The following is a 43,388-nucleotide window of genomic DNA, read 5'->3' as shown; positions in this document are numbered from 1 at the left end:
CTTTTGCATAAAGAGTACCAATCAGGTTTATTTACAACGAAAAATAAGATTTTTAGAGAATAGCTTAGAAAAAAATTATAGAGGTTCAAACAAATGTGGTCACAATTGTTTAAACTTTTAAAGTAAAAAAGTTTTATGAATTTTTCGTGAGATCTCAACCTTTAAATGTTGTAATTTATTTACTTATTTCCCTAATTGGATATATTTCTCTAATTGGATGGAAGTTTAGAATACAGAATCAAAACATAATAGGCTGTTATCGATGAGTTTATCGTAAATTTGTTATTTAATGTGTCATCAAATAACATTTATATACAATAATACATAAAGAAAAGGAGATATTTATGAAAAAATATAGAGTAATAGACACAAATTAAATAGTATGAATAGCTTAGATTGTAAAAACATGGAGAAGAAAACAAAAAAACTTAAGAGTACTAAGGAAAAATGAGAGAGATAATATGGGGAATAATTCAAAACATAAAACTAGAAAAATACTTGCGGCCACTGCTACAGTAACTATGCTTGCGACTGGAATGATTTCTTCATCAGATGTCTTTGCGGAGCAAAAGGAGCAGCAAAAAAATTTATCGACATCACTGCAAAATGAAAAGTCAGTTAAATCAGAAAATAGAACATTTACGGTCCCAGGAAAAGGGGATGTTGAGGTACTGAAACAACAGGAAAGAAAAAATATGGCATTTAGTCCATATGAACCAACTGGTTTATATGCAAAGCCAAATGAACAAATAACGATTAATGTAGAAGGTAATCAAGATATTCAGGTATATATTGGAACTTATTCGTATGATGCTTCTTGGAGAGAAGATTCTAAGATAAAATCATTCACATTAAAACCTGGTATAAACACAATCCAATCTCCAAATGGGGGGATGATTTATTTTTATAATAAACAACAAGGTGGTACCATTCGAACAACAATCACAGCAGGTGGAACGACTACGCCTTTCTTTGAACTAGGAAAGCATACGAAACAAGATTTAATAAACATGCTGGACCAGTATCCTAATGCACATGCAGTGGAGTTAAAAGGCGAACGTGTATTAATTACGGCCAGCCCTGCACGTGTTAAGAAATATTTGTTGGGTTCTAATACAGATCCTGTACAACTATTGAAAAAGATGGATGAAGCTACTCGAATTCAAGACAAAGTAGCTGGATTATCCGAAGAACAAGTAGATAAACATTATATTCATTACGTAGAAGAAAATCATTCTCCCGATTATTATATGTATGCAACTTCTTATCGAACTGCATATGTAGGAGATGCAATCCAATACGTGTTAGATATTAATAAATTTGTAAAAGATGGATGGGGTCCTTGGCATGAGGCAGGACATTTGAGACAACAATCACCTTGGAAGTTTTATAATATGACAGAAGTACAAAATAATATATACAGCCTTTCTGTAGAAAAAGCATTTAATCAACCATCCAACTTAGAGAAAAGTGGAATTTATCCAAAGGCATTTCAATATCTAGAACAAGCGAATAAAAATTATGACGAAATTAGTGATGTTTTTGTAAAACTTGTTATGCTTTGGCAACTACAGTTAGCGTATGGAGAGGATTTCTATCCTAAATTGCATCAATTGTATAGGGACATGCCTTCAAGTGAACTTCCACAAACTGATGAAAATAAAAAACAATTATTTATGATTTCAGCATCAAAAGTAGCCAAACAAAATTTGATTTCTTTCTTTGAGAAGTGGGGATTACGTCCAAATAACGATACCATTCAAAAAGTAGCTGCATTAGGATATCCAATTTTAACAGCAGAGATTTGGAAGGGGACGGATTCTAATCCAATTAAACCAGATATGCCTAATGTAAATAATATTTTAGAAGGAAACCAGTTTGCATGGTCACTAAAAGGAATTAGTGATTTCGAGTTTGCTAAAATTAATTTCAATAAATCGACAGAAGAAATGCAAGTAGACTTAAAAGCAGGCGTACCGCATCATTATTTTAATGAAACATATGCGAGTATTAAAGTACAAAATGCATCAGGGAAAGTAGTATACAATAAAGACATTTATGGAAATAAACAACAAAATGCTGAATCGCGAAAAGTTTCAGTCAAAGTAGGAGATTATATTGAGTTAACACATCTAGAAGGTGTGCATAGAGCTACTCTCACAAATGTAGATAATAGTAAACAAGAGAGCTTTGGAAAAAAAGCCATGTACGAAGTTACAAAGGAAGGTCTGAAGAAAGTAAATCAAATTGTTAATCCGAAACCGGACACAGAAGCTCCAACACAGCCACAAGGATTATATGCAAGCAACCTTACTTCTAACAGTGTAGAGCTAAAATGGAATCCTTCTACAGATAATGTAGGTGTAAAAGAATATCAGGTATTACGCGATGGACAATTGATTCAAACGGTACAAGGAACGATGTTTACTGATCAAAACTTAACAGTTAATAAGGAATATAAATATGCAGTGAAGGCTGTAGATGCAGCTGGAAATACATCAATCCAAAGTGGAATTCTTCTTGTAAAAACCAAAGATCAAAATGTATCTTATGAAAAATGGGATCCAAAGAAGGCATATACAAAGGGCGATAAAGTAGAACATCAAGGGACAGTGTATGAAGCTGTTCAAAATCATCAAGGAAATGGTGACCCGAATTGGATATTTGCACTATCGTTATGGAAAGCAATTACAATCAATTAATATGTAAGAATCAGATGTAAAGATAGAACAACATCCAGTATTTTAAAGAATTACTGGATGTTGTTTGAATTTTGATAGATTTCTCTACTACGTTAGTATTCAATAATAAAAATTAGAAAAGGATGTATATTAGTGATTAGTCAGAAAACAAAGCAAAGATTTAATAAAGTTATTATAATTACCGCAGCATGTAGCATGTTTTCTATGTTTGGAACGTCTATTTTGCACACTAAAGCTGCAACACATTCAGCTGCTCCAGCAGTTTATGTGAGTCCCCAAAATATACCTGCCTCAGATATTATTAGTATAGACTGGTCACCAGTTCAGACACCACCTTATACGTACTGGGCTGTACACAACTGGAATGCAGGTGGTGAAGCTGGAGGATATGCTGGTTTTCAACAACAAAGTGGGTTTGATGAAAATGGAAAACGTACTTTACATTTTGCCTTATGGGATCCAATTTCCTCTAAAGAAGCAATAAAGGCCGAATACTTATCTTCGAATTCGCAAGCTGGACCCTTTGGAGGAGAAGGAACAGGAATGAAGGTTCAAACAACTTATGGTTGGAAAGACTACAATTGGTACACGATGACAATGCGTTCATGGCAAGAAAATGGTCATACTAAATTTGGACAATGGATGAAAGATGTAACAAAGAATAAATGGCATCAAATTGCAATTATGGACTTTCCGGTTGCTAATGTTGCATTTAATCATGGTTTAGGAATGTTTCAAGAAGACTGGGCTGATAGTGGACAGAATGTTCGAGAAGCGCGCTTGAAAAATGGTTATAGCCGAAAATTAGTTGATAAACAATGGAGTTCTTGGAATAATCAAAGTATTTCTGGAACGCATGATAATACTTATCAATATGATGGAGGATCTACTTCAGAATATGTATGGGTCAAAGCAGGAGGTAATACGCAGTCTACTATTGGGGCAGGAAAAATATTCACGCTAAATCAACCTACTCAACCTGAAATAGGAAAACTAGATTTTGATATCCAATCTATATATTATGAAAATGAAAAATTAAATGTATCTTGGAAACTAAAAGAAAATAGTACACCGCAATTTAAGGGGAAAATTGAAATTTATAACAATGAAAATATGACGGGCCAACCTATTAACGTAATTAATGATATTAAATCTTATCAAAATGGAATCAGTCAATCTATATCATTACCAACAAATGCTTATGCAAAAATTGTATTAACGGATATATTTGATCAAACTGTTGAGAAAAAGGTACAAATCAAAAATGAATCTCCAAACATTTTTGAAGGTAATGAATTTGCATGGTCGCTGAAAGGGATTGGAGATTTTGAATTTGCGAAAGTAAATTTAAATAAACCAACAGAAGAAATGCAAATCGATCTAAAAGCAGGTGTACCACATGACTACTTTGATAGTACATATGCAAGTATTAAAGTGCAAAACACATCAGGTAAAGTGGTCTATAACAAAGAGATTTATGGAAACAAACAGCAAAATGCAGAATCGCAGAAAGTTCCAGTCAAAGTAGGCGATTATATAGAGTTAACACATCTAGAAGGTGTACATAGAGCTACTCTTACAAATGTAGATAATAGTAAACAAGAGAGCTTTGGAAAAAAAGCCCTATACGAAGTTACAAAGGAAGGCCTGAAGAAAGTAGAAAAAATGCCAGAAACAACGGTTTTAGATGGAAATCATTTTGGGTGGTCTTTAAAAGGATATAGCGATAGAGAAATCGCAAAAGTTAATTATAATAGGACAACAGAGAAAATGCAGGTGAATTTAGAAGCAGGCGTACCACATTCTTACTTTAATAATACGTATGCAAGTATTACAGTAAAGAATTCAACCGGTAGTGTTGTGTATAATAAGGAAATAGTGGGAAACAGACAACAAACTGCTGAATTCCAAATGGTGCCCGTAAAAACGGGAGATTACATTGAGTTTACCCATATAGAAGGGGAAGCAGTAAAGGAAAAGACACGTGCTACACTTATTAACCTTGAGAATAATAAACAAGAATATATAGGCAAAAAAAGAACCTATCAAGTTACTTCAACGGGATTAAACAAAATAGATTAACATGAAGAACCTTCTAATTATTCGTTAGATGCAAATAGTCGTTCATTATGAACGGCTATTTGGCTTTTATTTAAAGAAAAGTGAAATGAAAATACTCTCTCTTTTGTCTATACTCTCGTTGCTATCAACTGCTACATTTTTTTATTACGAGAAAATAATTTAAAAAATGTGCTTGAGAATTGATACATGTTTAAGTGCTATAGATTTGAGAAAAAAGAAACAGAATAGTAAGGTATTTATTGATAAACTCTCTCTAGTATTACAATATTTTACATATTTGGTATGATGTATATGAGTTCTATGTATATTGAGGGAGGAATGGGAATGAAGAGGTTCATAACACGTGCAAGTGGTAATACAATCTCAAAAAAGTTAGTTTTAATGATGTTGCCGATGGTTTTAATGATATTGATGATTACACCATCGAATGATGTATCGGCAGCAAATCTATCAAAAGCAGGTTCACTAAAAGGCGTGAATTTATTTAATGGAAGTTGGACAGTTGCTATACAGGCAGCAAATTTACAATATGTTTCTGCTGAGCCTTTGGGAAATGTAACAGCAAATCGTAATGTAGTTAATGAATGGGAGAAATTTGAATTAATTCCGACTGGAGAATTATATATGTACGCTTTAAAAGCCAAAAGTAATGGGAAGTATGTTTCGTTTGAGCCAAATGGTAGAGTAGTAGCAGATCGTACATCAATTGGGACATGGGAAAAGTTTATCTTATATAATGGTGGAGACAATAGGATATATGTATTACAAGCACTCAGTAATGGTAGGTATATATCAGCAAATGGTGGTAGAGAATTAACGGCTACTAGTTATGTAGCTGGAAGCTGGGAAAGATTTGTTATTGTATACTTCTAAACTTTGAAGTGTAAAGGGCTGCAGGTAATTAGCAGTCCTTTTTACATGCTAAATAAGGACTTACTGAGGTTATAATGAAAAGAATACGTGACATTGTATGCGTTTTTTTCTCTTTGTGTAGTTTATCAACAAAAAAGAGCGCTTTTAAAGGCGTCCAATGATCAAGATTTATGTAAAAAAGGTGCACAAGATATGGTATGTATGCTTCTTAATCTTGGTGCAGATTTAATACAAAATCCTTATTTGAAAACAAGAAGCCTTAGAGTTAGGGCTCTAGGGCTTCTTGTTTTGGTATTCTCACATGGTTTTTCAAAAAGAATAGAACATATTGAAGATAACATGTGAATGTTTCATAAATGTATCAAAAAAGTGAACAAAATTGCTATTGCAGAAGAAGCAGAAATGAAGTTTCTAATACGTAAGTACGTGAAAGGTATTATTTCCAGTGGATAAAATGCGCATGGGACACCTAATCATTATTTTATCGGGGGAAAAGAATATGTTATGAACTTGGTGGAATGAAAAAATGAAAATTTTACTTTTAGAGTGAAACTAAACAAAAATGCTATTTTGTAGAGCTTTAATTCCATGAGAAAAGAGCACTTCGTAAAAGTGCTCTTTTGACCAAAATCCATTTTGTAAAAGAGAGGAATACGTAATATCATATGAATTTATTTTTAAATGTGTTTAAAATCGTATAAAAACTTCTTTTTGCAAAACAAAGCAGCCAGCCAGCTTAATTAACTAACTGCTTGTTGTACAAAAGAAAATTAGGCCCTACAAGTAAAAGATATGTAACTTTAAGTTACAACTATATTATAAGCAGAATTAAACATGTTATGCGGTAGTAAAAATAAGCTTAATCAAACTTTCATTTTGTATTAAGTTGGAGTATAAAAAGAGCACTTAGTAAAGTGCTCTCGTGACGAGTCTCATTTTATAACGACTATTTTATAAAGAAAGGAACTCAGGATATTATATGTGCGCCAGTCAATTGAGTACCTTGTACAAATAAAGAGCAGCTAACAAAAGTTAACTGCTCAAGTTGTATTATGAGTAGTATTGTTAGAATATCGAATTTTATCCGTTTAATAAAAAAAGCAGCTAGCAAAAGCTAGCTACTTAGCCCCAAGGAAGGGAGAGGAGCAATCAATTAGGTCTAAGTTTGGAATAAGGTTTTTAGATTTTAAGATCTAACCTAAGTATAGTATCGATTTTATTTGAGTTATTAGGCATATAAATGGTTCCTCTTAAATTATTGCCTTTTTAAGAGAACGGAAAGAGTTTTTCGAGTTAGCATCTTTTGCATAATAATTATTAAAGAGGGAATTTCCACTTAGAAATACTTTTAAGCAGAAGAATAGACTAGTTTAATTTCTAATGGTCCCAGTATCTTTTATTTTGACGTGTGTCTTTACATTTATTTTAGCCTCTGCTAACGCTTGCGACCAATCTCCTTTTACTTTTTTCCACTCTTTATATTGAAATGCTCTAGCATATAGGGATAATCCGATTGGATCAATTTTATTCTGCTGTATTTCATACAACATATTTTGTAAATTATTATTAATTTCTTTTTGAATAGCACTTTTTAAATTATTTATATTTTTTTTATTATCATAGTACCCCTTAATTAAATTCGGATTAGTTTTTTCTATTAAAGCTACATTAGCATATATATCGAGATTAAATACAAACTTTCCATTTTGAAAAGTTACATCTACCTTCCTTGTCGCGTTCTGTACGAAGATAGAAGTATTTGTTTTTTTGTTGGAATTTTTAGGAGGAAGTGCAAGGTGTAGTATCATTCGCCCGTTACTTTTTGGCTTATTTATAAGATTGAAAAATTTAACATCTTTTTTAGGGATATGAGTCAAATATTTCCCTTTTCGATTTAAAAATGCAATTCCTACTGTGTCGATTTCATCCTTTGTTTTTTTGACAATTGGAACAGTTTGCGTCATTCCTTCTTCATTTTGTTCTCTCATTAATTGTTGAATTGTAGAAGAGACTGATTGGTTATTTTGAATTGACGATTCAATTACACCATTTATATAAGATGAAAGTGATGGTTTACTAGGCTTATGAATTTTAAAAATTTCTTCTGCAGGTCCATCTACAAGTACTACTTTAGCATTAATGGTAGCGTAAGGATCACGGTAAGAAGAATCAAGCTCCTGCAACCAGTTTGCTTCTTGCGCTAATTTTTTCCCAATTAAAATGATTTGAGCTTTGGAAGCTGTCAGATATCCCGTTAACTTCGTATCTATCTTACTGAATCCATTATATACAGTTGATGCTTGTGTCCAATGCTCTATAGTACTTTTTTGCTGCTTATGATGAAAGAGTGGTATGCTTGTTCCAACTTTTATGTCTCCATTAGAGGTTCTATCCAAGCCAATTAAAAGGATTAATGAAACCTTCTCAAGAGGAACTCTCTGACTACAACCAATTATATACACACAACAAATTACAATCCATATCCATTTTCGAATCAAAGTTGTTTCCTCCTAGTAACCCAAGTAAAAAGAATACTGTAAGCGAAAAATAAGATTGGTAAAAGAATAAAGAAAATGACATTTAAGATATCCATAAGAGAATATATAAACAAATATTGATCCACATCGGGATTTAGGAAAATAAATAGCCCAACTATAAATAACATAAAAGCAAGCAGCGCCCAATTTCGGGCGTTTTTTTGAAGTGATATGGTCATAGATTCAAAACTGAAAAATAAATACGGATATAAAGTAGTGGAGAATACAATTAAATAGTAAGCGATATAAATAATTTCTAATCGTTCCATGAAAGAAAAACGAACCCCTTGTAACAAATGAAATACGGGCCAAATTACGTCTTTTATCCCCTCGGGGCTAAAGTATATATAAGAAAGAATAGTCACATATAGATAGAAAACCATGGTTCCAGTATTAGCTATTAGTAGTCCTTTTATGGCCTTTTGTTTTTTTTGTAAGAACGGATATATATAATATGCAATTTCTAAGCCAGCATAAGGAGTAATAGTTTCTTTTGTTCCCTTTAAAATAGGGTATAATCCCTCTTTAAAAATAGGTAGTAGGTGTAAAGGGGTGTAGTTACTCTTTAGTGAAAAAAGAAGAAATAGTGGCATCCAAGTAGTGAAGAAGAAAACAAGCATAGAATAACTAGTAAGAGCCCTTAACCCACTCAGAGCTAAAATAATAAAAGGTAATAGTAATAATATGGTGATTTGATAAGCAGGAGTGGAAGGGAATATCCAAACTTTTACGATATCAGTTGCCTTTAGTAAAGTATTAAAGCCAGCAAAAAATAGATAACAGGCATATAAAAGAAAAAGAATCGTCCCTAGCCATTTACCAAAGTATGTTTTTAAGATTTGCGAGAAATTTTTGTTGGGATTTTTTTGTAACATTAATATAATAATTACACCGATTATAGAAGTAACTATCCATCCGAGAATGATCGAAATCCAGCCATCTGTACCAGCAGTAGTAGCAAGTGGGCTTGGCATAATTAACATACCAGATGCAAGTTGCAGCGAATGGATGAAAATAATAAATTCGAATAAAGTTATATTTTTGAATTTAAGATTCCCCATGCGGACCACCTTCTTTTTTCTTTTCTTGTTTCGGCTGTCCAGTACTCGAGCGGGTGGTAATCATCGAAATAGGAAACCTTACAAAAGAATCTTTTAACTCTTGAAGCCGAAATGGCGCGATTGGCAATCCGTATGGTGAACCATAGGAAGTCAGTGAAACAAAATGAGCAAATAAGAGCATTAATCCACTAACAATACCTACAATCCCATAAAAGTATGCCAATAACATCATTGGAAAACGAATAAGGCGTATAGAACTTGATAAATCATAATTAGAAACAATAAATGATGCAATGGCTGTAATAGATACGATAATAACCATAACGTTACTCACAAGTCCAGCTTGAACAGCCGCCTGTCCAATTACAATCCCTCCAACAATACCAATAGTTTGTCCAATAGGTTGTGGTAAGCGAATACCAGCTTCACGTAGCATTTCCAGTGTAATTTCCATTATAAAAGCTTCCAATAAGGGTGAGAAGGGGACCTTAACTCTTGACGTTGCAATAGAAGTGTATAAATCTATAGGAATGATCTCAAAGTGAAAGGATACTATAGCAATATAAAATGCGGGTAAAAAAATAGCTATAATAAATCCTGCAAATCGTAATAAGCGAAAAAAAGATGCAATGAGCCAATGAATATTATAGTCATCTGGGGTTTGAAAAAATCCAATCAAATTCATAGGAACAACCATAGCACCAGGGGATCTATCCATTAACACTGCTACTTTCCCATCAAGTATATGATTTGAAATGGCGTCTGGACGTTCGCTTAAATAAGCCTGTGGAAAAGGAGTCCAATTTTGATCTTTTGTATAATTAGATAGCTCTCCAATACTTAATACCGCATCTGTTTTGATTTTGCAGATTCTAGTTTCTATTTCTTGGACTACATCTGCGTTTGCTACATCACCTAAGTAAATTAAATAGACTAAAGAAGTGGCTCGTTCTCCAATCGTCAGCTTTTTGATTTTTAACTCTGTAGAAGGAATATATCGACGAATTAGGCCTATATTTTTTGTGACATTCTCAATAAAACCATCATGTGAGCCTTTAATAGTAACTTCTGAAATTGGTTCTTGAATGGCTCTCTCTGCCCAGCCTTTTGTATTTATTAGAAGTGACCGATTTTCTCCTTCCATAAACAGTACACATTGACCCTCAAGTAATCCTTCTTTAATTTCATTCCATGTATATACGATTTTTGTATGAGTAGCAATAATATTAGAATTAAAAATTTGACTGTCTTCATTTACTTCTTGTAATAATGGTGTAACAACATTGGCTTTTAATGCAACACCATCTGTAAGGCCTTCAAAATAATAAAGTAAAATATTCGTGTTTGTTTTTAATTGCAAAGGATGTTCAATCAAATCTGCACTGATATCAAAGATATTATCTAGTGTATTTTTAAGTTGTTTTAGGTTATTTGTTTCGATCTTTTCAATGGTTTTATATGTCTTAGTTTCTAAGGTCTCTTCATTTAAGGACAAAATTGACACCTCTTTAATATATACCGATTAGTTGTAGTTATTATTTTTATATAATTGAATTTTATTCATTAATTTAATCGAATTGGATGTAAGAATTGATAAATTTGATGTGCTATATTATTAATTCAATAATTGAGAGGAAAAAAGTAGAGGTAATTTGTGTGAAAATTTAAGTTTCAAGATAGAATTAAAATTTCAATGATTATAACAAAAAAGAACCATTGATAGGCTCTTTTTCATAGTTGGTAAATATGTTATCAACAATAGATGGCGATTAAGGTAGTAATTTAGATGCCTTTAAGTTAATCATCTGAATTTTGTAGGAAGAATTCTTTTTCCATACCTTAATGCTCAATGAAAAAGGATATTTCATTTATTTGGGTGTTCTAGTGTATTTGAATCTTGCGCACTAACAAATTTTGTTTAGGGACAAAATGTATTTTCTTAATAATCAGAAAAATAACGCGGCAAAATTCTTATTAATTATTTTGGTAGGTATCAAATATTCCTTTGGCCTTATTTTCATGATATTACCGTACGCTTATATGTTTCTAAGGGAAAGAAATACTTTCATTTTTATGACCATCTATTGTTTGATTAAGATGGTAACACGAAATAGAAGCGTTTACAACCAGAAAATAAAGAAAAAATATTAAAATAAGACTTTTTTCGACAATTATTTTATGTTTATATTTCATTTTATTATAGGAAAAGGCGGGGGAAGCGGACCTTTTCCTATAAAATGTTTTGTTGGAATTAGAAATAACTAAAAAAGTAATATTAGCTTAAAATTAAAATGAAATTCAATGATAAGATTATAATTGAATTTTTAAACCTCAGGTGTATTGAAAGTATGGTCAAATTTTAATCCACTTTGCGTTTCTTCCCTTTGTAACTAGCTTAATATGGCCAAACACTTGCAAGGAATTTAAAGCCTTACTGATTGTACTTTCTGCAATATCTGGATAAGTGTTACGAATACTCTCCTTAGTAAAAGGTTGTTTTTGTTTAAGTATAAAATCTTGAATTCTCTCAACTTTAGTATGTTTACATATAGAATCTAGAACTGTGTTATGAAGATCTTTGTAAGCCTCTAATATAATTGTTAAAAACGTTTTTAACCAAAAGCTATTATTATGTTCCTCGCAGTACCAATTGACCGAAGATTTATAAATCGAATTGTAATAATCAGATTCATTTTTCTTAATATATTTATCCAAACATACATATTTTACAAATGTATGTCCACTCTTAATTAACAGCAATTGCATTAACATAAATGCCAGCCTGTTATTACCTTGATTGAAAGGGACTATGCAATAAAAATTTAATATAAAACGAGCTATTAATAAAAGTGAATGTAGCCCCTTACTAGTATTTAATGAGTTGTATTGATCACATAATTGCTCCATAAACTGTGGAATGAGTTCATGCGGAAGAATGCGGTAACTATTCAAGTGCATTCCATGCTCAGGAATACCTGGAATAATAAAAGGTTTTTCACGCCATTTGGCACTGTCAGAGGTAAGGTAATGTATTAGTTGAAAATGTAATTCCTGTATAGTTGCTGGATTAATTGATAAAGTACAGGAGTTTTTATGTACAAAAGAAAGTGTTTGATAATAACAAAAAATAGCATCTTCAGAAATATTTTGAGGTACTATATCATCTAAAATAAGTTCTTTTAATCTTTTATTAGGAACTTTTATATCCTCATAAATAGTTGTGAAATTTTTTATGTAATGTAGTGGTATAGTTTTTTCTAAACTATTAAATATGTCAGGGTTTTGTTCCTGATAAGCAGTTAATTTTCCTTTGAATTCGCTAATTTCACTTATTAAATTGATTAACCTCCTTTTTAATTCAATATTTTTGTACTTATCATCAAAAAAGTCTCTCATTTTTGTTCCTCCTGTAACCCCTTAACACGTTGTTGCATATATCTTTCCATTCTAAAGGTATGCTACGACATCATTGTAAAATAAAGATATTTTCGGTCTGATTTTGAATATATATCAGAATCTATATTTTTATTTAACAATTAAAATATGGAAATTATAAAGAAGAATCGTTAGGATTCAATTTTAATAGGCATAATCCTAACATCAAATGCACAAATGTACAATAAAAAAATAAAAAAATAAAACTATCGACTCTTTTGAAATATTATCTAAAAGAATTTTAAGAAATTGTAGGTATAGATGTGCTTTGGTTTAGGAGTAAATAATAAAGCGGTAATAGAGTTTTCATAGGTAATTAAAAAGTAGATAGACTATTAATTTGTGACAATTACGTGCCTAATCTATCATATGCTTTTATGAGAATTTTAAAATTAAATCCTAACGAGCTGAATTTTCTATATTTAGCATAAATATTAGGGAGGCGTGCTGATGAAATGTATCATTTTATATAGAAATATGTAACGTTTAACACTCGTATTGTAAAATATTTTGACATACGTTAATTTAAATATTAGGTACAGGAACATTTAATAAAAACTCAGTACTAAAGTACCCTTTAAACGTTTCACCCTAAGAACGTTTCTCAAGCACACTGAAGTTTACCCGTTGTTTCTGTGCCTTATTAGATAAAAATAATATAATAAATTTTTAGAATATGATAATGAAAAATGGGTTTTCAAATCTTTTCTCCTTAAATATTAACAATCTCTTGATAATCTGCTTAAAGTAAGAAAATGCAGGATAGACAATGGTTATTAATAAAGAAAATACAGTTAAGCTAGATACCTTAAGTCATTTTATAAGTAATTAAGCGTTAGATTGAATTAGTAAGAATATTATATGTGATTGCTAAATGGCTTGTTTTAATTGTTCTGTTACTATTAATTTATGAATTTTAACATTTAGAAGCTAGTCAACATATAGGTTATATTGATTATGTGGGTTTTAACCTCAAGTGTATATGTTTAAGGTTAAGGGATTTGTGAGTGTTATAAAAGAAGTGAAAGTCTGGAAGAAACGGATATAATCGGTTTCTTCCAGACTTTTTTTGCTTTTTTGTAATATAAAAAAATTATTTTTCCTACATGATTTAATTATCTGTTTTAATATTTGAATTTTTTGTGAAATTAAACGAAGTTTTTATTCTTTTTTTAAAACATAATGTTACAAAATAGACTTATTGTATTTATTTTATTTTTATATGAGATTAAAAATAATAATAAACGTACCAATGTATGAGAGGTATTAGTATATTTATTAGTAATTTGTTCGTTTATCTCTATATTGCTATTATATTAGCGATAACAATAATATATTGGGGGGATAAGAATGAATTTGAAATTTACATCTAAATTGGAAAGATTAAGAAAAAGTAAAAAAGGAATTGGTGCTTGTGTTTTAGCTGCAGGGGTAACGGCTATTACTATGATTCCTCAAAGTGCTTATGCACATGGATTTGTTGAAAAGCCAAGTAGCCGTGCTGCTTTATGTAGTCAGAATTATGGAGCATTGAATTTAAATTGTGGAAATATAATGTACGAACCTCAAAGCCTAGAAGCACCTAAAGGATTCCCAGATGGGGGACCGATTGATGGGAAAATCGCTTCGGCAGGAGGACTGTTTGGAGGAATTCTTGACCAACAAACATCAAATCGCTGGTTCAAAAACACGATTAAGGGTGGAGCAAATACCTTTACATGGAAATATACAGCTGCACATCCTACAAGTAAATGGCATTATTACATTACAAAAAAGGGATGGGATCCTAATAAACCATTAACACGTGCTGAATTAGAACCAATTGGAACTGTGAAACATGATGGTTCTGCCGCATCAAATAATTTAACACATACAATTAATGTACCAACTGATCGCAATGGTTATCATGTTATTTTAGCTGTATGGGATGTAGCAGATACGTCAAATGCGTTTTATAATGTAATTGATGTAAATCTAGTAAATAATGAAACTCCCGATACAGTAGCTCCAAGTCAACCAACTGAATTAAATGCCTCTAAAGTTTCTGCCAATAGTGTTGAAATAACATGGAAGGCCTCTACTGATAATATAGGTGTAAAAGAATATCAAGTGTTACGTAATGGCGAAGTAATTGATACGGTACCAGGTACAACTTTTATTGATAAAAAACTAAAAGCAGATACGGAATATACCTATACAATAAAGGCATTAGACTCTGCTGGAAACATATCAAAAGAAAGTGAAAAACTAAAGGTTAAGACAACACATGCAATCCCAGATATAGAGGCTCCAACTCAACCAAAAGGATTACATAGTATGGGTACAACAGCGACAACTGTTGATTTGATGTGGAGTCCGTCTGAAGATAATGTAGGTGTTGACCATTATATTGTATATAGAGAAAGCGCTGGGGTTATGAATAAAATTGGGACAGCGGCTAATACATCCTTTATGGATAAAGATTTGAAGGCTAATACATCGTATAAATATGTAGTGACGGCGGTTGATTTAGCTGGAAATGAATCTAGTAGAAGTGATGTTTTGACTGTAACAACAAAGTCAGAGGATTCCACATATGAAAAATGGGATGCAAGAAAAGCATATACTAAAGGCGATAGAGTAGTACATGAGGGAAAAGTGTATGAAGCAGTTCAAGATCATCAAGGAAATGGCGACTCAAATTGGATTTTTGCCTTATCGCTTTGGAAGCCAGTTTTGAATAAGTGACAGGTGGGAAAAGGTAGTTAACATTTTTGGGTTTTCTTTTAAAAATTAAGGGCTGTTCCAAATATGAATTATCTTATGATATAAATCAATAAGATTTAAACCCCATCCTAATGTTTACGAAATGAAATTAAAAAAGAATCCCAATGGAATTTCATTGGGATTCTTTATTTTCTAATTTGTAATAGCGTATATTTTCACTGTGAATTTGTTAGTGGCACCCATTGGACTTGCAATATAATATTTAGTATTTGTGTAAGCTTCAGTCCTAGATCCATGTGAAATGTTTTTCCAACGAGTAGAATCTATTCCTAGGGAAACATCAATCATTACATTGAAAGAGATAGTAGAAGAATAAGTTTTTTCTGAAGGCTCAATAACCCATTTTAATTCTTTAGTACCTACAGGTAAACTATCAATTTTAAAGTTTTGACTGGATCGATTTTGTTGCCCGGATAAAGGACTAGATTCAGATGATATTTGCGAAATTAATATTTCTTTTTCATTAGAATGTATACCATTTAATTTAATGATACTATCAATTAAACCTGGACCAGGAAAATCAGCTGCGATGATACTAGAATGTTTAATTATGCCTTGTTGTAAGAGTTTGGTCCCAAGTGTATTCATTCCCCCATAGTATACTTGTCCGTTTCTATCGCGAGGGAAATCACTCCATGCATTTGTGGAATTCGTTTGAATCAATTTAGGACTACTATCAGTATTTCTGCTCTCTTTTCCGCTTGCAATAAACCAAGGATATACATTATTTAAAAATGCCGCTACGCCCCCCGTACCACTAAAATGGTTGAGATAAATTTTTCCATTATTAAAATTAGTATTTGCATTTTGTAGATGGGTTTTTATCTCACTCCATTTTGCATATATTTCGTCTGGTCCGCTTCCAATTTCAAACTTATCTTGTATATTCAAACCTTCGTAATCAATACCGTACAATTGAGTGGATGTAAAGTTTTGTAAGATTACAATTTTCCCGCGGGTATCTCCTAAAGCAGGGGTATTTCTATCTGAAGTTGGTACGGAATTAGGATTCCAAAAATATGAAGCATTAACGTTTTTATATTTTAAAAATATCTCCTCAAATGATAGAGAGCCGCTTTCAGGAGTAGTTTCTTCTTTTAGGCGCATTAATATTGTTTCTGTTGGATGATCTTTTAAAAATTGAATTGTCTCTTTTAATACATCTTCAAACATAGCTTTTTGATTTACAATGCCATGATACATTGCAAAAGAATCTTTTACACGTTTAACACGCATATCTACATATCGGATTCCAGAATTTAATTGTTAGGATAGACTCATAGTTTGATTTCTTGTCAAATTTTCATCAAGAAAGCTTACTCCATGTAAAGCCATAATACCATGAGTCCCTGGAATAGATATTTCACTTAATTTTGTAGAATCTTCTATTTTCGACATCCACTCTGGATTTTGATATCCTATATTGGATTCATAGGAATAACCTGAATGACTATCAGCTAAAATAGCAGATGGTATACTTAAACTTGCTAGTGTAATACAAGTAAGGATGCTAATTTTAATGAAATTTCTCATTTTTATTTTCTTCATTTGATCTCTCCTGATTTTTAAATAATCGCTAGATGATTTTTTACTATATTTATTGTTTTTCATTCTTAAGGTAATAAATTTTTGGAGTTGATAATAATTAAAAATAGGGGGAGTAAGTTATTTGAGACTTTAATAATTTGTTTTTATGAATTGTACCTAATAGCCAAACGTATTCTTGAAAAATCGAAATATAGCCTCCAAAAACCAACCGTTGCTCGTATTGTATACAAACAAAACAGAAGCCTTAAAAAAGACTTCTATTTTGTGACATATAATGAATGATAAGGTGGTAAACAAATCAAGATAATGTGACTGAGTGGTAAAAATTTATTAATAGCTGTTTTAGAATCTCTTATAACAATGCTAATAAAAATTGGGAAATCCTACTCATTAAAACTTAGACTAACTACAGTTGCGATTGATTGGGCTGCATGTTCCCAGCTTCCGTCTATAACTTTACCAATCTGCTGACCAAGTGTATTTAAATCATTTGGATTAACTGGAATTCCATTATACGCAGCAAGAATTGATAAAAGTGGAGCAGCAAATGGTGTCCAACCACCTCTATCAATATTAAATACAGGTTTATCTAGTACCTTTCCATCTTGTACGGTAAACTCATAATAAAATTGATCATCTGGACGAAAACTTAAATGATGAGAAATTTGCCCCTTAACATATTTTTTTCCTGCACCTAGATTTACTACTTCTATTTCTTTCACATTAAATTCATGCTCAAATACTTTGATTTTTTTGACTTCTGGACCGTTTAAGGCAGCTTGAACGGCTGTTTCCAAATTGTTTTGTGCAAAAGGTTGAATACTCATTTGTGCCTCTTTTTGTTGAATAGGAACCTCTTTTTCTGCAGCAAACACCGAGGTAGTAGGTATTGCACCTGTAGCTAATGTAGCTGCAAGGGCTGTTGTCATGATGCTTTTTCTTTTCATCTTCATAGTTTTTCTTCCTCTCTTAAAGTTATGATATATAATCTTTTAAAGATTGACACGGTACAATTTTTATTCATAATGTACGTAAAAGTCAGTTTAAGAATAATGTGAAATCGTGTCAGAAAATTAAAGTTAATTATATATGTATTTAAGATGATATCTATCTACACATATTTTTTCAATTTTTAGATAAATGTAATGGTAATGACTTCTTAAGAATTAATTTAGCACCTTGTTTATCTAGAAAAATCCTATAAAATACATTTAGTTCATAGTAAAAGTAATATATTTGATATCAAGTGTCTTACATAATGCGATAAAATTTCACAATTTTTTATTATTATATACAGAAAAGGGATTATGGACTCTATACTATGTAACAGCAAATGAAGCTTATGTGTTTGTGAAGTAAAAAACAAGAGCCGTCCTTAATCAATTGGACAGCTCTTGTTTTTGTAAAATTTTAATAACTATTTCCAATTCTATATTCTGCATTAAACAATAAAAATTATCACGAGCTTGTTTATTATCTATAAGACATTCAATTGTTTGAAGAATATGTCCCTTCACAAATAAAGTACCTTTGTCTATTACAATTTCTTTTGAATGCGAATTTGCTCTCTCTGTTCTCTTTGATAACAATAATTTACTTTCAGTTAAAATTACATCTTGTGAAATGTTTTGAAAACCTATAATCCTATTCTTAAAATCTATCACTTCTTGTAAGCTAATTTCTGTTTTATATCTACCCAATTCAATTGGTAATTCACCTGTTATATAGTTCTCAAATTCTATTTCTTTTTTCTTTACTATGCTATTGTGTATAGGAACCCACGATGATTCTACTTTATTTATTCTTGGAATATCACTCGTATTTTTTTTTATATCCAATTCGAAAAGAATTCTATTTTCAAAAATCTTAGAAGAAACCATTTTACAATAGGGCTCTTCATAATAATAATTTGAGGTAGTTATTAATTGTGTTTCTAATTCACAGAATTCATTATTAGTATTGTTATTTTCAAATAGAAACACTTCTTGCCTTCTTTCACTTAAAATAGGATTCGTCGAAAAATTTGTTACTTCTGACACAACAGAAAAAGGTATTTTTACCACCATAGCATTCACTCTATTACTTTGCCTCATTTCAGAAAATACTTTCTCTTTTACTTTCTCTTTTTCTTTTTTTTGTTTTTTCTTTGAAACTAATTGTTCATTTAAATTTTTAATGTTATAAATTTTATGCCCCATATTATTACCAGACCATGGCTTATTCATCAGTAAAACACATCCCATCCGATGAATTTATAACTAAATCCATTTCAGTTATATACACTCATTGTTAATATTATGTATGTTTTATCAAAACAAAAAAGACATTATCTTCTATAAAGAAGATAATGTCTTTTTCTGTATATTAAACAATACCAGCTCGTACTTGTTGTACTTGCAACACTTTTAGTGTAAGATCTAACACAATTTTTTCACGTAAAGCATCAAATGTTGCTTCTAACGCTGTAGGACATGGAGAAAAATCTAATTCATAAAAATTAGCACTGATTATTTCAACAGTAGGTTGCTCGTTATAAACTACATGATTTTCGAAGAAGTATTTATCCAAACGAGGTAAATCGCCATCCTTTGGATTAATAAAATGAGAGGCTGTATCTGAAGAAGCTGCAATTAAAGGTAAAGTGAAAAAATCACCTTCTGTTAAATCTGCAAATCCAGAAAAAGGAACATTAGCAATACGATCATATAAAGCTGCATTACATTCACCAGATGCATATTCAATATTTTTACGAATATAACCTGATACAAATAATTTTGCTCTTGTAACACGACGATAAGGCGTACCTTCTACTGGAGTAAATGCTACAGGAACTAATTTACCTTGTGTTAAAAATACATTTTTTAGAACACGTTTAATTTCAGAGGCCGGTGGATCTAATGGAACATCTGCTTCTACAACAATTTGAAGTGTTCTCTCCGCTAAAACAACTGGAACTTTAATTATAGGATTTACCGTAACAATAGGTTCTGCTGGTGCATTAGATAAAGGTGTTTGTGTTTGACTGACAACTGGACACGGAGCAATAATTGGACACGGTTCATTTGACATTGGATAATTTTCCCCCTTAAAATAAATCTGAATTTTATACGTTCGCAATTATATTATGTTTTTTTTCTAGTAATGAGTGGGTTTTTATGGTAGTCTTTTTTATCATTCTGTTTCTTGAATATGGATTCAAATGGTAACATGTATGTTTTCTCCTATTAATATGATGTATAAAATGAAGCCTCATGAAACGAAAGAGTATTTTTAGAATAAAAAAACATAGAAAAATAATAATACTTCATTTCTTTATACATACCAAATACAAAGAAAAGAAACTGGAAGAGTTAGCGGGAAAGTATGATATGTTTGTGAAGGGAAATATATATAGAAGAAATATAAAAAATGTGCTAACAAGTTTGCAAACGAACTGGTTAACACACATACGAAATAGATATAAAATATCGCTTGAAAAAACAGAATTAATCAAATAGAAAAGACACGTAAATTATTAAAGGCTTAATGGATAGTGGAACCATGCAGAGTAGATTGGGGGCATACTAGCTATTCAAGTTTCTCCTATTCAATAATGAGATAATAAAATTTCACGTACCTTATGTGAAAATAAAGAACAAATTTAAGCAATAGGGGATTTTAATAAAGAATGACCTTTGAATTATTTAATGTTAATACATAAAAATTATATTGATATAAATATATTTACTAGTTAAAAATGTAGATTAAATTTGATGTGGTTAAAGGTGAAAATTTCGATTTTACTTTATTTGAAACAAAATTGCTGAAAACTTTTAAAGAAGTGGATAATGTAGCAATAGTCGAAAAGGTCGAAGATAAACTATTTGAAAGAGATGATGTGCGAACCCATTTAGCGGAGATTACTATCAATGTTACAGGAAAGAATATTGGATATAAATCAGTTTCAGCTAGTATATTTTTTGTTCTAGACAGTCTATCAATAAAGCTATTCAATATTAATATTAGTGTACATTAAGTATCCAAAATGGATGTTTTTAATTTGTTAAAAGTTAAAAAGAAGTTCCGCATTGAACCAGTGAACATTCTAATTAGACAAGCATATGATGAATTCATGGGACGAATTATCATATGAGATGAAACTTTGGAGCACCATATTAATTTGTTGAAGGGTACCTTTTTTGGGAAAATGAATATTTATATTAAATGATTATATAAATAGATAAAATATAGTTATTTGATTCAGATTTAAACCAAGGGGTACAAATTCGCTGTGTCGTGAAAAGGATTTGTTTAAACAATGGAAGGCAGATTTACAAGCTGTTGTAGAAGAGAAGAGGGTGAAGAAAAAAGCTAAGAAAAAGAATATGAAGTATAGCATTCCTGGTAATACAGCTGACTTCATGAATGGAAAAGATACTTTTCGTAAAGAGAATGGGTATTGAAGCAAAGTAATTAATAATTTGAGGATAAATGATTTTGATTAAGTGTATAGGAACTATAGTAGGCGCTGTCGTGATTTGGGCTGTGTCTTATTTTTTATTAAGAAAATATGACAAAATAAATAAACACAATGAACGAAAAAATACCTGAGACTATTGCCACAGGTAGACTTGTATATTTAATAAAAGCAATTATATTAATGTACTATTTTTGATGTCCACTAATACTTACCATCAGATTTGGTTCGGTTGCCACACAGACCTCATAAGCAAGAAATTGTACACAATATAAAATAGTAAAATAAATATCTAATCCCTTAACGTACATGGAATCGGATATTTTGTTTCTAAATTGTGTCCAAACGTACAAGTTTCCTTTTTGATATGGTGATCCTATGCACATCAAGCTAAGGTTTTTAATTACCCCCAAAGGAAAGATTTATCTCTCTACAGTCATTTATGAAAAATTAATCGAATTTCTTTTTTTAACAGATGATTAATTTTTAAAAAATATACTCAAAGGTTAGGATTTTATAATAACTTTTATGTACTGTTAATATTTCATAAAAGTTATTGTGAATTTTGTGAATGAATGTTTTTGGCTTTCTACTTTAATAAATCCATGATGAGCTTCGATAATTGATTTTGATAGCGCTAAGCCAATTCCAATGGACCCTTCTTTATTAGAATTTTTTGTTTTGTAAAATCTATCAAATATATATGGCAAATCTTCTGATGCAATACCTTCACCAAAATCTTGAATTATAATTTCAGTATGAATAGGGGAGTTTGTGACTTCAATATAAATGGAACTATTATCATTTGAATGTTCAATGGAATTCTTTAAAATATTTAATAAAGCTTCTTGCATCCAAATACTGTCATGGAAAAATAATATTTTTTCATTGGCTTTTAAATGTATGTTCATACTTTTTTTATTTAATTTACTTTTCAAACTAGCAATGACCTCATAAATTGTATCAATAATATCAGAGTTTTCTTTTTCAAATAGTATTGCCCTAGCATCTATTTTTGAAACTTTTAATAAATTATGTATTAAAAAGCTGATTCTTGAAATTTGAACATCATTATTGTGTAAAAAATGATATTGCTGTTCATTTAATTTACCTTGTAATAAGATATCATTGTTCACTGTTAGTGTTGAGAGTGGTGTTTTTAGTTGATGAGAAATATCTTGTAAAGTTTGAATTAAAAATTGTTTCTCTTCCATTAAATTATGCATACTTTTTCTAATAACATTTTTCAGTTTATGAAAAGAATTAGCAAGTTTAGCTAGATCTCCTTCTCTATTTTCCTTGATATCAATGGTGTAATCACCTTCAATAATTTTATTCGCTGCAGCTGTTACATTTCTAATTTTTAAGAAAAAAGATTTATATTGTAAGTAATTTAGAAAAATTAGGATTAAGCTGAACCCTATTGCTCCAAGGAACATGTATATATTGTTTTGGGATATATGTTTATTTAAATAAGGAAAAAGTCTTGAGTCCAATTCAGCAGATAGACCATATTGATTTAATAGCATTTCTCCATCACTGGAATACTCTTTTTTATTCGCTGTATCATTTGTAAGTGCTTGTATTATTTCATATTCATTTTCTGGGTTCTGTGCAATTAGTTTCCCGGTAATTTCACTCCAAATAGTAATATAATCATTCTTTAAATGGTCATATAGAATATGAACTGTGATACCTTGATATATAATAAATAAAAAAGCGATTAATGCTAATGTAAGTATATTAATTTTTATTTCTCTATTTATCATTAAATTACTCCTTACTGACGTCTTTATTCCAAAAATATCCAACACCTCTTTGTGTGATTATATAGTTAGGATTTTGGGGAATATCCTCAATTTTACTTCTTAATCTTTTTACATAAACGGAAAGAGTATTTTCATCGAAAAACACTTCACTTTCATCTACTATTTTTTTCAATATCTCATTTCTTTGTAACACTTTATGAGGATTTAGCATTAACGTTAATAAGAGTTTGTATTCTAAATGTGTTAAATTTATACTTTTCTCATGCTTAAAAGCTCTAGCCGCTTCAACTTCAAGGTGTATATTTTCAGACCTCAATATAGTATTAGAAGCTGTTTTAATTTTTTTTCTTAATTGTACTTTTACTCTAGATAATAGCTCTTTTACCCTGAAGGGTTTTGTTATATAATCATCTCCACCAATATCAAGGCCCATTACTACATTTGCCTCCTCATCCAGTGCTGTGAGAAAAATAATAGGTATATCACCTTTTCTTTTAAGGTAGGTACATAAATCATATCCATTTCCATCTGGTAGTCCAACATCCAATATAGCTAAGTCAAATTTATTATTTTCGTATTGGTCTTTTGCATCTTGTACAGTAGAAACTCTTATAACCTCAAGTCCTTCTCCTTTTAGAGTAAACTCAATAGCCATTCCTAGATCGTTATCGTCTTCAACGAATAATACTTTATCCATAGTATCTCTCCTCATTTGTCTTTGATTATGGCAGTATTTTAGATTATGACAGTTATTTTACACGTTGATTGGCTAATTTAAAATAGTTTAGTATGGAAATGGACTTTTAGAGGCTTTTCTGAGTATAAGCATAATACCCAAATCGGCTTAAAGCTTTTCAGTACATAATGAGATACAACAATTACTTAAAGCAGAATATTCACGTAATTCATACATGTGCTTGCTTATATTTTGAAAAACCTTGTAATATTGTTGAATTTGTACGTTTTTATACAATCAGTAATGTTTTGTTTAAGTTATCTTATACAAAAATGTTAAATGAAATTTGAATTCGCATTAATTATGTAAATGAATTTTAAAAAACAAATCATGGAGAATAAGAGCCGAATGGGAGCTGATTTTTGAGAATTTGAAAAGTATGTGTGTACTTAAATAAGTGTATAAAAACTATTTAATTTTAAAGTATATCTTGATCAGAGTTACGAGTATATAAAAAGTTAGATTTAGTAATCTTACTAAACTGTAAGATTAAAGTATACATAGTAAGACAAGAGTTATTCAATTAACAATTAAAGACGTCTATACTGAGGGTAATCATTCTTTATTAAGACTTGTAGCATTTTAGCCACTGTTGATATAAAGAAAAAACTTACTGTTCGAATCCCAGATTAAACATAGTATATGAGGAGGAAGAAAATGAAAAAGATAATAGGATTTCTAGTAGTAACAGCAATTTTTATAGGTATAGGGTTTGCTGTAAATCGCTATATAAATGGTCCCTCACAACCAGTAAACGGTATCATGGTATCTGGAACGAAAGAAAATATATCAGCTGTCAAAAATCTGTATAAAGATCAAAACGTAAGAACAGCAGATTATAGTTATAAATTGGTTACAGAAATAATAAAACAAGAATTCACTACCGAACAGAAAGAAGAAATTAAGAAAGAATGGAAAGAAAAAGGAGGAAATATGACTGAAGAAGAGATAGACAAGGAACTTAATAAACCATCTGTTACAAAGAAACAATATGCGGTTATTACAAAATCTACAGCTGAAAAATTCTTAAAAAAAGGAATTATAAGAACACCCTTATCTAAAGAAGATAGTTCAATGACTTCAGCCTCGGTAAAAGAAATAAAAGAATTAGCAAGCGAAAAAAACATATTTTATAGAAAAAATGCGGAAGCTGAGGAAGTTAAGGATGGAAATTTAAATTTAAATGGACAAATGATACCTGTTCAACATATTGAACAAAATAATTGGATTGGCTATTTTTCATCACCGATAGTAATTGTTAATGAGGAAGCATATAAACAATTAAAAGAAAAAGAAGTAAGCCTTTCGTTAATTCAGTTTGCAAAAGAAAATTTTGATTATAAAAATAAAAACAAGGTAAAAAAGGTGGTCGAATACGTTTCAAAAGTGTATGCAGTGAAAGACGAGAATGGTGAACACGATAAGGATAAAATCTATTTTGTAGAGATTCAAAATTAATCTGTGAAAAGGATGAGTTGTATGGAGGTTGTTAGATTAGAAAATGTAGTAAAAACATATGGAGAGGGAGAAACGCAAGTACAGGCGTTAAAAGGAATTAATCTTTCCATTCATAGAGGAGAATTCGTAACCATAGTTGGAGCATCAGGTTCTGGTAAAAGTACCTTATTGCATATTTTAGGAGGTCTGGATCGTCCGAGTTCGGGAAATGTGTTTATAGGTGATGAAAATATCTACAATTATAAAGATAATGAACTGTCTATTTTTCGCCGAAGAAAAGTTGGATTTATATTTCAGTTTTTCAATTTAATTCCTGTCTTGAATGTACAAGAAAATATTACTTTGCCAGCTCTATTGGACGAAGAACAGGTAGATGATCATTACCTGAATGAAATTATAAGAACTCTAGGGTTAAATGAAAGACGAGATCATTTGCCTTCTGAATTATCGGGTGGTCAACAACAAAGGGTATCTATTGGTAGATCTCTTATAAATAAACCCGATATTATCTTAGCGGATGAACCAACCGGAAATCTAGATACAAAAAATACAAAAGAAGTTCTAAATTTATTAAAAGTAACGGCTAAAAAATATAATCAGACGGTGATTTTAATTACCCATGACCCTGCTATCGCATCAAATTCTGATCGAATTATAACCATTACAGATGGCATGATTATTTCAGATAAACAATTAGTGCAAAATCAAGAGAAATGTGGAGGGGAGGAGTATTGATTCATAGTTACAAACAGTTAAGTCAAAAATATCTCAGAAGTAATATAAAACGTACTCTGCTAACATTAACAGGTATTATTCTAGCATTTTCGCTAATAACAACGATTGGACTTTTTTTTAATAGTGGATACACTTCGGGAATTGAAAATGCTAAAAAAGGTTCTATGGGTTCTGCAAATATTTCAGTTGAAAATTATAATCAAAAGCTTTTCAATATAATAAAAAGTAATCCAAATATATCTTCTTATGGCATCATAACTCCAGGAGAGGTGCTCCATATTGATGAGATTGCGGTCTCTTATATGTATGCAGATCATCAAGCATTGAAGCTGTTAAAGTCTAGTATTCCTTTAGAAGGTAAACTACCTTCAAATGAAAACGAGGCTGTTTTGGAAAAATGGATGCTGCCTTACTTCGGGCCCAATCTTAAATTAGACGGTATGTTTACTATTCATGAAAAAAAATATAAACTTGTTGGTTTGCTAAATAAGTCTAGTAGTACTCAGGAAAATAAAACCGGTCAATTATTAACATATAAAAATAAGTTTAAAGTTGGAGAAGGTAGCGTATTGATTGAATTGCATAAATACGCAAACTTCGATGAAGTTGAAAATCAATTTAAATTATTGACGAATAAAAAAAATATGAGAGTGAATGATGAATTAAAGAGAGTCTTAAAGCCTAGTGTGGAGATAATGGTAGCAGCCGCTATTAGTATTGGGATTGTTGTGATTTCTACAATTGTTATTATTTATAATGCATTTCAAATTAGTATAGTAGAGCGAATGAAACAGTTTGGGCTATTGAGGAGTATAGGAGCTACAAAAAAACAAATCAGAAAAATTGTGATAAGAGAAGCAACATTTCTTTCTATTATTGCTATCTTTTTTGGGATTTTGTGCAGTATATTAGTAGTCTTTTTACTTAATCAAGTACTTATAAACGTACTTCAAAACTCTATGGGATATACAATTAAATTAGATTGGTTAATTATATGTGTAAGTTCTTTAATTACATTGATAACAGTTTATATTTCAAGCTATTTTCCTGCTTTTTTTGCAGGTAGAATTTCACCGTTATTGGCCGTAAGTAGCCGATTAGCTATAAAAAAAGAAAAAATAAAGAAAAAAAAGAGAACAAAACTAAAGAAACCACTATCTTTTCCGCTAAGTATGGCATTAAAAAATATCCAAAGGAATCCCAATAGATATACAGTTACAATCTTATCTATCATCATAAGTAGTGTACTGTATATCACGTTTACGTTTCTTATAGATACTGTCATTCAGCGTAAACAACCGGAAATTCAAGCTCTAAAATCGGACATATCAGTTACGGTTAATTCAAATTTAGACAAGCCTAGCATAGAACGTTTGAGTCAAAATATTTATAAAGTTAATAACGTAGAGAATCTGTACAAGCAATATCAGGCAAATGATTTTTACACAAAAGTACCAAAAAATAAACAAATTAAAGAATTACAAGGAAATGAATCGCTGTATCATAAAGTAAAATACAATAATCAAACTGTAGAAATTATGGAAACACAAATAAAAGCATACGATGAGAATAGTTTAAAGAAACTAGCTGAAAATGTAACTAGTGGAAGAATTGATATTTCAAAATTAAATCGTGAAAAAGAGGTTATTTTAGTAAAACAAGCTGCATCAAATGATATGAATACAAGTAAAAAATATATAGGTTCTCTAAGTACTTTTCAGGTAGGGGATGAAATCCAAATAACAAGTCGGCAGGAAAGAAAGCCTATAGAGGAAATCTCTTACAATGAAGATAATCTAGAAACTTTAAAAATAGCTGCAATTGTAGAATTGGATATTTTTAATATGAGTAGAGTGATGGATACCATAACTTTTATTACTAGTGAACAAATAGCCGAATATATTACACCATCTCCACAAAAATTAACAGGTTTTGAAATTGATTTAGAGAATCAATCTCAGGCTGATGCTACAATTTTAGATATACAAAAGAAACTGGGTGGAGATGCATCTATAGATGTAAAAAATAATATTGTTCAAAGTAATTTCCATACAGACAATATACTTTATATAAAAATATTAGGGTACGGATTTATAGCTGTTATTACACTAATTGGTTGTGTAAATATTTTAAATACCATTACAGTCAGCGTCATTATGAGAAGAAAAGAATTAGCTGCTTTAAAATCGATTGGTATGTCGCAAAAGGATTTAAAAAAGATGGTTATATATGAAGGACTCCTGTACGGTTTCTTTGGAAGCATACAAGGAATCTTTTTCGGCTGTATGCTGTCGTATATTCTTTATGTAGCACTGTCAAATACGGTATCGTTTGAATGGATTATTCCTTATCAATCTAGTTTTATCACATTTATAACTGCACTGTTGATTAGTTATCTATCGGTACTAATTCCGCTTCGGAAAATTAAAAAGGATAACGTTATAGATGTAATTAGAGAAGAATAGTAGTAGTTAAAACAAGATGTGCTTCTGAGGTTCAACTGAGATATGTATAAAACGGTTTGTAATCTGTATTATATTTCAATTTTACAGTTCAAATCGAGGAATTCTAAAACATAAAATACAAAAGTACCATATATTATATAAGGTATTTTTGTCAGAGTGTTGGGAACCCTAAAGGGTTTCCAAACACTCTGTAAAAATACACCTAGTTAATAGGTGTATTTTTTAGACTTGAAAACCACTTATGTAGTAGAGATTTCTCTCGAGTACAGTGTATCACATTAGAAAACATGCGTATACATCATATTTGTTACGTAAAATAGATTTCTTTTGGTATACGATTCATTTAAAATTTAATTTGATCCCCTTTTGGGAACTTAGATACCTTCGCCAGGTTCTGTATTAGAAGGAGCCCCGCCATGGTCCCCATCTGCTTCTAGTTTTGGAGCTGGATAATGTCCATGCGTATCTTGTATCGGAACAGGTGTTTCTCCACAGTTTAAAGCAGGAGCACCACCAGTATGACCATGAGATTCTAGCGAAGGAGCGATTAAATCTGCATGAGTCTCTTTTTTAGGAGCCATTCCTTCCCCATGTGTATTTGTAAAGGAAGGAGCCCAAGTATCTCCTTTGTTGTATGATGAAATAGGAGGTCTTCCGTGATCATAAGCAGGAGCCCATGAATCCCCATGCGACTCTAATTTCGGAGCAAAAGTTTCTCCATGTGCAGCTTTTACAACTCCGCCATCTCCAATGTTTACACCAAAAAGACCAAAAATAAAGACAGATAATCCTACAATCGTTAATCCAAGTTTTCCTTTCAAACTATACCTCTCCTTTTTGCTTTGTTTTTTCTATTTTGTCTAAACGTGGTAGATAAAATGAAACGAATCGTAAAAAATTACCAATTTTATACGGTGTATGACTAATTCTGTGTAAGATTTTGTAAAACCTTCTTAAAACTAGAGTTTTCTAAAAAATATTTTCGACAAAAATCAACGTTCGTAGGAAGTTGTTTTTTAGAAGTGCCGATTTATTTGAAAAAGGGAGAGTGATCCACTGAAGAATCCAAGTAATTACTTAATTGAACAAAAGTGTTAAGCAAAAAAGAGCATCTAACATAAGTTAAATACTCCTTGTTTTAAGACTATTTTCAGTTATATCTCTAATGGAATAGTTATCACTAAAATTAACAATAACAGAAAATTTTTGATGTTTATTGTTTATGACATGTCCATGCAGATAAATTTCATGTGTTCTATATTCTTCTGATGGTTTAATTGTTTCGATTACAATATCGAGATTTCTTTCTTTTTTGAAGTAACCGATAGTTATTAGTTCAGCAGTCTTTTTTACTTCTGGCCATTCCTCATTGTATTCTTTTGGAATGAAATGAGCTGACGCCAAAAGTATAAATACAATAGGGATGGTAATAAAAGCTATACTTATAATTCCATAGCGTAATAAGTTTCTTCCCATTAAGTGACACCTACCAATGATGTTGTATTAAATATGGTCAATAGTCTGTATAATAAACCAACATTAACCAATTTACTATCAATTAAGGTGACAATAGTATTACAAATTTGTAAGGTTTATCAGGTATAGAAACTAATGAAAAGGATATACAGTCGTTATTTTTCAGCATATCCTCTTCGGAATTTATTAAATACTTAGTTGAATGTCGTTATCTCTATATAGATATTTTATTTGAACAAAAAAATGACCCTTCAATTGAGTAAGAGTCCTAAAAGCAAAGAAAAAGTCCTAGAGGGGACTAGGACTTTTCTACTGAACGATACGATTTATAAAAAGAATATAATTAATATATTATAAGAATGTTTCATAAATGTATCAAAAAAGTGAACATTTTGTTATTCGAATCTAAGTTGAAAACCACATATTTAAGCATGTAGTTTAATAAGAAAAGAGGAACTTAAAATCTGATGAATCTCCACCAATATCGTTTAATTGTCCAATGTAAAGGTGAAAGAATATGAACGAAAAAGCCAATTTAGTAGGAAGTAAATTTAAAAAGTCCTGTATTTTGACAGGACTTTCAAAAAGGGAACAACAGTTAACAACTGAAGATACCTTTATATTACCATTAATGGTAATGTTATTCCATGTATTATGTGTTGAGAAATAATCTCCTATGAGATGAAAAAAGTAACCAATGAAGTTAAGTGAAGAATTGATGTAAAAAGGACATTTGGACCCGTAAGTAATGGATATGAAACATATATTTATAGTCGAGAAAATGAACAGTTCATAAGCTAGAAAGTTTAGCTTGCATATAGCATATGTTGTAAGGACAGGGTGGGGATGAAGTATGGAACGACCGAACTGGGGCATCTAGGGGTTAGTATTCGTGGGCTACGTTTCTTGGCGCGGGAGTGGGATCTATGTTTGGGAGCGCCCAAGCTGGGTGGCTGATAGGGATGGGCGCTGGGTTTCTTGGTATGGCTTTGACGAGATGTATTGGGAAATAATATAACAGGTTCACTTTCTTCAATAAATAAAGCGATAGGCACATAAGAATGTACTTACATAGGATTTCAAAAAGAGACACCAAAGGGCGTCTCTGCATACTTACATTTCCACTTTAATTATTAAAATACCCTTTTAACATACCTTTAGAAAAACGATTTGGATATAAAGCAATAAGCATCCCGTAGGGGCTTCCTTTCCAATAGCGTTGTAAGGGTGTCCGTAATTTTTGTTTTATGAGCCATCGTTGATTAAATACGTTTAATAGCTGTTTTTCATCCAGTTTTTCTTTCTCTTCAATGGTCCATCTTAATGCTTCTAGTGCTTTACATTTGGACCAAAAGCCAACTGGTGTAACTTTAAATTCCCATTCTTTAAAGCGACCTGGATATAAGTCGTTTATCATTTTAAATGGACTATTTCCCCACATTAATTGACATGGAGACGCTAATCTGTGAGTCTTTAGCCATTTTATACTGTATACATCCAGTATTTGTTCGGGCGATAATTTTTCTTTTTCTTCAATAGTCCATTTCAATGCTTCTAATGCTTTTTCTTTTGTCCAGAAGTTATTGGGCGTCATGAGAAATTCCCATTCTTTAAAACGATTAGGGTACAAATCGTTAATCATTGCAAACGGACTACTATTCCAGTACATAGCCAGAGGGGCACTTAATTTGTTTTTCTCCAACCATTTTTTGCCGTATGCGCGTAGGAGCTTTTCGTTCGATAAACCTTTTTTTTCTTCAATCATCCATCTCAAAATCTTTAATGCCTTTTCTTTCGTCCAAAAATTTAAAGGAGTCATACCAAACTCCCATTCTTTAAACTCACTTGGGTATAAATCATTTATTGCTTTAAAAGGGCTATTTTCGTATCTATGTTTAAGTAATCCTCGTAATTTATACTTTACAAGTAATTGAGTGTTCCATTTTTTTCTGATATCTTCCTTATCCCATTTTAAGATATTGTGTAATAAATATGTGATTACTCTGCGGGCGAGCTTATTATCCATATCTTCTTTCCAAGTATTCGGAGGGAATCGTTTCCGTTTTCCATCCAATATTTCTTGATAAATATCTTCTATGGTAATGACTTTCATTGACAATATGTAAATCCTCCTACATTTGTATTTATATTTATACAGTATTAACATTCGAATTATTATATCTATATTATATAATTTAAATGAAATCAACATTAAAAACAATATATAATTTAGTTTTTTCTAAAAAATCTAATCATTTAACGAATTAATATTTGTTTAAATTTTCTATTTTTTGTTATATACTTAATTAGAATCATTATATCTGTATATTAGGAGTGTTTTTTTATGGAGAAGCTTAACAAAAGCGATATTATTCGCAGCGTTCCGCAAAATGGTTTCTTTGGACATCCCAAAGGACTATTTACTTTATTCTTTACAGAATTTTGGGAGCGATTTTCTTACTACGGAATGAGAGCAATATTACTTTACTATATGTACTATTCCATTTCAAAAGGTGGCTTAGGGATGGATCATGCCACAGCTGCATCCATTATGGCTATCTATGGTTCGTTAGTTTACATGTCAGGCATTATTGGTGGGTGGATTGCTGACCGCCTATTAGGTTCAAGTAGAACAATATTTTGGGGTGGCGTTTTAATAATGATCGGTCATCTCATATTAGCTCTACCAGGAACGGTTAGTACACTATTTATCTCAATGGTATTTTTAGTACTTGGAACAGGGTTATTAAAACCGAATGTATCTAGTATTGTTGGTGATTTATATAGTGAAACAGATACTCGTCGTGATTCAGGTTTCAGTATTTTCTATATGGGTATTAATTTAGGAGCACTATTATCTCCGTTTGTGATTGGAACACTTGGTCAAAAGTATAACTTCCACTTAGGTTTTGGTGTGGCAGCAATTGGTATGCTATTTGGATTAATTATGTATGTTCTTACGAAAAAGAAAAATCTAGGATTAGCAGGAACGCAAGTACCAAATCCTTTAACAGACAAGGAAAGAAAAAAGGTCCTTATACAGTTTAGTATTGGTATTATCGCAATTGCACTAGTTTGTGTGTTAACAATTCCAACAGGTATTTTAACGATTGATCGATTTACTTTACTTGTAAGTATCTTAGGTATTCTAATTCCAACAGGCTACTTTGTCTTTATGTATCGTAGTCCAAAGACGACAGAAGTTGAAAAATCTCGCTTAATTGCTTACATACCACTATTTATCGCTGCTACAATGTTCTGGGCGATTCAAGAGCAGGGAGCAATCATTTTAGCTAGTTATGCTGATCAACGTACGCAGTTAAACTTTGCAGGATTGGAGGTTCAATCTTCATGGTTCCAATCATTAAACCCTATTTATATTGTTTTACTAGCACCAGTATTTGCTTGGCTTTGGGTAAAGCTGAATTCACGCCAACCAAGTACAGCAAATAAATTTGCTATCGGTTTATTATTTGCTGGTTTATCATTCTTAGTGATGATTATTCCTGCATATATCCATGGTACCGAATCCCTTGTTAGCCCAATTTGGTTAGTCATTAGTTTCCTTCTAGTCGTAATCGGGGAACTTTGTTTATCACCTGTAGGTTTATCTATTACTACAAAACTAGCTCCAGCAGCGTTCTCTGCTCAAACAATGAGTCTATGGTTTTTAACGAGTGCATCTGCACAAGCTATCAATGCGCAGCTTGTGCGATTATATAATCCTGAAACAGAGATTATTTATTTCGGTGTAATTGGCGGAGTATCCATTGTTTTAAGTGTTATTTTATATTTCATGGCTCCAAAGATTCAGGTACTTATGAAAGGGATTAAATAATAGAACTGTGCCAAAAACTTGTTACCATGCAGGTTTTTGTGCACAGTTTTTTAGTGCTTTATCGTATGTAAAACTAGCCCCTTTTAAACGAAGAACAACAAAGGCAAATTGATCAGAAGTAAGTCATTTATCGAAATGGATGATTAGGAGAAAGCATTTACGGTAACCCCAAGTCGAGAATATTCCGATGCTAATATAGTTTATACATCTAACCCTATTTAATAGGTTAGTTTTGAAAGATGGAACTCCCGCATTCGAAAATGATGTACATAAGTTTTCCGAATGGGCAGCTTATTTTTTGTTTTAGGGTTACTTCAATATCTAAGCTAAATGCCTATGGAGCAAAACTAAAAAAAGACGCCAAATGGCGCCCCCAACTTGGGTTAATGAGGTTTTAGTTTTCCAATCTAAAGAAATATTGTATCAGCTCACAAACAGAGTATATCATAACATCCAAGAGAAATAATATGCATTATTACATATCAAAATAAATTTTGTATTCTTGCACTGACGGACTAGGAATAGCAAGATATGAAGCAAATAAGCGCTGTAAAAATATCAATTCATAGAAGCGATTAATTTCTGATATAACATGTTTTAATATCACAAAAGCCATCACGAAATGATGATTGCATGATGGCTTTTGTTGTTTTCTTATTTCTTTGTCTCATTGACCCATGTAACGATGTCCTGGATGACATACGCAGGAACATTAGAAGGGACTTCGTATTCACTAGGGTGACTGAATTCCCCGTCGCCCTCCGTGAAGATGTGATTCAATTTCGGATATTCTTTGAACTGAACATTACTGCGGCTTGAAAGCCCTTCTTGCCATCTCGTAAAATCGTCTTTTACAGTTACTTGATAATCACGTGCGCCTTGCAGAATCAGTAATGGCTCTTTTCGTGATTTCGTTTCCTCAACTGGACGCCAACGAGTCACATCATACATGAAATGTGGAGAAGGATAATTATAACCAGCTGGTGGGTGATCTGGATCAAAAGTAGGATCCTTAATATAAGCGAATTGTTTTTTTAGTTCATCAATAAAATCCTTAGGTGCCCCGAGGTACTGATACTGATCAAGGAGCATGTCAGTAAAAGGACGTGCAGGAGGTGCCATTAAAATACTTCCTCTTACAAGTGATGAAGATGCTTTGCTTAGTATACGCGGCATGGTGCCAGCTCCTTGGCTATGTCCGAGAATGAAAATGTTACCTGGGTCAATACCTTCCTGCTGCGCTGCTGATTTCGCTGCATATATGGCATCATCTGTAGTATCTTGGTCTAATGTAGCAGGTTCTGCACTCATTTTAAAACCGTGTTCTAAGGAACGTTTCTCGTAACGTAACACTGCGATACCGCTTGATGAAAGACCGGCTGCAAGGTCTCTAAAGATTTTAGCTCCCATAATTGTACTGTCACGATCTTGCGGACCCGAACCGTGAACAAGAACAACAACAGGCACTTTTTCGCCAGGTTTATGTTTTGGAACCGTTAATGTGGCTGGTAACGGGTATGTAGTATTTCCAATTACGATTTCACGTTCTTGGTAGGAATCAGGTTGGTCATAACTAGGATGCGGGATGGTATAAGATTTCTGTTGCATCGTCCTTACGCCAACTTCATCAACTTTGCCGCCAGGCGTGAATTTAAGGAGTAGTGGAATAGTAGTTCCTTCGATAGCTCCTGGAATTTCAACCGTTTGATGGACTAAGTTTCGTTCTTTAATAACAGGTGTTCCCATGTTTGTAATCCTGCTCCCGCCACTTTGTGTCCACCAGTTTTGTAATATGTTTGCCGTAAACTTGGATTGAAAAGCAGCAGACGTCAACTGAAGTGCTTCTACATATTTACCTTGCTGGAGATAGTCAAAAAATAATGACGTACGCTCCGTTAAAGAGACTTGTTTCTTTTCTGCAGTTTGTGCCCCTTGTGTATCCGCATGAATGGTTGTTGTAAGCGGAAAAGAAGAAATACCTAAAGAAAAGAGTAGGGTAAAAGAAAGTGCTGATTTTTGTAACTTCTTTTTTTTCATCCTGTTTAACCTCCAAAATGTAATGGTATGAAATGGGGATGGTAATTAGTGGAATGATTCCCTATTGGGGTTTCGGTATATGTATGGGTGAATCCTGCATACATATCATAAAAAGTCCGTATGAAAGAGTAGAAGAGTCCAGCAATGGATGTATACAAAAACCTTTGCTACATCATAGAAATCCATCGTTTTTCCAACAATGATTCCAATCTCGTTATGATGTCAGGGAAGAAAACAAGAAGAGAAGGAGGCATACGATGAAGAGATTTTTATGGTTCATTTCTACATTGTGCATGATTTTAGGATTGGTAACAGGGTGTAGTAGCAAAGATGACACTGAAATTCCCGTTACAAGAAATGTAGCGGAGAAAGACCAGCAGAAAGGAAGCGAAACAAAGAGAAACAAAGCAAAATTAGAAAGAAGAGAATAGTTATGAGGCAGCAGTGTCCGTACCTGTAAAAAAAGAAGAGTTTACGGGTAAACTGCAGTATCCAGAATTGGTCGAGCAAGCAATAAACCCAGTACCTGGGGAGAGTAAGAAACAAAATGCTAATAGAATCATCAAAGCTACGATACTGGATCATATCGATGGTGATACGTTTCGAGTGAAGTTAGCAAACGGTAAGGTAGAGGATGTGAGATTTCTATGTATTAAGATACGACTGAAGTACATCATCCAAGACTAGGGCTCCAATAGGTTATTTAACAGAAGTGTAAGAACAGGCGCAACCCATATGCGTTTTGTGACGTATGAAACATAAACGCCGAGTCCGATAACGAAAACTGGCACAAGAAAAAGTTGACGTACGAAAGAATCTATCTTGTTCAAAAAATCCATTTGACATCCTCCTTTTTACTTCATTTTACATATTTTATACGATAGGGCTTGGCAGGTCCCTTTTGGAATCGTTTCTATATGATAGTGGGTATTGTATAAAAGTACTTAAAAATAAAAAAGAACCCTCATCAGGTTCTCTTTTTAATCGTGCTAGGATAACTAGAGTTGGAATAATTACTAATTAAAGTAATGGTAAAGAGGCAGGAGCCAATAAGTAATGCATTTAGAAATGGTTATTCTCCAGCGTATATCTTTTTATATTGAATGCTTGGCTTACCTTTGTATTCGATTAGCCCTACATAGTGAATATAGTCGCCTGTCAAACTGAAGTGGTATAAATGCTTTTCAGAACCACCTAATAGTCCCCCTACACCTGCGCGTGTAATTGCTTCTGATTCAATACTTCTCATTGCTTTACCGCCAGTAGTAGTATTATACACGTCAAACTTTAATTTTGAACCATTGTTTGTGTTAGCAATGACGTATTTTGCATTTGCAGCGATAAGGGTTTGACCGTAGTTTATCCCATACTTTAATTTTTGACCTTGTTTATCATACACATAATCGCCCTTGTTTATATCAAATACTGTTTTTCCAGAGCCATCATATAGTAAGTTTTGTTTTAAATCAATATAGATATTGTTAGTGCCATAATCCTTTAATTTCAGATTTTGTATCTCCTTTTTCGAACTGTCATCTAAATGCAGGAAGACCTTTTCTCCCTCTTGTACTAAAAGAGCGCTACCGTTCGAGGTTTGTACATAATGATATGTATTGGCTGTATTTTGGCTATTACTGATATTATTAAAAGAGGAACTCTCTAGGTTGGTATCAATCTCTACCATTTTAGCTTGTTCATCCATAAGAGAGGTTCTTGCTACTAAACCATTTGAAATGATGTGTGCATCTCCAAAGAGTGTAGAAGATACGCCGTCTTCTCCATTATAAAAATGTTGATCTTTTATAATCCATTTTCCTTCTTTATCGTCTATTTTGCCGATTGATACAAAAGTCTTATCTTTTTGCTCTTCTTGGATGTATTTTTGGAACATGACGTAAATGTAATCACCCTTTCGAGCAACACCAAGTTCTTTCACTTTTCTATCGTCTAATAAATTAGAAAAGCTTTCTCCGCCGAATTGATCTATAGTAATTTCTTTATGGTCTTTGGCATTTTCCTTCTTTTTAGACGAATCAGAATTACTAGTATCTCCTATTTTTGACCCGCTGGCCACTTGGTCTTTAGTTGTACTTTCATTCGCAGATGCAGTTGTTTTACTTCCTTCTTTTGGTTCTGAATTGTTGGAAGAGCAACTTACCAATAAGCTAAACGTACAACCTGCTAATAATATGTTCTTACTTGCTTTAAGTATATTTCTTTTCATAATTTCCTCCTACAGATATGTTGATTGATACGATTATACTATATATAATTATATATTAATATACTATTAAATAGATTTTAATAATAGAAACATACTAATAATGAAAGGGTGTTTAAATAGTGAAAAAAGTAGTGTCATATATTGTTAGTTTAGGAATACTGTTAACAGCATGCTCAAACGAAGACAAATTAAAGGGTAGATCAGAGAGTCGTGCAAACACAAATGAAGAATCTGTCGGTCAAGTAGAAAACGATAAAGTAAAGGATAATGATCATGCTTCACCATATAATGAGGAAATGGCAAGAGTAGCCATACAAAAAATGATGAAGAAATATCCAAAAGAAGCTGGGAGTGGAACGGTGGAATGGATTATGTGCGACTGGAATACAGGTCAACCGTTATATCAAAGTGATAAATGGAATGCTTATAGCTAATTACAACTTATAATTATCACATAGGGAATAGATAATAGATAAAAAGAATTAGCACTCAAATGAGTTCAAAGTAGTATATTGATTTTAGGCAGGAAACATTCAATACGTATAACTGGGAGAGTCGACTTATGGACTTAGAATTAAAGGTAAAGAAAGAAGAAAGAAAAAATAAATAAATACATACTAAAAAAGCTACATAATGAAGAAAATCCGAATGCCTGGAAGCTGGATTGTATAGAGAATTGGCATGAGCTTCGTAGTGAAGGTGAAGTGAAAACAGATTCTAGTTTAAAAGAGTAAATGTATGAGTAGGAGTTGCTGGTACATTACACAGGTAGTCTTCATATAGAATTGAATTTTATGTACCTATTACTTTAGGAAAGCATTCTGTATGCAATTCAAACAAATGCAAATCAAATCATGCATTTACAGATACAAAAAAGGAGCTGTTAGTAAAGCTAACTGCTCCAGCTCAAGGAATCTCCAAGGGGAAAGGAGAAAGACTAAGGACTTTAAATGAGTTTTGGCTAATGCCTATCCGTATTATTGAATGAATAATAAGTTTTATTCATTTATAACGAAAGTAATGTGTAAGTATGTTACAAGAATAGTCCAATACCTATCCATGCAACTCCTAATATAGACAATGATTCGATAATAATTAAACGTTTAGCCTCATCTTGTTTTGGCGTAGTTAGCTTCCTAATTAGGGAGAATAGCCCACTTATTCCGAACAAAGTAAGAGCTAATAGTAGCAAAGTGCTTGTCATCCTGTTCACTCCTAGTATATGGATATTATTGTTGTATACCAAGCTAAAGACTCTAAAAATAGTAATGTTATCGTATCTTCTCTATGAAGTATGTAAAGTGTGACGTGAATCTTCAATGGATAGAGGTCGTGTAAGGTAACTTTCAGTATTAGAAGTATGAATATTGCGTGAAAGGAATGCAGACTGTTGAAAATATAAAAAACGTATAGTACAATAAGGGTGTAAGCTAGATTATAACGAACAAGAAGTCGGGTGGTTCTGATTCTCGTTCTATTGATAGGTCGTAAGCTTTTTGAAAAGTCTTGGTTTGGTCACCAAGGCTTTTTTCGTACGCAGACAGGAATAAAAGCACTGTATGTCGCAATACTATATAGAGTAGTAAGCTGGGTTTCAACGTCTTTGCACTTCAAAATGATGCTGCATTGGTCGTGTGCAATGAAAGTATGGTCAGTACTTCACCTTGGAACCCAATCATAACTACAAACTGGTCTTAGTGTCGCTACTTATAGCGGCACTTTTTTATTTAAGAAGATGTCTTACATATTCAGTTATACCCTTACCTATTTCACTTTTGGTGAAAAAGTAATGTATATTTCTAAGGAAACTGAATGCTGTAACGATTGTGCCAAAAGAAAAAAGACACTTACGTTTCTTTTCTCTCTCTGAACGTTTACGGGTGGTTCTAGTATTCTCCACGTTCTATTGTCACCTCCTCTAAAAAGAGAAGGGCAAATACGGCACGTATTCAGTGTACAGTGTTTGACAAATCTCTACAAGAACTTATTTTCTGGTATGGAACATTCGAATATGTGGGATCAATTTCGAGTAAGATGTTTGAAGAAACGTACAAAGGTTATATGTACTGATTCTCTTTTACTAGATAAATAGTATCAGTGGATTTAAGATTTTTTTCATGTTGTAATTAAGATAAGTTAATGGAATACTATGATGAAATTTAGTGTGATAAAGGGCATAAGTGAATGGAGGGAATTGGATGGTTCATAACATAATACATAATAGATTCAAACTACGAGAAATCGAAGAAAATGATTGGAAGGATATATACACATCACAGTCCATTGTGTGCCGATACCAAGCATGGGGCCCTAATTCGGAAACGGAAACAGAAACAAAAGAATTTGTAAACCTAGTTCTTCAAGATGCAAGTAAGGTCCCGAGAAGTCGATTTTCTTTTGCATTGGTTGAATTGGAGTACGAAAGAGTGGTAGGGGCAGGTGCGATTACGATTCGAGATTTTACTAATAGGGAGGGAGAAATAGGGTATAACATAAATCCAGATTATTGGGGAAAGGGACTTGCAACGGGAGTCGCAAAGTTGCTGGTTACATTTAGATTTGAGGAATTAAATCTTCATCGTATTATTATGATGAATACGAATACTGATATAAGGATTTGCACTTACATGAAGCAGAAAGTACACAGAATGTGGCGGGGGGGATGTGACTTGAAAAACGGCTATATAAAGGGATTTACAATAAATTACTTTTAATCAGTTTACATAACATATCTAATAGGGATTTATAAAAAACAAGTGAATAAATCTCAAAACGAAAAGAATACTTATATCATTGAGACGGAAAGAGAAATTTAGTAGTTACATTTTGAAATTTGCATTTAAATAAGATTTAGCAGAATGCTTAGCTAAACCAGCTATAATAAAAAGAATTAAAGGAAATGCTCTATTTCGACATCACAACAATTAAATTTTGTAAAATACACCATCTATTTAGTCTTAAGCAGTTAAAGTAAGCTGTTTCGCATTAAAATGTTGTATATTGGATATGTTCTATAAGCAATCATTTATAATATTAATATGTATAGCTGAACGTACCAGAAACTAAAAGAAATTTATACTGATGAAAGGTAGGGTATATGATGCCTTTATAAAAGCGTAGAAAAATAATCACCAACAACTTCGCACGAAATACCAATTTTACGAACAGTAAGATGTATAAATAAAAATCTATTACAGTATTTAGGGATTTCGAGCTCAATTGCATGGATCTTTGTATATTGGTATGTGTCTATATAATTCATGCTTTATATAGAAATCATTAAATGCTAAGTTAGTCATTAATATTTTTTATAGTAAATTAAATTATAATTTATAAGATTTCTTCTTGAGTTGATTTAATTAACTCCCCATAAACATGATTAAATTAATCAATTTACGCTTGATAAAAATTTTTACGGATTGATTTCTTATATAAATTTATATATCCGGTTTGTTTTATTTCACATACATTTATATTTAGTTTTTGCACAAATTTTTATAGTCTAATACAAATTTATCACTTGGTTAGCTATAATTCCCAATTAATTAACTACACTATACCATTCAGTTTTGAGTATATTTTAGAATCCCATAATTTAATTATGTAAATAAGTTTGTGTAAAAATTGAATTTAATGCGAACTTGTGTTCGTATTGTTTTTCTGTTATAGTATATATGAGGTGATTTTTATGGATTACAGCAAACAACGTCAAAAATCTGTACATCGTAAGAAATTATACGAGAATTTAAATGAAATGCCCTTTTACATAGAAGAATTTGTGGAGTACAAAGAATTGCATGATGCCTCTCCCTCCACCCTACTGAATTATGTATATGATTTTAGAGTCTTCTTTAATTGGCTATTATCTGAACAAATTATTGAATTTAAGCCCATTAAAGACATATCATTTTCTGATTTGGAGAATTTAAAGAAAAAAGATGTTGAGAACTTTATGAGGTTTTTAAAACTACAACAAAACATGCAGAATTCCTCTGTTAACAGAAAGATTTCGGCCTTAAAGTCTTTATTTAAGTACCTCACCTCCCTATCAGAGAATGAAGATGGAGAATGCTATTTTTATAGAAATGTGATGGCTAAAATTGAAATACATAAAGATAAAGAAACATTAAATGCTCGTGCAAAACGTATGAGATCTAAAATATTCCATAATGATGATGATCAAGAATTTCTGAATTATGTTAAGTATGAACATGAAAAATCTTTAACAAAACATCAGTTATTCTATTTCCTAAGAGATAAGGAGCGTGATGTAGCTATCCTCTCCCTCTTTCTTGGTAGCGGTATTCGTGTAAGTGAATTGGCCGATCTCCGCATGGAAGATATAAACTTAAAGGAAAGACTAATTGATGTAATCCGAAAAGGAAACAAAGAAGATTCTGTTTGGATTACCCCAATTGCATTAAATGATCTTGAAAAATATATGGAGATTAGAGATAAAAAATATGCTCCAGGGAAAGAATTGAAAAATGTGTTTTTATCGAAATATAAACATACTGCACAACCTCTTTCAGTTAGAGCTATCCAAGATATAGTAGAAAAATATACTAAGTCCTATGGAAAAAGAATGTCTCCTCATAAATTAAGACATACATTGGCAAATAAATTATATATGGAAGAAAAAGATTCATTACAAGTAATGCAGCAACTTGGGCATACCAGTCAAGATACAGCTTTGTTATACACTCAACTTGGGGAAACAACTATTAAAGATAGTTTAGGCAGAATAGGTAAAGAAAAATAATAAAAGGTTCAGCAATATAGCTGAGCTTTTTATTATTCATTGTTATTTTTAATTTTATTATGTAAAAAATACATAGTTTATCTATCCCTTTGTTTGGGATATGAGTGATGAAAAATATTAATAAAAGATTTGAAAAACTACCTTTAGTTTGAATGTCCGTATATAAATCCATAAATTTCAATTAGATAACCAACATTATCTGTATACCATGACTTATTCCCTTCTCACTTGAGAAATATTATGGTTTATCTTCATTACCTTGCTTCATATAAAATATTTCTAAATTAAACTTTAATTCGAAAGTGCATGCTTGTTCATTTCAAAAATTGCAAAGCAAAAAGGCACCTAAATTGAAGTGCACCCCAATTGTTAGACACATAATTAACAATTGGAGGTGCATTTTTTATGGCTAAATTTTCTTCAAAAGA

The 43,388-nt window shown here is 31.8% G+C and carries 30 protein-coding genes and 2 pseudogenes; 15 read left to right on the top strand and 17 right to left on the bottom strand.

The window, feature by feature from the left end; all coding sequences use genetic code 11:
• Nucleotides 1-461: 461 nt before the first annotated feature.
• The 3 genes and pseudogenes from ES895_RS28110 (at nt 462) to ES895_RS28100 (ending at nt 5,657) form a co-directional block, all read left to right on the top strand.
• Nucleotides 462-2,702, top strand: coding sequence for a M60 family metallopeptidase (locus ES895_RS28110; RefSeq protein WP_135238838.1), 2,241 nt, complete (start codon nt 462-464; stop codon nt 2,700-2,702).
• A 132-nt stretch (nt 2,703-2,834) separates the two neighbouring features.
• A pseudogene (locus tag ES895_RS28105) lies at nt 2,835-4,781 on the top strand (DUF3472 domain-containing protein); the annotation flags it as partial.
• Between the two features lie 327 nt (nt 4,782-5,108).
• Entirely contained in the window at nt 5,109-5,657 is a 549-nt protein-coding gene (locus ES895_RS28100; protein ID WP_000819432.1) for a fascin domain-containing protein, read from the top strand.
• Nucleotides 5,658-7,027: 1,370 nt separating this feature from the next.
• Here the strand turns inward: ES895_RS28100 and ES895_RS28090 are convergent.
• From ES895_RS28090 to ES895_RS28070, 4 genes are all read right to left on the bottom strand, one after another.
• On the bottom strand, nt 7,028-8,155 hold the full coding sequence (locus tag ES895_RS28090; RefSeq protein WP_097863249.1) for a Ger(x)C family spore germination protein: 1,128 nt from the start codon (nt 8,153-8,155) through the stop codon (nt 7,028-7,030).
• On the bottom strand, nt 8,152-9,255 hold the full coding sequence (locus ES895_RS28085) for a GerAB/ArcD/ProY family transporter (protein WP_135238837.1): 1,104 nt from the start codon (nt 9,253-9,255) through the stop codon (nt 8,152-8,154). The genes ES895_RS28090 and ES895_RS28085 overlap by 4 nt, the downstream gene beginning before the upstream one ends.
• Nucleotides 9,242-10,750, bottom strand: a complete 1,509-nt coding sequence (locus ES895_RS28080) for a spore germination protein (protein WP_000055712.1) — start codon at nt 10,748-10,750, stop codon at nt 9,242-9,244. The genes ES895_RS28085 and ES895_RS28080 overlap by 14 nt, the downstream gene beginning before the upstream one ends.
• Nucleotides 10,751-11,607: 857 nt before the next feature.
• Nucleotides 11,608-12,651, bottom strand: a complete 1,044-nt coding sequence (locus tag ES895_RS28070; protein ID WP_135238836.1) for a Fic family protein — start codon at nt 12,649-12,651, stop codon at nt 11,608-11,610.
• 1,389 nt (nt 12,652-14,040) lie between these two features.
• On the opposite strand from ES895_RS28070, the gene ES895_RS28065 reads away from it, so the two are divergent.
• Nucleotides 14,041-15,417: a lytic polysaccharide monooxygenase gene (locus ES895_RS28065; protein ID WP_001049447.1), complete on the top strand. Its 1,377-nt coding sequence runs from the start codon at nt 14,041-14,043 to the stop codon at nt 15,415-15,417.
• A 171-nt stretch (nt 15,418-15,588) separates the two neighbouring features.
• Here ES895_RS28065 and ES895_RS28060 read toward each other — a convergent pair.
• From ES895_RS28060 to ES895_RS28040, 4 genes and pseudogenes are all read right to left on the bottom strand, one after another.
• Nucleotides 15,589-17,004 (bottom strand): annotated as a pseudogene (locus ES895_RS28060) (phosphatidylinositol-specific phospholipase C).
• A 383-nt stretch (nt 17,005-17,387) separates the two neighbouring features.
• The gene (locus ES895_RS28050) at nt 17,388-17,957 is read right to left on the bottom strand and encodes a hypothetical protein (RefSeq protein WP_061662966.1); all 570 of its coding nucleotides are present in this window, start codon (nt 17,955-17,957) and stop codon (nt 17,388-17,390) included.
• 426 nt (nt 17,958-18,383) lie between these two features.
• Nucleotides 18,384-19,229: a DUF7852 domain-containing protein gene (locus ES895_RS28045; protein WP_135238835.1), complete on the bottom strand. Its 846-nt coding sequence runs from the start codon at nt 19,227-19,229 to the stop codon at nt 18,384-18,386.
• Nucleotides 19,230-19,368: 139 nt separating this feature from the next.
• The gene (locus tag ES895_RS28040) at nt 19,369-20,073 is read right to left on the bottom strand and encodes a CsxC family protein (protein WP_135238834.1); all 705 of its coding nucleotides are present in this window, start codon (nt 20,071-20,073) and stop codon (nt 19,369-19,371) included.
• Between the two features lie 673 nt (nt 20,074-20,746).
• Here ES895_RS28040 and ES895_RS28035 point away from each other — a divergent pair.
• Entirely contained in the window at nt 20,747-21,019 is a 273-nt protein-coding gene (locus ES895_RS28035; RefSeq protein WP_240690249.1) for a hypothetical protein, read from the top strand.
• Between the two features lie 271 nt (nt 21,020-21,290).
• Nucleotides 21,291-21,446: a hypothetical protein gene (locus ES895_RS29560; protein WP_158335242.1), complete on the top strand. Its 156-nt coding sequence runs from the start codon at nt 21,291-21,293 to the stop codon at nt 21,444-21,446.
• Between the two features lie 550 nt (nt 21,447-21,996).
• On the opposite strand, the gene ES895_RS28025 is transcribed toward ES895_RS29560, so the two are convergent.
• Nucleotides 21,997-23,229, bottom strand: a complete 1,233-nt coding sequence (locus tag ES895_RS28025) for a sensor histidine kinase (protein ID WP_135238831.1) — start codon at nt 23,227-23,229, stop codon at nt 21,997-21,999.
• 4 nt (nt 23,230-23,233) lie between these two features.
• Nucleotides 23,234-23,926, bottom strand: coding sequence for a response regulator transcription factor (locus ES895_RS28020; protein WP_065230006.1), 693 nt, complete (start codon nt 23,924-23,926; stop codon nt 23,234-23,236).
• Between the two features lie 696 nt (nt 23,927-24,622).
• Between ES895_RS28020 and ES895_RS28015 the strand changes: the two genes are divergently transcribed.
• The 3 genes from ES895_RS28015 to ES895_RS28005 are packed head-to-tail and all read left to right on the top strand — an operon-like array spanning nt 24,623 to nt 28,623.
• Nucleotides 24,623-25,423 carry a lipoprotein BA_5634 family protein gene (locus ES895_RS28015; RefSeq protein WP_135238830.1) on the top strand — a complete coding sequence of 267 codons (801 nt, stop codon included), beginning with the start codon at nt 24,623-24,625 and terminating at the stop codon, nt 25,421-25,423.
• 21 nt (nt 25,424-25,444) lie between these two features.
• Nucleotides 25,445-26,158 carry an ABC transporter ATP-binding protein gene (locus tag ES895_RS28010; RefSeq protein WP_135238829.1) on the top strand — a complete coding sequence of 238 codons (714 nt, stop codon included), beginning with the start codon at nt 25,445-25,447 and terminating at the stop codon, nt 26,156-26,158.
• On the top strand, nt 26,155-28,623 hold the full coding sequence (locus ES895_RS28005; RefSeq protein WP_135238828.1) for an ABC transporter permease: 2,469 nt from the start codon (nt 26,155-26,157) through the stop codon (nt 28,621-28,623). The genes ES895_RS28010 and ES895_RS28005 overlap by 4 nt, the downstream gene beginning before the upstream one ends.
• Nucleotides 28,624-28,997: 374 nt before the next feature.
• Here ES895_RS28005 and ES895_RS28000 read toward each other — a convergent pair whose 3' ends face one another.
• Together ES895_RS28000 and ES895_RS27995 are read right to left on the bottom strand one after the other, a co-directional pair.
• Nucleotides 28,998-29,444: a hypothetical protein gene (locus ES895_RS28000; protein ID WP_000676733.1), complete on the bottom strand. Its 447-nt coding sequence runs from the start codon at nt 29,442-29,444 to the stop codon at nt 28,998-29,000.
• Between the two features lie 301 nt (nt 29,445-29,745).
• A complete protein-coding gene (locus ES895_RS27995; protein ID WP_000533250.1) occupies nt 29,746-30,099 on the bottom strand; it encodes a hypothetical protein in 354 nt (117 codons plus the stop codon).
• Between the two features lie 517 nt (nt 30,100-30,616).
• Here ES895_RS27995 and ES895_RS29555 point away from each other — a divergent pair.
• Complete coding sequence (locus tag ES895_RS29555; protein ID WP_157405095.1) at nt 30,617-30,769, top strand: hypothetical protein; 153 nt, start codon at nt 30,617-30,619, stop codon at nt 30,767-30,769.
• 456 nt (nt 30,770-31,225) lie between these two features.
• Here the strand turns inward: ES895_RS29555 and ES895_RS27985 are convergent, their stop codons facing one another.
• Entirely contained in the window at nt 31,226-32,266 is a 1,041-nt protein-coding gene (locus ES895_RS27985) for a DUF4046 domain-containing protein (RefSeq protein WP_481747515.1), read from the bottom strand.
• Between the two features lie 177 nt (nt 32,267-32,443).
• On the opposite strand from ES895_RS27985, the gene ES895_RS27980 reads away from it, so the two are divergent.
• The gene (locus ES895_RS27980; protein ID WP_000413411.1) at nt 32,444-33,937 is read left to right on the top strand and encodes a peptide MFS transporter; all 1,494 of its coding nucleotides are present in this window, start codon (nt 32,444-32,446) and stop codon (nt 33,935-33,937) included.
• 654 nt (nt 33,938-34,591) lie between these two features.
• Here the strand turns inward: ES895_RS27980 and ES895_RS27975 are convergent.
• Nucleotides 34,592-35,974, bottom strand: coding sequence for an alpha/beta hydrolase family protein (locus ES895_RS27975; protein WP_000727499.1), 1,383 nt, complete (start codon nt 35,972-35,974; stop codon nt 34,592-34,594).
• A 257-nt stretch (nt 35,975-36,231) separates the two neighbouring features.
• Between ES895_RS27975 and ES895_RS29550 the strand changes: the two genes are divergently transcribed.
• Nucleotides 36,232-36,405, top strand: a complete 174-nt coding sequence (locus ES895_RS29550; RefSeq protein ID WP_167754543.1) for a hypothetical protein — start codon at nt 36,232-36,234, stop codon at nt 36,403-36,405.
• 252 nt (nt 36,406-36,657) lie between these two features.
• Here ES895_RS29550 and ES895_RS29545 read toward each other — a convergent pair whose 3' ends face one another.
• Together ES895_RS29545 and ES895_RS27960 are read right to left on the bottom strand one after the other, a co-directional pair.
• The gene (locus ES895_RS29545; protein ID WP_167754542.1) at nt 36,658-36,813 is read right to left on the bottom strand and encodes a hypothetical protein; all 156 of its coding nucleotides are present in this window, start codon (nt 36,811-36,813) and stop codon (nt 36,658-36,660) included.
• A 233-nt stretch (nt 36,814-37,046) separates the two neighbouring features.
• Nucleotides 37,047-38,198 carry a hypothetical protein gene (locus ES895_RS27960; protein WP_098616325.1) on the bottom strand — a complete coding sequence of 384 codons (1,152 nt, stop codon included), beginning with the start codon at nt 38,196-38,198 and terminating at the stop codon, nt 37,047-37,049.
• Nucleotides 38,199-38,317: 119 nt separating this feature from the next.
• Between ES895_RS27960 and ES895_RS27955 the strand changes: the two genes are divergently transcribed.
• On the top strand, nt 38,318-38,632 hold the full coding sequence (locus tag ES895_RS27955; protein WP_135238826.1) for a hypothetical protein: 315 nt from the start codon (nt 38,318-38,320) through the stop codon (nt 38,630-38,632).
• 599 nt (nt 38,633-39,231) lie between these two features.
• Here ES895_RS27955 and ES895_RS29540 read toward each other — a convergent pair.
• Entirely contained in the window at nt 39,232-39,402 is a 171-nt protein-coding gene (locus tag ES895_RS29540) for a hypothetical protein (protein WP_167754541.1), read from the bottom strand.
• 994 nt (nt 39,403-40,396) lie between these two features.
• Between ES895_RS29540 and ES895_RS27950 the strand changes: the two genes are divergently transcribed.
• Complete coding sequence (locus tag ES895_RS27950; RefSeq protein WP_135238825.1) at nt 40,397-40,912, top strand: GNAT family N-acetyltransferase; 516 nt, start codon at nt 40,397-40,399, stop codon at nt 40,910-40,912.
• 974 nt (nt 40,913-41,886) lie between these two features.
• Nucleotides 41,887-42,960 (top strand): tyrosine recombinase XerS, encoded by a 1,074-nt coding sequence (gene xerS / locus ES895_RS27945; protein WP_135238824.1) that lies wholly within the window; start codon nt 41,887-41,889, stop codon nt 42,958-42,960.
• Nucleotides 42,961-43,388 lie beyond the last annotated feature (428 nt).

It is taken from the genome of Bacillus sp. 007/AIA-02/001 (assembly GCF_004634455.1).
Classification (GTDB): domain Bacteria; phylum Bacillota; class Bacilli; order Bacillales; family Bacillaceae_G; genus Bacillus_A; species Bacillus_A cereus.
The sequence above is the reverse complement of the archived record's forward strand: the minus strand, read 5'-3'. Positions and strand labels throughout refer to the sequence as shown.

Bases quoted from the DNA above. Each gene is read 5' to 3' on its own strand.
- ES895_RS28110 (WP_135238838.1), top strand. From the start codon at position 462: ATGGGGAATAATTCAAAACATAAAACTAGAAAAATACTTGCGGCCACT.
- ES895_RS28100 (WP_000819432.1), top strand. From the start codon at position 5,109: ATGAAGAGGTTCATAACACGTGCAAGTGGTAATACAATCTCAAAAAAG.
- ES895_RS28085 (WP_135238837.1), bottom strand. From the start codon at position 9,255: ATGGGGAATCTTAAATTCAAAAATATAACTTTATTCGAATTTATTATT.
- ES895_RS28070 (WP_135238836.1), bottom strand. From the start codon at position 12,651: ATGAGAGACTTTTTTGATGATAAGTACAAAAATATTGAATTAAAAAGG.
- ES895_RS28065 (WP_001049447.1), top strand. From the start codon at position 14,041: ATGAATTTGAAATTTACATCTAAATTGGAAAGATTAAGAAAAAGTAAA.
- ES895_RS28050 (WP_061662966.1), bottom strand. From the start codon at position 17,957: ATGAAGATGAAAAGAAAAAGCATCATGACAACAGCCCTTGCAGCTACA.
- ES895_RS28045 (WP_135238835.1), bottom strand. From the start codon at position 19,229: ATGAATAAGCCATGGTCTGGTAATAATATGGGGCATAAAATTTATAAC.
- ES895_RS28040 (WP_135238834.1), bottom strand. From the start codon at position 20,073: ATGTCAAATGAACCGTGTCCAATTATTGCTCCGTGTCCAGTTGTCAGT.
- ES895_RS28025 (WP_135238831.1), bottom strand. From the start codon at position 23,229: ATGATAAATAGAGAAATAAAAATTAATATACTTACATTAGCATTAATC.
- ES895_RS28020 (WP_065230006.1), bottom strand. From the start codon at position 23,926: ATGGATAAAGTATTATTCGTTGAAGACGATAACGATCTAGGAATGGCT.
- ES895_RS28015 (WP_135238830.1), top strand. From the start codon at position 24,623: ATGAAAAAGATAATAGGATTTCTAGTAGTAACAGCAATTTTTATAGGT.
- ES895_RS28010 (WP_135238829.1), top strand. From the start codon at position 25,445: ATGGAGGTTGTTAGATTAGAAAATGTAGTAAAAACATATGGAGAGGGA.
- ES895_RS27995 (WP_000533250.1), bottom strand. From the start codon at position 30,099: ATGGGAAGAAACTTATTACGCTATGGAATTATAAGTATAGCTTTTATT.
- ES895_RS29555 (WP_157405095.1), top strand. From the start codon at position 30,617: ATGAACGAAAAAGCCAATTTAGTAGGAAGTAAATTTAAAAAGTCCTGT.
- ES895_RS27985 (WP_481747515.1), bottom strand. From the start codon at position 32,266: ATGTTAATACTGTATAAATATAAATACAAATGTAGGAGGATTTACATA.
- ES895_RS27980 (WP_000413411.1), top strand. From the start codon at position 32,444: ATGGAGAAGCTTAACAAAAGCGATATTATTCGCAGCGTTCCGCAAAAT.
- ES895_RS27975 (WP_000727499.1), bottom strand. From the start codon at position 35,974: ATGAAAAAAAAGAAGTTACAAAAATCAGCACTTTCTTTTACCCTACTC.
- ES895_RS29550 (WP_167754543.1), top strand. From the start codon at position 36,232: ATGAAGAGATTTTTATGGTTCATTTCTACATTGTGCATGATTTTAGGA.
- ES895_RS29545 (WP_167754542.1), bottom strand. From the start codon at position 36,813: ATGGATTTTTTGAACAAGATAGATTCTTTCGTACGTCAACTTTTTCTT.
- ES895_RS27960 (WP_098616325.1), bottom strand. From the start codon at position 38,198: ATGAAAAGAAATATACTTAAAGCAAGTAAGAACATATTATTAGCAGGT.
- ES895_RS29540 (WP_167754541.1), bottom strand. From the start codon at position 39,402: ATGACAAGCACTTTGCTACTATTAGCTCTTACTTTGTTCGGAATAAGT.
- ES895_RS27950 (WP_135238825.1), top strand. From the start codon at position 40,397: ATGGTTCATAACATAATACATAATAGATTCAAACTACGAGAAATCGAA.
- xerS (WP_135238824.1), top strand. From the start codon at position 41,887: ATGGATTACAGCAAACAACGTCAAAAATCTGTACATCGTAAGAAATTA.